We start from the raw sequence: 44,405 nt of genomic DNA, 5'->3' as shown, positions 1-44,405 counted from the left end.
TGCACGCTAACTTACTCTCCATTTTTGGAAACAATACCTAATTTACCAGGGTTTGAGCCTTAACTGAACCGTATTGCAATATAATGAATATAAATATCAGGAAAATTGCTAAACCTATCAGCGGATGACTCACCAACCAGAAGACTACAGGGTGAGCGTCAATCCAATCTTTGACAGTACCATTGATAGCACTTTTGATGGCATCTGAAGCCGCACCGCTCATATTTCCCGCCTTGTTAATGCTATCTTCTAATGAAGCCTTAGCCTTTTCTGTTGCTTGATTTACACTCTCTACAGCTTGGCTAGTGCTTTGATTCAGAGTATTGACCGCAGAGTTAGTAGTTTGATTAATAGTTTCTTTAGCAGTTGCCGCAGAGTGAGAAACAGCATCAACAGCTTTGTTGGTACTTTCAATGACGCGACTAACTGCTTGATTCGCGACTTCAGATATAGAAATTCTCGCTTTTTCGGTTTTCTCAGCTACAGTACCTAAAGCATTGTTCGTAGCTTGATTCACAGTATTAACGGCAGAATTCGTAGTTTGAGTCAGAGATTCTTTTGCGTGATACGCAGTTTCGGAGAGAGAAGATTTAGCTTGTGCTGTTGCTTCTGAAACAGAATTCACTGCTTTTCCAACTTTTTCAGTCCAAACTTCTTTCGTTTTTAGAACGCTTTGAGAAAAAATTTGAGAAAAATCAGGTCGTGCTACTTCCATAGTAAGTTACCTCCATCAAGTTAATTTACTCTTTCCCAGTGATTATAGTAGAGCTTCTATTTTTAATAGGGGGACTTTAGCAAAAAATTGAGTGAGAAATAAAGCTAATATATATAGAGTCAACTTTTGAGCTTAGTCTCTTTCCTGATGGAATCTGATGAGATCAACAGTTGGGACATCCATGCTCCCATGCTTTGAAAGATGATGCCAACGCTTTGACGATGTGTTCCCTACTCAAGCCCAAAGACAGGAGTTTAGACACTATCTGAGGGATTATTCGGAGAAAAAAGAGAAAAAACCTATCCCAGCTCGCGCAGAACTCTGTAAAGGTTTCTTAACAAAGCTTACGCTTTTTTGCAGTCAGAGCTTCCTGGTGCTAACAAACGCTCAACCAAGGGCGAAGCGATACGTGATAGTGTGACCATCAGATGTATTCCCCAAAAATAGCTCGGACGATCGCTCAAAGATGAGGGAGGAATTTGATGCACCTGAAAAAGTCTGAATTAATTTAAAAAATATAGCATATTATCCCACCGACGATCGCGGGATAACAGGTGATCGTTCGTCAAAGCTCGCTTGACGTTGTAAAAACAGTTTAATGCCCCCAAGAATAATTACATATTTACAAATATTAGCGCGAGTTACCGGACTTTATATCTCCGAAAAAAAGCGAGAAATTTTAAGTAGACTGTGGCTGTTGGTTTAACCAACCCGACGCTGTCTAGGATGTTGTTGCGGAAGCTGATCTGGTGTATAATTTATGACATATTTTCCCCATTTTAACTTTCCCTCCCAAGCTCAAAATATGCTAGGCTAGAATGTTTCCAAAGCTTGAGATACACAATGACGTATGTATCAATCATTAGAAGAGTCAGCCATTTCGAGTAACGCATCTACGGAACCGTCTTCTCTAATTCTCATTGTGGATGACGATGCCTTGATGCGTTTGCAACTTCGACTGTATTTACAGAAGGAAAAATACCGAGTGGCCGAAGCTAATGATGGGTTGACAGGGCTAGCAGCTTATGAAGAATTAAATCCAGACCTGATCCTGCTAGATGCAGTGATGCCTACGATGGATGGTTTTGCTTGTTGTCAAAAATTATCTGAAGTGCCTGAGAGCGATCACCCACCTATTTTGATGATTACTAGCTTAGAAGACAAAGAATCTGTCGATCGAGCGTTTGCAGCGGGAGCCGCTGACTATATCACTAAGCCGATTCACTGGGCTGTTCTGCGACAGAGAGTGCGACGGTTGATTCAGCAATTCCACTTGCAACAGCAACAAACCCTACTTTACAAACAGCTAGAAGCCGCCAATCGGCAATTAAAATACCTAGCGTCAATTGACGGTTTGACTCAGATTGCCAATCGCCGTCAGTTTGACCAACAGCTAGAGGAGGAGTGGCGACGCATGACGAGGCAGCAAACTCCTTTGTCACTGATTTTGTGTGATATCGATTTGTTCAAGCCTTACAACGATACTTATGGACACCAAGCAGGGGATCTATGTTTAAAGCAAGTTGCGGCAGCTCTCAATTGCAGTATTAATCGAGCTGGAGATTTAGTAGCACGTTATGGAGGTGAAGAATTTGTAGTGATTTTGCCCGAAACAGAGCTGGAGGGAGCCGTCCAAATAGTTAAAAAAATTCAGGCTCGCGTCCAAGCTTTAGCAATAGTCCATAAGAGTTCTCCGAATCATTGCATTACCCTCAGCTTCGGTATTACCACTGTGATTCCCACCCAAGAGAGCCTGCCAGAAACTTTAATTACTGCTGCCGATGCAGCACTTTATCAAGCCAAAGACCAAGGTCGTAATACTTTTTGTACCAAGACTCATACAGTTAATGAGTGAACTCATTAAATCATAAGAGTAAAAACTAAGCCTCTCGTAATTTGGAATAATTTTTTCTTAAAAGTTGAGCGAAATATCAAGTCCTGCATGAGTAAGCCTTGATTGCTGATTGAAAGCTTAAATAATCGGTGGTGCGATCTTCATAGAAACTGTCAAGTAAATAACACATCGGCTCTCTGGCGCTTTTTTTATCGGAATCAGGTCATATTCAGCAACTAGCGATTATAAAAGTTTATGGGAAGGGCTAGCTCAGTGCGTAATAAAAGATGGTTAGGTGCGATCGCCCTTCTCACTGGAGCGGGTTTTCTGGGCAACTATTTCAATTTGTCTCTTTTCTTTGGGGTTGATTTCCTCTTTGGCAGTATTGCAATACTGATTATTACTTACTACTTCGGCTGGGGTTGGGGAGGTTTTGCCAGTCTAATAGCAGGCAGCTATACTTATCTGCTTTGGAATCATCCATACGCCACCATCATTTTGGTAATTGAGGCACTGTTTGTAGGGTTTCTTTGCCAGCGCAAACATCCGAACCTCCTTTTATTTGATGGGATGTACTGGTTCTTAATTGGAATGCCTCTCGTTTGGCTTTTCTACGGTCAAATGCTGCACATGGAGGCGGCTCAAGTCTTGCTAGTTATGTGCAAACAAGCAGTCAACGGCATTTTTAATGCCTTAGTTGCCAGCTTAATCATTTCTTATGCGCCGAGTCATCTGTGGGTTAGGCATTCAAAGCATTTCCATATCTTCTCATTAAAACAAACTATTTTTCATCTGTTGGTTGCTTTTGTCTTTTTTCCAGGACTGCTCCTATTAGTTATTGATGGTAGATACTTAGTCGCTCAAATTCAGACGACTGTGCAAACTGAGTTACAAACAAACGGGATAAATCTCAGTAGCGATCTATCTAGATGGAATCAGCGACATCTCTTAGCGTTGAATACATTAGCGGAAAAATCGCTCATTCCTGAAGCCGCCACTGCTGCTAATCAAGCGATTCAATCATCCGATAAACTGCAACAAGACATTAGCCTGATTGAGCAGTGGTTTACAGATTTCGACAACATTTATGTGGCCGATTCATCGGGAACAGTTTTAGCGGCTTCTTCTTCTTTAAATCAAACCCGTCGGTGGTTGATTGAACAAAGCACCGAACATAAATCTCTAATTACCCTGGCTCAAGAGCGGTTGAGGCCTTGGATGGCTCCTATCCACAAGGATTTATTAATTGACCAACCTCATGTAGGATTGAATTTTCCCCTGCAAGTTCAAGGTAATTTCCTTGGCCTGATCCACGCTTCATTAGCATTAAGCAAGATCCAAGCTCTATACATTTTTCAGCAAAAAAATCACCAATTACGCATTACATTGTTCGATCAAAACAACCGACAGATTGCCAGTAATCACTCCGATCAAAAGCTTTTGAACACTGTTGATAAGTCAAAAGATGGCAGCACTCGCACCTTAGAGGGAACCTTGCAACAATGGGTTCCTAGCAAGGGCAACTATCCGATGATCCGTTGGAAAAACTCTTTCTATATACAGGAATTTATTATTAGCTCTGATCTGGAGTGGAGATTACGCTTAGAAATTCCAGCAGCTCCCTATGTAGAAAATTTACAAAACCGCTACAGGATAGATCTGATTATTCTTCTCGTCATCACAATGTTGGCATTTTTGTCTGCAACGGTGGTTAGCGAACGACTGGTCAAGCCGTTATCCTTTTTAGCTCTTGCCACTACTGACTTACCCAACAAGCTTTCAGAAAAAACATTTGAATGGAAACATAGTTCTGTTACTGAAATCAATGAGCTTGCTAGCAATTTTCAAGTGATGGCGATCGCGCTAAATCAAAAGTTTAGGGAGATTAAACAGGCCAACGCTACATTAGAACAGCGGGTTCAAGAACGAACGCAAAGATTATCCAAAATCAATCGCTCTCTGAAAGCTGAAATTAAGAGACGTAAACAAGCCGAAGCTGAACTAAGAACAAGAGAGGCGGCGATACGAGCTTTATATGAAGTCACTGCTACCCAAAATCTCAATTTTGAGCAGCGTATCCAAGCGTTGATTGACATGGGATGTCAGAATTTTGGGCTTGCAAGTGGCATCTTGGCTCGTGTGCAAGATAATATTTATGAGGTGATGGTTGCACGATCGCCCGATCGACTCCTGAAACCAGGTGATGTCTTTAATATTAAGCAAACTTTGTGCTGTGAAGCTTTAGACACAAATGAACCCCTAACCATCGAACATATAGGCACCTCAAAATGGCGTTACCATCCTGCCTATCTTGCCCTTGGCATAGAAGCTTATATTGGAACACGAGTGTTAGTTGCAGGCAAAGTCTACAGTACCCTCAGCTTTTCTAGTAAATCTCCTCGTGCAGACAGCTTTAAATCTGCCCATGTAGAATTACTGAAACTGATGGCTCAATGGATTGGTAGTGAAATTGAACGGCATCAGGCAGAAGTCGCTCTGCAAGCGAGTGAAGAGCGGTGGGAACTCGCCCTACGTGGTAGTAATGATGGGGTATGGGATTGGCACGTCAACACCAATGAAGTATTCTTCTCCGCTCGCTGGAAAGAGATGTTGGGCTACGAAGACCATGAACTCCCTAATCACCTGGATGAATGGAGCAAGCGGGTGCATCCCAATGATCTCGATTGGGTGATGCAAGTAATTCAAGATCACTTTGAGGGCAAAACTCCCTTTTATATTACAGAACATCGATTGCTTTGCAAGGATGGGAGCTACAAATGGATTTTAGCTCGAGGGCAAGCGCTTTTGGATGAAGCGGGCAAAGTTGTCCGTATGACTGGTTCTCACAGCGATACTACCGAGCGCAAAAAGTTGGAGCAGGAAATTCAAGCCAGAGAGCAATTATTAAATGCTTTCTTTAACGGAGCTTCCCTAGCAGGGGTGGGGCTGTGTATCTACGATCGGCAGTTTCGATTTTTACAAATCAATGAGGCACTAGCTGAAATTAATGGCCGCTCTGTCGAGGCTCACTTAGGTAAGACAACCGATGAGATTTTGGGAGAATTTGCTCCTGGTGTAAATGCACTGTTACAACAGGTTTTAACGACAGGAAAACCTTCCATCAACTTGGAAATTAGCACAGACGTATCCAGTCAAACTGCTGCCCAGCGCTACTGGCTAACTTCTCATTTCCCCATTTTCAAGGATGCAGAGCAACCTGTAGCAGTGGGTTGCATTCTGATTGAAATTAGCGATCGCAAACGAGCCGAAGCGGAACTGCAACAAATGAGTGCGGCGCTAGAAAATGCTGTGGCAGGCATTTCTCGGCTGGACTCTCAAGGACGCTATATGTCTGTCAATATGACTTATGCTGCCATCTGTGGATATGGGCATGAGGAAATGCTAGGGATGGAATGGCAAAGAACCGTTCATCCTGAAGATGTTGAGAAGATGGTGGCTGCTTATCAGCAAATGTTGAGGGACGGCAGAGTCGAAGCGGAAGCTAGGGGAATGCGAAAAAATGGCTCTAGCTTCTATAAACAAGTGGTGATGGTCTCTGCTTATGACGAGCAAAATGTGTTGGTCGGGCATCACTGCTTCATGAAGGATATTACCGATCGCAAGCAGGCAGAAGAAGCACTACAACGACAATTGGAAAAAGCCCTACTGCTGAAGCAAATTACCCAAGAAATTCGTCAAAGCCTCAATGCTCAACAGATATTTGAAACGGCCGCTGTTCAGATTGGGCAAGCTTTTGGGGCCAGTCGTTGCTTAATTCGCACATACCTGGACAATCCACAGCCTCAGTTTCCTGTCGTTGCAGAGTATCTAGCAGTGGGATATGCACCCAGCGGGGAGCATGACATTCTGGCCGCGAGTCATGCTTATACCCAACAGTTGATGGCTCAAGATAAAGCTATCGCCTCCCCGGATGTCTACTGCGATTCATTGCTCACCTGTGCTCATTCAATTTGTACCAGTCTCAATTTGAGATCGACATTAGCAGTGCGAACCTCTTACCAAGGAGAACCGAATGGTGCCATTTGTTTGCACCAGTGCGATCGTTACCGTCAGTGGACCGCCGATCAAGTGGAGTTGCTAGAATCAGTGGCCGCTCAAGTAGGAATTGCCCTAGCTCAAGCCAAATTACTAGAGCAAGAAACTCGACAACGAGAAGAATTAACTCTGAAAAACTTTGCTTTGGAGCAAACTAGGCGGGAAGCAGAAGCAGCGAGCCGAGCCAAAAGTGAGTTTCTGGCGATGATGAGCCATGAAATTCGCACTCCCATGAATGCGGTTATTGGTATGACGGGACTACTGCTCGATACAGAACTCAAGGCTCAACAGCGAGACTTTATCGAGACGATTCGTAATAGTGGGGATACCCTTCTGAGTATCATCAACGACATCCTTGACTTCTCCAAAATTGAGTCGGGCAAGCTGGAGTTAGAAAAGCATCCTTTGAGCTTGAGAGATTGCATAGAAAATGCTATCGACCAACTTGCAGTTAAAGCAGATGAGAAGGATATTGAGTTGGGCTACCTCATCCAGCCTCAGACTCCTAAGTTGATTTTGGGTGATGTCACCCGTCTCCGTCAGATTCTAGTTAACTTGCTCAACAATGCGATTAAGTTTACTGAAGCTGGGGAAGTTACCATTTCCGTGGAAGCCTCTCTAGTTGATTCTGACAAAACAATTTCTGAGCCAGGGAACTTGTCAGAAAGCTTGTATGAAATCCAGTTTGCTATTCAAGACACAGGCATTGGTATTCCAGCCAACCGGCTCGATCGACTGTTCAAGTCTTTTAGTCAAGTAGATGCTTCGACGACTCGGCAGTATGGAGGGACTGGTTTAGGTCTGGCGATTAGTAAGCGACTTACTGAAACGATGAACGGCATGATGTGGGTTGAGAGTTCCGGCCACGTCGGAGGAACCCCTTCACCCAAATGGCAAGCCGCTAAGCCTCATCGAGTCACAATGGGTTCGACCTTCTACTTCACGATTGTGGCATCCTCTGTTGCTACTGAGTTAGCCGAACCGATTGAAATGCTACCAGAACTATCTGGCAAGCATTTATTAATCGTGGATGATCTGGCGACTAACCGACAAATTCTGACGTTGCAAGCTGAGACTTGGGGGATGCAGATTCGCGCTGCCCAATCGGCGGTGGAAGCGCTCAACTGGCTTGAGAATGGAGAAACGTTTGATGTCGCTATTTTAGATATGCAAATGCCACAAATGGACGGCTTCACACTCGCCTCAGCCATCCACCAGCATCCTAAGTGCCACCGTTTACCCCTGGTGATGCTGACTTCAATGGGCAAACCAGAAGTGAGTTCTTCAGAACTCTCCACCCACTTTGCGGCTTGTTTAAGCAAACCTATCAAACAATCCCAACTTTATGAAGTCCTGACCCAGGTGCTACAAGCCCAACCGACGAAAGTTCAACAGCGCCCCCCGAGCTCTGTTCAGGATGATATTAAACTTGCCCAGAGACTTCCACTGCGAATTCTGTTAGCAGAGGATCATCTGGTGAATCAGAAGGTGGCACTGCTGCTGTTAGAGCGTTTGGGATACCGGGCCGATGTTGCTGCCAATGGATTAGAAGTTTTGGAAGCCCTGAATCGCCAGCCTTATGATGTAGTGCTGATGGATGTACAAATGCCAGAGATGGATGGACTAGAAGCCAGCCGTCGTATTTGCCAGGAGTGGCCGGCTCATGCTCGTCCCTGGATTATTGCAATGACGGCAAATGCCATGCAGGGCGATCGCCAGGTTTGTCTTGATGCTGGCATGAATGACTATATCAGTAAACCAATTCGAGTAGATGCTCTCATCCAAGCGCTGAGTCAGTGTCCACCCAACCCGGAACCGCAGCAGGCCCAAGAGGAGGAATCAGATAGCCACAAGCCAGAAATTGATATGCCAGCGGTTAACCTCACTGAACTGCAAGCCTTCTGTAGCAGCATCGATCAAGATTCAACCCAGATTTTGAGCTTGCTGGCGAACTGCTACTTTGAGGAATCTCTAAAGTTGCTACAAGCTATGAAATTAGCGATCGCCCAAGCGGATACTCAAACCCTAAAGCGAGTGGCTCATACCCTCAAAGGCAGTAGTGCGAATCTAAGCGCGGCTCCTCTGGCCAAGCTTTGTGCCACGCTAGAAGTTATGAGTACCTCTGGTGAACTAGATCGAGCCTCAAGCCTTTTGGCTCAAATCGAGGGTGAGTACGATCGTGTCAAGAATACTCTCCAACAAGAGCTACAAAAGAGCGAAACTAATCTATGAAAGTCAATTAAATAGGCATCTTTTTGCATCAGGACTTAGGCAACTGTCACCCGCGATGCCGCAAGGTGCCTATGCGATCTCATACCCACGATCAAGCCTGATTCCAAATCTGTCAGCATCGAAATTATTCATATATTTCTTCTCGACCTCTGCGTGAATCAGCGTCAATCCCTTGTCATCTGTGGCCAGAGAAATTCTCTTTTTTTTACCGCCGATGAGGGCAGATAAACATAGATTAATACACATGAATTATATCAATTTCGGCTGCACCCTGCGTGATTCTTGACTGTTGACTGGATTTTACAATAATGATTAATGACTAATGACTGCTGGCTGCCGTCGAAGCGGAATCTCAATCACAAACTCAGTACCTTTCCCCAATTCCGAATTGCATTTTAAAACCCCTCCGTGTTTCTCTACCACAATTTGGTAACTAATTGACAGTCCCAATCCAGTACCTTTCCCAACTGGCTTAGTCGTGAAAAAAGGGTCAAATATGCGTTGTCTCATAGATTCCGTAATTCCGGTACCGTTATCAGAAATCCGAATCACCGCGCTAGGAATAGTACCATTAAGTTGACCGACAGCAGTAGATATTTTAATTTGAGGAATTACAGATTGACCAGCGAGCAACTTGTGCGATTCCAAAGCATCGATCGCATTTCCAATAACATTCATAAATACCTGATTCAACTGTCCAGCATAACACTCAACTCGAGGCAAAATGCCGTATTCTTTCACTAGCACAATGTTTGGACTGTCGGCATTAGATTTCAGCCTGTGCTGTAAAATTAACAGCGTGCTGTCAATGCCCTCGTGAATATCAACCGCCTTCATTTGACTTTCGTCAAGACGAGAGAAATTCCTTAAAGACAGAACTATTTGACGGATGCGATCGGCTCCCACCTTCATTGAGGATAGCAATTTTGGCAAATCTTCTAGCAAAAATTCCAAGTCAATATCTTCACTCAATTTGTCTATTTCAGGACTATAAGCGGGATATTGCTGCTGGTAAAGTTCAAGCAAACTCAGTAAGCTAGCAGTATATTCACTAGCGTGATTGAGATTGCCGTAAATAAAATTAACCGGATTGTTGATTTCGTGAGCAATCCCGGCTACCAGTTGCCCCAAACCAGACATTTTTTCAGTTTGAATCAATTGAGCTTGAGTGTGCTGCAAATCCTTTAAACTTTGAGCGATTTGTTCTGCTTGGCGTCTAGTTTGAGCCAGCAAATCGGCTTGTTGGATAGCAACGCCTAATTGATTAGCAATCTGAGCTAAAAAGTTAACTTCTGAACTTTCCCAACCGCGGGGCTCAGAATGTTGATACGCTGTCAGCAAACCCCAAAGTCCTTGTCCTACAAAAATCGGCGCGATCGCATAACCCTTCACCTGAAATTTCTCTAAAATACCGACAACACACTCCGAGTGGCCAACTTGATAGATATCGTCTACGGCTAGAGTTTCATTATTGGCATATCTGCCGCCTCGGTTTTCCTGCAAATAAGTATCTTGCCACACTGTACTAATACCTTCCCCTACCAATTTTATCCAGCCATCTTTCACAAACTCGGCAACATAATAGCCACTCCAATCAGGATTAAATTGATAGACAGCAATTCTATCAACTTGCATAAACTGACAAACTTCTTGGGTTGCAGTCTTAAAAATCGCGTTGATATCGAGAGATTGTCGAATCTTAGCCACCACTTCAAACAGTATTCGCTGTTGCTCGGCTGCCCACTGCAAATCAACTGATTGCTGCCGCGTTTTAGCCAACAAATCTGCTTGTTCTAATCCTACACTCAACTGAATTCCAACTTGCCTAGCAAACTGAATTTCCGAAGTGTTCCAATGGCGCAAACCGCTGCACTGGTGCACGCACAGCAAACCCCAAAGTTCGCTGCCATTCATCAGCGGCATAATCACCTGAGCTCTAATTTGAAATTGAGCTAAAAGAGCAGCATGGCAGTCTGAGAGTCCAGCATTTTCGACATCTGATAGCACTTGAATCTGTCCCTGACTATATTTTTTGGCATAGTTTTCGCTAAAGAAATGATCGCGAACTTTTACATTCATTGCCGAAGAAAACCCAGGCAAAACATCTTCGATAATAAATTCGCCTTCATTAAAGTTTAAACTAGGATCAAAGCGATAAATGCCAACTCTATCTGCCTTTAATATCCGCCGCAATTCTGTAGTTGTAGTACGAAAAATTGTATCTAAATCGAGAGATTGTCGAATTTTAGCAACTACCTCAAACAGTATTCGCTCCTGCTCTGCTGCCCGGTGCAACTCAACTGCTTGCTGCTGAGTTTGAGCTAGCAAATCTGCTTGTTCTAAAGCGATGCTTAGCTGAGCGGAAATTTGGCTAGCAAATTTAATTTCAGAAGATTCCCAGTTGCGGGGAGCCGAACATTGGTGTACGCACAGCAACCCCCAAAGGTGGTTGCCTTTCATAATCGGTGCAACTAAAGTAGCTTTGACCTGAAATTGCTCCAAGACTTTGTGAAAGCAATCTTGCAGTCCGGCCTGTCTGATGTCGGACATGGCGTGAATTCGCCCCTGAGAGTAGAGATTGGCGTAGTTTTCTCCAAAGCAGCGATCGTGCACTTTGACTGCCATTGCTGACACAAAACCTGGCAAAACATCTTCGGAAACGAATTCGCCGTCGTTAAATTCTGATGCGGAATCGAAGCGGTAAACTGCAACTCTATCGGCATTTAAAGCCCGCCGCACTTCCTGGGACATCGTGCTAAAAATTTTGTTCAAGTCGAGGGATTTCCGCATTTTTGCCACCACCTCAAACAGCACTCGTTGCTGTTGGGTCAACTGCTGTAGTTGAGCGGTGCGCTTTTGAACTTGATTTTCTAAATTTGTGTTAAGTTCATCTATTTGTTGATCGAGTTGGTAGTGGTTAATAGCATTAGAAAAGTGCGTGCCAAAAATTTGGAGCAATTCAATTTCTTCAGCGTTCCATTCGCGAATTTGGGCAGTTTTTGACTCTTTCCACGCTTCAAAAGATATCCGAGATTGGGCGAGCCGCTCGTCGCTATCAAACTGTCTAGCCCAGAGAGTTTCGGTGTCAAATTCTTCTCGAAAAATGGTCAAGTAACCGAATATGTGCTGGCGGGTTCTGAGCGGTACGATTAAAATGCTGCGAATTTTGGTCGATCGAAATGCAGGTTGCAGGCTTCTCAAACTGCTAATTTGGTACAAGTCGGAAATTGCCCAAACCTGTTGCTCGCCGGATTTAAAATATTCGTGCCAGACGCTGTATTGCTCAACCTGCGGGTATTTTGCCGAAATTTGCATCTTCGGCCCTGAGCCGCAAGTGTAGACTGTGAGTTCCCGATTCGAGTTATCCGAATAGGGAACTAGATTCGTCACCTTGCTGCTGTCGGAAATGAATGGCGTGGCAAAAATGCACAGCCTGCCGCCGGCGGCGTCTAGTGCTGCTACCGATTCTACCAAAGCTGTTTGGAGTTCAATCGCCGGCTGGGAGTTAAGGGCTGCGGCGACGCGGTTGACGGCAGCTTCCCGTTGAGCTTTCGCCCTCGCTTGGGCGAGGAGGGTTGATTGGGCTATGGCGACGCCGAGCTGATCTGCCACCATCTGAACGCCTTGGAGTTCGTTTTCTCCCACACTCCGGGACTCGGAGTGATGAGATACCAACAACCCCCAGAATTCTTCGCCGTGAAAAATTGGTACTACCAAGCAAGCCTTGACGCCCAGTGCAGTCAAGTATTCAGCGTGGCAGGGGTCAACCGCACGAAAGCGCATTTCGTCGGGCAGCAGTTGGCCGGAAACTGCCTCGCGGCGGGGACTTTGGCCTAGCTGCCCGGAATCTATATCGACGATTGATCGCACCTGTAGTTGGGCGAACAGTTCGCGGGCGTGAGGGGGAATATCGTCTGCTGGAAAATGCAGACCCAATAGGGATGGCAAGCGGTTGCCGTTAATTGATTCGGCAATCACTTCACCGCTACCGTCGCTATGAAATTTGTAGATTTTTACTCTGTCTGTTCCCAAGAAGGATTGAACTTCCGCTGCTGTTGCGCTCAGAATTTCGGGTAGTTCTAGAGAGCGGCGAATGCGGTTGGCGATGCGTTCGAGCAAATTTGCTCGATCGAACCTCACCTTGACATTTTCGATCTTTAATGAGTCCATTATTAATCTTTTGCTTTCCTAGCAATAATAGTAAGCGGCCCAAAAGTTTTGTGCCTGTTAAAAAATTCGGCAAGCACAGCCATTTAATAAAATATAAATATCCTGATGGCGATCGTCGATTAGTTTTGCACCTGTAGCAATCTGCCTTAAAATTGCAAGTTTTCAGTGCAACTTTCCATTGTGTGGGATTAAAACTTTTGTACTTTAAATATAAACTTTGTCGAGCCTGCCTTGCAAGGCATATACCCCAACGGATTAAAATTGTCAAGTTTCAAGACTTGTAGAGTCATTCACCGCCAGCGATGAAGGTCGCACCGAAATATCTCAGCCCTAGATGCAAAAGATCGCTCAGGAACGAGCTGACGGAAAGAAACAGGATTGAATTCAACAGCTTAACTCAGAAACCGGGTTTCTACGTCTTGGATTGTATCTGCTGCTAGCGGGTTCGGAGAACAGTCGATCGACAATCCGCAGCTTTTTCAGATATTATTTGCTCAAAAAAAAGCTCCTGCCGTTAAGCAGGAGCCTTTTTCAACTAGACAATCAAATCAGAAATAAGTTCGATCGATTAGTCTAAGTCTGGCATAGAAAGTACCGCTTCATTTTCGCGATCGATACCCTTCTCAAAGCCAGCGACAGCCGCGCGAGCGCGACCAGCGTGCCACAAGTGGCCGACCAAGAAGAAGAAACCCATCACAAAGTGGAAACAGGACAGCCAAGAACGAGGAGAAGTGAAGTTAAACGAGTTAACTTCAGTCGCCACACCGCCCACAGAGTTCAAAGAACCCAGAGGAGCGTGAGTCATGTACTCAGCCGCGCGGCGAGCTTGCCAAGGCTGAATGTCATTCTTGATTTTGTTCAAGTCCAAACCGTTAGTACCGCGCAAGGGTTCCAACCAAGGGCCTTGGAAATCCCAGAAACGCATCGTTTCACCGCCGAAAATGATTTCGCCAGTAGGAGAGCGCATCAGGTATTTACCCAGACCGGTGGGGCCTTGTGCAGAACCGACGTTAGCACCCAAGCGTTGGTCGCGGATCAGGAAGGTCAAAGCTTGCGCTTGAGAAGCTTCCGGGCCTGTCGGACCGTAGAATTCGCTGGGGTAAGCAGTGTTGTTGAACCAGACAAAGCAGCAAGCGATGAAGCCCATCAGGGACAAAGCGCCCAAGCTGTAAGACAGGTAAGCTTCGCCAGACCAGATTAAGGCGCGGCGAGCCCAGCCGAAAGGCTTGGTCAAAATGTGCCAAACACCGCCAGCGATACAAATCAGGCCGAGCCAGATGTGACCGCCGATAATGTCTTCCATGTTGTTGACGCTGACAATCCAGCCTTCGCCACCAAAAGGAGAGCGTACCAAGTAGCCAAAAATCACAGCCGGATTCAGAGTGGGGTTCGTGATAATACGCACGTCACCGCCGCCCGGAGCCCAAGTGTCATAGACACCGCCGAAGAACATGGCCTTAGCTACCAGCAGCAGAGCGCCACATCCTAACAGAATCAGGTGGTAGCCGATGATATTGGTCATCTGGTTCTTATCTTTCCAGTCGTAGCCGAAGAACGAAGAGTATTCTTCGAGAACTTCTGGGCCGCGAACGGCGTGATAAATGCCGCCCAAACCGAGAACAGCAGATGAAATCAAGTGAAGAACGCCGACTACGAAGAACGGGAAGATATCCGTAACTTCACCGCCGGGGCCGACGCCCCAACCCAAAGTAGCGATGTGGGGCATCAAGATTAAGCCCTGTTCGTACATGGGCTTTTCTGGGATAAAGTGAGCGACTTCAAACAAAGTCATTGCACCGGCCCAGAAAACGATCAAGCCAGAGTGAGCGACGTGGGCGCCCAGCAGTTTGCCGGAGAGATTGATCAAACGAGCGTTGCCAGACCACCAAGCGAACCCGGAGGATTCTTGGTCGCGACCGCTTGCGTAGGAATTAGAGAGCGTTACCACCCGGTAGAACCTCCAACGATTTTAGATTTTGGATTTTGGGTTTTTTTGTTCCCTAGTAGGGCACGGTATCACCGCGCCTGCGCCGGGGAATAGGGATTTGGATTTCAGATTAGTTTAAAAAAATTAAATTAATCTGAAATCCAAATCCTGATTTTTTTAAAGTGCGTTACCGCGAGGCAGAACTTCTTCAGGGAAGATGAAGTTTTCGTGGGGTTGGTCAGTAGGAGCCATCCAAGCACGAATGCCTTCGTTAAGCAGAATGTTCTTAGTGTAGAACGTTTCAAACTCAGGATCTTCAGCAGCGCGCAATTCTTGGGATACGAAGTCATAGGCGCGCAGGTTTAATGCTAAACCGACGATGCCAATGGAGCTCATCCACAAGCCTGTGACAGGTACGAACAGCATGAAGAAGTGCAACCAGCGTTTGTTGGAGAAGGCAATTCCGAAGATTTGCGACCAAAAACGGTTGGCTGTCACCATCGAGTAGGTTTCTTCTGACTGAGTTGGGTTGAAGGCGCGGAAGGTGTTTGCGCCTTCGCCGTCTTCAAACAAGGTGTTTTCTACGGTTGCACCGTGGATGGCGCACAGCAGCGCGCCGCCCAAGATGCCTGCAACGCCCATCATGTGGAACGGGTTGAGCGTCCAGTTGTGGAAGCCTTGCAGGAATAACAAAAAGCGGAAAATTGCTGCGACGCCGAAACTGGGGGCGAAGAACCAGCCTGATTGACCCAAGGGGTAAAGCAGGAACACCGACACAAACACGGCGATGGGGCCGGTGAATGCTAGGGCATTGTAGGGACGGATGCCTACCAAACGGGCGATTTCAATCTGACGCAGGCAAAAGCCGATCAGTGCGAAGGCGCCGTGGAGGGCTACGAATGTCCACAGCCCGCCGAGTTGGAACCAGCGGGTGAAGTCCCACTGTGCTTCGGGGCCCCACAGGAACAGCAGGGAGTGTCCGAGGCTGTTGGCTGGGGTGGAGACTGCTACGGTGAGGAAGTTGGCTCCTTCGAGGTAGGAACTTGCCAAACCGTGGGTGTACCAGGAGGTGACGAAGGTGGTGCCTGTTAACCAGCCACCGATGGCTAGGTAGGCGCAGGGGAATAGCAGGATGCCAGACCAGCCTACGAAGACGAAGCGATCGCGTTTGAGCCAGTCGTCGAGGACATCAAATATGCCTCTTTCGGTCTGGGCGCGTCCGACTGCGATTGTCATTGGGGTAAAATCCTTTTGCTTGTTAAAAGACCAAGGTTTCTAATTAAAGTTAACATAACTATATATTAGAAGTTCATAATTTTTCAACATAATTAGCAGGAGTTGATACACAATGCCGATCGGTCGATCGCGATCTCGTCAGCGAAGCGTGACGCTCGGTGGGCTAATTGAATTAAGATTTGGCTTTAAGGCTGTTTAATTTTATGACTGCAAAAACAATGACCTCGATCGATCCTGTCCTGCGCTACCCGGTTTTGGGCTCCCGCCGCTTCAGCAATTACTGGTGGGCGACGGTGGTCAGCATTGGAGGGACTGGTTTCCTGCTGTCGGGCATTTCCAGCTACTTGCACGTTAACCTGCTGCCTTTTGCTGACCCGACTCAGCTTGTTTTCATCCCCCAAGGCATTGCGATGGGTTTCTACGGTGTCTGTGGCGTGCTTTTGGCGCTTTACCTGTGGCTGACTATTCTCTGGGATGTCGGTGGCGGTTACAACGAGTTCGATCGGCAAACTGGTAACATTCGGATCTTTCGCTGGGGTTTTCCCGGCAAAAACCGAAAAGTTGATTTTAATTGCAAGACATCGGACGTGCAATCTGTGCGGGTGGACATTAAAGAAGGTCTCAGTCCCCGCCGCAGTATTTATCTTAAGCTCAAAGACCGCCGCCAGTTTCCCCTGACTAGAGTCGGACAGCCGATTGCTTTGTCTGAAGTGGAAAATCAAGCGGCCGAATTGGCTCGATTTTTGCAAGTTCCCCTAGAAGGACTTTAGGGATTTTCGATTGGCGATTTTAGATTGGTAATGTCTCGTAGGGTGCGCCGGGCCGCGCACCTTATCTACCTGGTAAGTGAAAAAGATTCATCTGCGAGTAAGCCCGTTACCAATTTTTGAATCTATCAATTAACAATACTTCCGACAGTTTTTAATTGCAAATCGTAGAATAATAGTTTCCAGGCGATTAGGCAAGTTCGCTATCCAAGGAAAATCTCGGTTTTCAGACTACGAACTAAAAACAGTTCGGACTATTGAATTAAAATCTTTAGTTGCAAAGTCCGTAATTGACTCAAAGTGAAAATACAAATGCAAATGCAAATCAAAATTCAGCGCTGGTTGTTCTCACTTTTAATAATTGGCGCGTTGTTTGTGGGAGGATGCGGTAATTCCCCTGTGGCAAACTCGACTCCCACATCGAATCCGGCGTCGGGTGACAATATTTCTTTGTCTCCGTCTCCGTCTCCTGCTGCTGTAGCGGCGAGTTCGCAATTTAGCAATTTGCCACGATTGGAAGGAAAAGCAACGGTGGTGATGACGGTTAAAGGTGCTCCAATTACGATCGAACTCGACGGCACAAATGCGCCAATTACTGCGGGCAATTTTGTCGATTTGGTTCAGAAAGGAGTCTACGACGGGCTGGTATTTCACCGAGTAGTTCGGGAACCTCAGCCTTTTGTAGTTCAAGGCGGCGACCCCCAAGGTAAAGACCCTAAATTCCCTACGGCGCGGCTGGGAACTGGTGGTTTTATTGACCCAAAAACTACTGCCGAACGCAGGATTCCTCTAGAAATTAAAGCTAAAGGTGCTGCAAATCCGACTTACAGCGCGACGCTACAAGAAGCTGGGGTTAAGGAGAAACCCGTGTTGATGCACAGTCGCGGGGCTGTTGCTATGGCTCGATCGCAGAGTCCTGATTCGGCTTCTTCTCAGTTTTACTTTACTTTGACCGATGTACCGTTTTTGGACGGCAGCTATGCAGTTTTTGGGTACGTGAAACAAGGCATGGATGTGATTGATAAGATTGAAGCGGGCGATCGCATTGAGAAGGCTACGGTTACTCAGGGTTTGGAAAATTTTAAGCCTGTTCAGTAGTCAATAGTCAGTCGTAACTCGTCCTATCAATTCCGGTTGCACGATCGAGATGATTGTTGACTGTTGACGGTTGACTCGATTTTATTATTCCGATGCAACCGGAAACGATATCAGTTGTTGCTCGTTGCTTAGTAGTTAATAATTAGTTCCAATCATAAATAACTAATAAGTAATAATTAATAACTAATGACTAAAAATTTGGGAAGCTGAGGGCATTTGTGGATGTTGTTGTTACGGGAATCGGGCTGGTTTCTGCTTTAGGCACTCTGGATTGTAGCTGGAAAAGATTGTTGTCTGGCGAATCAGGAATTAGGCAACATCAACCTTTTATAGAACTTGAACGGCGACCTTTGGCTTTAATTGGCACAAAACCTGTCGATTTAATGAGTTTAATTCGACAGGTTTTAATAGATGCTGTGCAAGATGCTAATTTGACTTTGCCTTTGCGCGATTGCGGGATTGTGATCGGTTCTAGCCGAGGCTTCCAGGCAAATTTGGAACTGTTGGCAAGCGAAGGAAGTTCGGCAACGAGCAATGTACGGGATGTAACGGATGGAAGAAAGACGGAAGTTGGAAGAAGTCTGAGGGAATTGGGAAGAGGGAAGTCGCAAGAAGCAAGGGAATTCCCACTTCCCAATTCCCACTTCCCAATTCCCAATTCCCAATTACCGATTACCAATTCTCAATTTGTGAATTTTTTGCCTCACATGGGGGCGATCGCAGCGGCGAGGGCAATTGGTTCGACGGGGCCGGTATTGGCACCGATGGCTGCTTGTGCGACGGGTATTTGGTCGATCGCCCGCGCTGTTGATTTAATCCGCACTGGTGAGTGTCAGCGGGCGATCGCAGGTGCTGTGGAAGCGCCTATCACACCGCTGACACTGGCTGGATTTAGCCGGATGGGTGCTTTGGCAAACAATGGGTGCTATCCCTTTGATGAAAATCGGGAAGGCTTTGTTCTCGGTGAAGGTGGGGCTTTATTTGTATTAGAATCTGCCGAGTTGGCAAGGCGTCGTGGTGCTAAAATCTACGGTCGAATTTCCGGTTTTGGCTTGACAAATGATGCTTGCCATGCTAATGCGCCGGAGCTGGGGGGGGAAAGTGCGATCGCGGCGGTAAATCAATGTTTGAAACGGAGCAATTTAGCCGCCATTGATATAGATTTTATTCATGCTCACGGTACTGCAACCGAGTTAAATGACCGACACGAAGCACTGTTAATTGAGAAGTTATTTCACCCAGGAGTTGCTGTTAGTTCGACTAAGGGGGCTACGGGTCATACTTTGGGAGCTTCGGGAGCTTTGGGCGCGGCTTTTTGTTTGATGAGCATTAAATATCAGATGTTGCCGCCTTGCGTTGGAATGACAAAACCCGGGTTTAAATTAGATTTTGTTGGCTGTGCGCGATCGGCTATTGTCAGAAATGCGGTTTGTTTAAGTTTTGGCTTTGGCGGGCAGAATGCTGCGATCGTTTTATCGGGCGATCGTTAATTTTTGTAAACTCTGTCGATCAACATTTAAATTACACGATCTCTCTACAGTTAAAATCTTCTGAGGTGGCCTAAGACCCCCCCCACATCCAATTTAAATCTCAAAAATAGTACAATATTTATGTATTTTAGTCAATTAACTGAGAATTTTGGTGAGATTTCTGGTGCTGCTTTCCTAGTCTGGCTCTGCATCCCGACGCTGATCCTTGCGTCAAAGCCTAGGAGGCTAGAAAAGAGAGGCAGATTAAAGCTGTATTGTATTTTATTAACGCACCGATGGTGATCGGCGAAAAGAGAAAAAAGAAACTGTTTAAATTAAGCTTTAGGTATTTTCACATGGATCTGGCATCTCATCGATTTATGTCTTATTTTGAACCAGAGCAAGCTGCTCACCTTTGCCAAATAGCTGTTTTGGAGAGTTTTGATGAGGAAACGCTGGTTTTTGAAGAAGGAGAAACAGCGGATTTTTTCTATCTAGTTTTAGAAGGTAAAGTCGAGTTTAGCAAGCGGCTTGAAAAAAATAAATATCAAACTGTTGCTGTGGCTAAGCCAGACGATTATTTTGGCGAACTCGGAGTTTTAGACGGAGAGCCTCGCAGTGCTAGAGCTGTGGCAGTTGCAGGCTCGACTTTGGCCAAAATAGCCCGTGAAGAACTCATAGAAACTCTCCAGTTTGCTAAAGGCAGTTCGGTACTGCAAATGTTTAGTTTCATTACTAAAAATTTACGGGATACCACGGATCAATATGTTAGCCAGTTGGTACACAAACAAAAAATGGTATTGGTAGGAGAAATGGTGAGTACAATTATTCACGATTTCAAAAGTCCTTTTACTGGCATTAAACTCTCCAGTGAAATGCTAAAAGAAATGCACCCAGATGAGGAAACTCAGGAGTGGTGTGAACTTATTCAATTGCAGGTTCATCGAATGTTGGGTATGGCTGAAGAAGTATTAGAATTTTCGCGAGGGAATTCTGTATTTAATAAGAAACCAATTAATTTAATTCAGACGTTGCAGCAGTTTGAAAAGTTGAACAGAGTTTATTGTGAAGCAGCAAAAGTAGATTTAGCCGTACGGGTGACAGAAGTAATAGTGGAAGCGGATGAAAATAAGATTTTGCGCGTTTTACAAAATTTAGTTGGGAATGCTGTTGAGGCTTTTGGCGGAAGAGGGGGTCGGGTGGAGATTGCGGTGACACAAAGTGAGGAGTGGGCCGAAATTAGCATTTACGATAACGGCCCCGGCATTCCACCGACAATTAAGGAAAAGTTATTTGAACCGTTTGTGACTTATGGCAAGCGGACTGGTACTGGATTGGGAACGGCAATTGTTAAGTCGATCGTGGAGGCTCACAAAGGAAAAATTAGTTATGAGTCAGAGGACGGAAAAGGCACAACTTTTTACATCCGCTTGCCGAAAATCATGGTTTTAGCAGAGCAAAATTAAGTAGGTAGGAAGATTATACTTAGGACTTTCTAACTCAGAATCAGTGAATTAGTTGATGAGTATATATCTTGTGATAAAACAATATTTTCCTAATAAACAGGGTTTAAGAGCGTAAGTCCTAATACTGTGTAGCGACTTGGAGAATCAAGTATAATTGAATTAACGAACTGCTAAAAATTTGATGCCAGTTACTATTCAAACCTTACCCACAGAAGTTATCAATTTAATTGCCGCCGGCGAAGTCATTGACTCGATCGCCGCTGCGGTACGAGAATTAGTTGAAAATTCTCTGGATGCTGGCGCAACTCGCATCGTTGTTTCTGTCTGGCCCGAACAGTGGCGGGTGCAAGTTGCAGATAATGGTACGGGAATGGATCTGGAAAATTTGCAGCAGGCGGCTTCGCCTCACAGTACGAGCAAAATTACCACGGAAGCAGACTTGTACAAAATTGATACTTTGGGATTTCGTGGGGAAGCTTTGCACAGTTTAGCTCAGTTAGGCTGTTTGGAGGTTTTGAGCCGATCGAATGATTTGGGATTGGGGGATGTTTCGGAAAATCGAGAGTCGGCACAAACCCCCGCCAAATCATCCTTTAACAAGGGGGGAGCTGAAAATGCTCGATCGGGCTGGCGGGTGGTTTACAACAACGCAGGCGTTGCTGTGGAGGTGGAAACAGCGGCGATCGCTCCGGGTACGGTGGTGACTGTTGATAATTTGTTTGGCAATTGGCCTGTGCGCCGCAGTTTTTTGTCGCCGGCACAGCAAATGCGATCGATCCAATTAACTCTTCAACAAATTGCTATTTGTCATCCGCACGTTAATTGGCAGTTGCGTCAAGGAAATACGCCTTGTTTGCACGTAACTCCTGGTAGCACAGCGGAACAACTTTTACCTCAATTCGTGCGCGGTGTGCGATCGAGCGATTTGCAATATTTAAAGTTAGATTTGCCTGCGAGTCCTCAAAATCAGAAAGCAGCAAATTTATTGATAGAAACTCAACTTGTTGGAGCTACAGTTAAGCCTAATTACCAATTACCAGTTGCCAGTTCCCATTTCCAAATGCCCAATTCCCAGCGTTTGGAGTTAGTAATTGGTTTGCCGGATCGGTGTCACCGCCGGCGGCCGGATTGGGTGAAAGTTGGAGTAAATCGGCGAGTTGTGCGATCGCCCGAATTAGAGCAAACTATTCTCAGCGCCTTTGCCCGCACTTGTCCGCGCGATCGCTATCCCGTGTGTTTTGTTCACCTGCAAATCTCCCCTTCGGAAATCGACTGGAACCGCCACCCGGCTAAGGTTGAAATTTATCTGCACGATCCGAGTTTTTGGCAAGCACAAGTTAGCGCAGCAATTGCTCGCGCTTTGCATTTGAACGATGAAGTTTTGCCGCCGGCCCCAATTCCCGATCGAGTGGGAAAATTGCTGAAGGCATCGGAACAAAAAAGTGCTTACAGTGTCGGGATTTCGGCTAGGCAGAATGATGAAGACGGCGAACAGGAAAAAGCTAATCCAATAGGATTGATGGAATTGAGGGCGATCGCTCAAGTTCACAATACTTACATTGTTGCGGAACATTCCAGCGGAATGTGGTTGATAGAACAGCACATCGCTCACGAGCGCGTTTTATACGAGCAATTGTGTGCTGCTTGGCAGCTAAAATGTCTAGAAAAACCAGTAATTCTCAGTCAATTATCTGCACTGCAAATAGAGAATTTATCCCGCTTGGGTTTGGAAGTAGAAAGTTTTGGCGAACAGCTATGGGCTGCCCGCGAAGTTCCTGAATTGTTAGCAGATCGAGATGACTGTGCGGATGCGCTTTTTGAACTCAGTAAAGTCGCAGATTTACAAGCGGCTCAAGTTGCGACTGCTTGCCGTAGTGCTATGCGAAACGGTACTCCTTTGAGTCTTTCCCAAATGCAAAATTTGTTGGATGAATGGCAGCAAACTCGTAATCCGCGCACTTGTCCTCACGGCCGCCCTATCTATTTTGCTTTGGAAGAATCGACTCTGGCTCGGATTTTTCGCCGCAGTTGGGTGATTGGTAAAAGTCACGGGATTTGAAAGTTGATTTGACATCCGAGGGCGTTCACCTCAATCTGGCTCGATTGAAAAAAATCGTGAAGCTTTATTAAAAATAGGGGCTGATTTAGAGTAAAAAACTTATAATATATTAAAATTTAAATAATCCACTGTTTTTAATATCTTTTTGGAAACAGACCAGATGGCTGTTTCACAAGAAAAAGTATCTGTTTTACCATAAAAAAGGTTGATTATACTACAAAAAATGCCTGTTTACCAGAATAATCTTTGTTGTGGAACAGGTATTTTGGCTGTTCATGATTTTGGTAAAAAAACTAAATTAAAAATAAATCAATAATAAATATGGATTTTCCGATCGCCCGACAACTCTTTTATCGAGAAATAAATCAGCCTGATGGCTCGATCGACCTGGCGAAAGCTGCTCTTTATATGGCTTTGGAAGAATACCCACATTTAGAGCCAGAGGAGTATCTCAACGCTCTCGACACGATCGCAGATGAAGTGCGCGATCGCCTGCCGGCACAGAATTATCCGCTGCGGATTATTCAAACTATTAACGGCTATTTATACGGGGAGTTGCAGTTTGCCGGCAATGATGTTGATTATTACGACCCCCGCAATAGTTTTTTGAATGAAGTGATTGATCGGCGTACTGGCATTCCGATCTCTTTATCTTTGGTTTATTTGGAGGTTGCTAAGCGCATTGATTTTCCGATGGTGGGAATTGGGATGCCAGGACATTTTTTAATTAGACCAGATTTTGAAGAGGCTGGTATTTTTGTTGATGCGTTTAACGGCGGCGAGATATTGTTTCCTGAAGATTGTCAAGCCAGACTTTCTCAAATTTATGGTCAACCTATGGAGTTGCAGCCGGCTTTTCTCGCCCCGGTAAGTCGCCGACATTTGTTGGGGCGAATGCTGGGAAATCTGAAGGCGATTTACTTGCAACAGGGAGATGCTTCGAGGGTACTCTTGGCGATCGAACGGATTTTGCTGCTGTTTCCCGATGCGCTGGGGGAACGGCGCGATCGCGGAATTCTCTATTATCAACTGGGACGCTTGGTCGAAGCGCGCCACGATTTGGAACTATATCTGAGAAATGCTCCGAATGCTCCTGATGCTGCTAGAATTCGCCAATTGGTCGATCGGCTCGATCGGGATATGTGAACTTAAATTCGGTATCGATCGCACACTATAAGACCTCTTCAAGCGACACTCAATAAACTGCTGCCCGACGACCCAATTTCGCTTTTATAATTTTTGCAACGGTATCTAAGATTGTCAAACGGGTAATCATAACATATTAATTGTCAATTAACACCTATCTTTTGATAGGTGGAATTTGCTGGACATGACTGTAAAATTATAGGTCATTTACGGAAATCCCGAGTCCACTTTTCCGACTGATACCCGCACAGATACCTGCACAGACGACCGATCGAAAAAGTATTTTGACGTAAAGAGGCACAAACTCATGAACTTTCAGTTTCAACAAGGTTATCTCAACGGAATGCAACCGCTGTCAGCCCATTTAACCAAAAGAATGTCAAAGTCTTTATCATTAGGTTTGGCGCTTTTGCTGGGAACAAGTGCAGTATTCCTAAGCAGCGGCAAAGCCTTTGCATTAGATAATGTTACCGTAAAATACGGTGCTGTTGACGTAACATTACCGATGAGCGACTTGCAAAGCTTTGCACAAACCGGCCAAGCATCATCTCAACTGCAAAGCGTTCTGAGTCTTGCGAAACAAACTCCCCAGTCGATGCGCGAAATATTAACGCGAGAAGTGCCTTTAGATTCCCAATTAGTAGCGCGGCTAGCAAGCACTTATTTTGGGGAAATTGTTTTTAAACAATTGGGCGAGGTTGCTTATGCGCCGAGTGCTCGGCTTCAAAGCGTGCCCGCACTGCGCGATGCTTTAGTCGCCGCTTCCAAAGATGGCAAAATATCGCTGATTGAATTGATGCAAAATTACAGCCCTGCTGCTTTAGAAGTTGACGGCAATCAAGCGATGGTTATTTACGAACGAGTGATTAAAGATGTGCAAGATTTGCAAGCTTTGTATCAGAATTCCCCGGCTTTGCAAAATACGGCTAACCAAGCCGTGAATTCGGCGAGAGAAATGATTTGTCAGCCCACTCCATCGGGAAATGCGAAATAAATAACTGAAGTTGGAGGGAATGGGGAATTGGGAATTGGGAATTGGTGCTTTTTTTCCTATTAGCTCTAGCTTTCAGCTATTAGCAATTACTCATCACCCATTACCAATTCTTCGGCTACGCGAGGGTAAAAGTTCCCAATTACCCATTATCCATTACCCCTTACCCATTCTTTGAGATAGTTGCTCGGCTACCCGCTTGAGTCGGCGGAGTTGGTCTTTCATATCTTTTTCTGTCCAAGGGGCTGCAAAGCGATTGAAACCAAATCTAATTAAACGATTGGGAATTTGAAATTCAAAGCGGTTAATCAAGAGAGTTCCTTGGATTTGCGGCTGGCATTCCCAGCGATCGCATCCTTTGAAAAATCCGTCAAACCCCCAAACAATTAAACCGGGTTGTCGCTCCAACACAACACTCTCTAAAGAGGGTTGCAAAACCGGAATTTTTATGATAAATAAGCTGCGACTTCCTACGGTAGTATCCCATTCGCCCTGGGGATCGCAGCGTAGCAGGGGATTGAGCCACTTGTGCATTAAAGTGCGATCGACTATACATTGCTCCACCAGAGTAGCAGCAGCGCGAATTTCAATGGATTGCTCGAAAACTTGACGAATTGACATGAGAACCTGCAACAAGGAGGGTATTACAAAACTTTGCTTACTTGATAGTCCTTTATTTACTTGTAACGTCAATTTTCCCAGAAATTAAAAGATTGACATACTCATAAATACAGTGTATCATCTTGAAATAAAGTATATATACTGATTATGGAGTTAGTCGAAAGGCACATCATTAAACCAAATCATAGGTTTTATCGAGAAGCCGATAGACTGTCTTTGCTTTGCAAAAATATTTACAATAGCGCTAATTACATCTACCGTCAAAACTTTTTCGCTCGCCAACAAAGAAACGCTCTGGCTGTTTATCACGCGCTCAAAACAAGTCCTGATTACAAATCACTGCCCGCAAAGGTAGCACAAAGCACCCTCGGCTTAATGATCAAAGCATGGACTAGCTACTATCTGGGGGTGCGAAACTATCAGGAAGACACCACTAAATTTAAAGCCGCCCGGAAAATCCCTCATTATAAAGGTTCAAGAGAGCGAACAAGAGAGGAGGGGCGCTATGTTGTTGTATTTAATTGTCAAGCTGTCAGCAAAAAAGCCTTACAAAAAGGATATTATCGTTCCTCTGGGACTAATATTTGGTTGGCCTCAAAAGTCATCTCGCTTCTGGAAATCCGGATTGTTCCCAAAGTAGGTTGTTATGTTGTCGAGGTGTTCTCTGAAAAGTTAGAACAGCCTTTACAAATTAATCAGAGAGTAGCTGCTATAGGTTTAGGATTAAACAATCTGGCAACATTAACCTACAATGTTCCTGGGTTAGTACCGACAATCTACGAGGGACAGGGTGTTAAGTCAAGAAACCAATACTGCAATCAAGTTTCATCGGCATTGAAATCATTGCTGCCCGTAGCGCAAACAAACCGTAAAAAAGTCGCCCAATTGTGGCACAAGCGTAACTGTAAAGTGGATTACTACCTCTACACGACGAGTTCCGCAATTATTAAAGGACTGGTTAATCATCAAATGGGCTTCCTGGCTATAGGCGGGAACGATGATTTTAAAGATGGGATTAATACTGGTAAAGTTAATAATCAAAATTTTCCCTGTATTCCCCATTGCCGGTTTGTGCAAATGTTGTAGTACAAAGGATAACTTGCGGGAATTCAAGTTGGGTTAGGTGAGGAGAGTTACACCTCCAAATGTTCAGCTTTGGATTTGGAACCAATTTAACAACATTCCGACTACATTGGCAGTAGGGTAAAAAGAGGATTGTTCAGAACCCAAACTGGAGGCTTCATAAAGGCCGAGGTAAACGGTTTTTTGAATATTGGCCCAAAAGCAGTAGGAGATGGGTTGATCCCAAATTCGATAGAGGGTTTTGTAGTTAACCCAGTACATTAAAAGTGTACAAATATTAAATTTAGGCGATGCCTAGATTTTTTGGAACTATTATTAAAGTTTCGTCTTCTCCTTGTCAAATGTGACGTTAACCTGAGAAAAAAATGAATGAAACTTGGCAAGAAATAACTCAACCGATATCGGGCCCCATAGCGGCTTTGTCCGATCGCATTTTGGCCCAGGCCCAGCCCGGGAATCCGCTGACAGATGCCGAACGCGGAATTAACAATTTCCTTCAGGGCTCAAACATTGAAAATCTCCTCTGGGCCGTCGGTATCCTGCTAATTGGCTTGATAGTATCAGCCCTCGTCTCATCTGTAGTCGGGGGATTGCTCAAGAAGACTACGATCGACAATCGGTTGGCTGCTTGGATTACCGGCCGACCGGAAGGAGCTGGAGCCCCGCAAGTGGAAAAATGGATTTCCGCAGCGGTGTTCTGGATCATTTTTATCTTTTTCCTAATTGCCTTTTTCAACCGCCTGAATCTAACGGCTGTCTCGCAACCCCTCAATACTTTTCTCAATCAAATTACCGGTTTCTTGCCGAAGTTAGCCGGCGCGCTAATTTGGTTGGGGATTGCTTGGGTGTTGGCAACTGTAGCCAAAATGGCCGTATCGCGGGCGATGCGGGCTTTTAGCGTAGACGAGCGCTTGAATCAGGAGGTGGGCGCTGCGCCCACTGAGCGCCCTTTGCTGCTGAGCGATACTGTGGCGAATGCGCTTTACTGGTTCATTTTTCTGCTGTTTTTGCCGCTGATTCTCGACTCACTGGAAATGCAGCAGGCTCTGCTGCCGGTTAATAATTTACTCAACCAAATTTTGGCGGCAATTCCGAAAATTCTGGAAGCTGTGCTCATTGGGTTTGTGGGCTGGCTACTGGCTATGGTGGTGCGGCGGATTGTCACGAATCTGTTGGCCGCTGCTGGGGCGGACGGTTTGGGCGCTCGGTTTGGAATTTCGCGGACTTCGGGCGGGCAATCGCTGTCGTGGATTGTCGGGACGATCGTCTATGTTTTGATTTTGATTCCAACGGCGATCGCAGCTCTGAACGCTTTGGACATTCAGGCGATTTCGCAGCCGGCAATCGCGATGCTCAACACGGTTCTGGGCGCGCTTCCCAACATTTTTACAGCAGCGCTCATTCTGGGGGTTGCTTACTTTTTGGGTCGCTGGATCAGCGATTTGGTGACTAATATCCTGACGGGAATTGGCTTTAACAATGTCTTTTCTTGGTTGGGAGTGCAACAGCCGAAACAGCGACTGCGGCTACCGCCGAGTTCGATAGATCCGGAGGCAACGATTCTTCAGGAACCGGAACTTCCGGCCCGCACTCCTTCTGAGTTTGTCGGCATCGTGGTGCAGGTGGGCATCATGCTGTTTGCTGTGGTGGCTGCTACCGATGTGCTGCGGATTCCAGCGCTGACTGCGATTGTTAGCGGTATTGTCCTGGTTGCAGGTCGGGTGCTGGCTGGTTTGGTGGTATTTGCGATCGGCTTGTATTTGGCGAATCTGGCCTTTAGTTTGATTGCCAGTTCTGGAACTCGCCAAGCGCGGCTTTTGGGCCAAACGGCTCGGATCGCGATTATTGCTTTTGTTTCGGCCTTGGCGCTGCAACAAATGGGCATTGGCAGCGATATTGTGAATTTGGCTTTCGGGCTGCTGCTTGGGGCGATCGCAGTTGGCATTGCTCTAGCTTTTGGTTTGGGCGGGCGCGAGATTGCGGCCGACCAAATTCGCGAATTGTTAGCGTCGTTTAAACAAGATAAGACGCCACGTTTGTAATTCTATAAAATGGCGTTTGTCAAGTACAAACGCCATTTTTTATACTTTTGATTAAATACAGCACATTCCACGTATATATAATACAGTGTATTTAGTACATAAGCGAAAGAAATCAAACCCTATTCGATCGAGTTGCGTGAGAAAATAGTTAAAATCTATGAACAAGGTGATACATCAATTAGGAAAATAGCCGCCAGATTTGATGTGAGTAAAGGGTTTGTTCAAAAAATTTTAAAACAAAAACAAACGACTGGTCATGTTCAACCCGGAAAACAGGGTGGAAGCGCCAAAAGTGTATTAAACTCGCGCCGGACGGAATTGACCCAGATGGTAGAAAAATATCCGGATAGCACGTTGTCAGAATATTGTGAATATTGGCGTTTGAACTACAAGGAAGCTGTCAGTCCTAGCATGATGTGTCGTGAACTACAAAAACAAAATTTGACGCGAAAAAAAAGACCATACGCAGTAGTCAGTTAGTCAGTCTGCCACTGAAAGAAGTACCTTCTGAGGTGTGAATATTGGGAAAAGGTGAATAAAATTGACCCTGACAACCTGGTTTTTTTGGATGAAATGGGCGTTTTATTGGGGTTTAAACGAACCCATGCACCTTCAAAATGTGGTCATAGAGTCTACGATTTAAAACCCTTTTATCGGGGTGCAAAAGTTACAGTAGTCGGAGCCATCAGCTTAAAACAAGTAGTAGGATTAAGAACCATAAATGGGTCAATGGAGGGTCAGGCTTTTGAAGTCTTTATTCAACACTTTTTAGTTCCCAACTTAGGGGATAGTACAGTCGAAGTGAATTGATAATATACCAGCTCATAAGTTGGCGGTAATTGAACCATTGATTCCAGCGGCTGGTGCCAATGTCCTGAATGTATCACCCTATTCTCCGGATTTTAATCAGATAAAATTATGGTGGTCACAACGGAATTTTTTTTACATCCGTTTTCACCAACAACTACCAAGATTGTTGACGTAATACTTGCTACGGTCCTTGATTTGGTCAATACCAAGCACTTCAAAAACTGGTTTACAAGCTGCTGATACTGTACTTCCTAAATCTGGAATACGCTGTAATTATCAGCAACGGGAAAACACTCGCTCGACACCCCAACTGAAAGTGCAGCCGACTAATCCCCCAACAAACACCCAAAACGCGCATTGAGCCACTACAGTTAACAACACAATCTCATGAGGCCAGGATGGCCAGAAGCGAAACATGAGCTCACTTTTGTTGAGTAAACTACTATGTTACAATCAGCTCTAACAATAATTAAGTTTTAAAACCGGCCTTAACCTCACGCTCAATTTCCTTGCGCTCCGTAGAATAACAATGACTCTCAACTTAGCTGGCTATCAATTCGTTGAAACCCTCCACAGCGGGATAAGAACTTCAGTCGATCGCGCTCGGAAGGATTCGGACTTTTCCAGCGTGATCGTCAAAAGGCTAAAGGCTGAGTATCCCACTCTTTCTGACATCACCCGCTTGCGACACGAATATCAAATCCTGCACAGCTTGAACGTAGAATCGATTGTCAAAGCCATTAGTTTAGAAAGCTATAAAAACGGTTTAGCACTGATATTAGAAGATTCAGGCTCCGAGTCTCTCAACGATTGGATGAAGCGTAAAAAACTCACAATCATTCAATTTATTTCTTTGGGTCTCCAGCTTGTCTCTGCCTTAGCAGAACTCCACAAACATAACATTATTCATAAAGATGTAAAACCACAAAATATTATCATCAACCCAGGCACTGAAAAAGTTAAACTTATTGATTTCAGCATCGCTTCGCGCCTGGAGCGAGAAAATTCGACGCTCAGCCATCCAGATTTGCTCGAAGGCACACTCGCCTATATGTCGCCAGAACAAACTGGCCGGATGAATCGGTCAATTGACTACCGCACTGATTTTTATTCACTAGGCGTTACCTTCTATGAAATGCTCACAGGCGAGTTGCCCTTTAATTCCACAGACCCGCTGGAATTGGTACACAGCCATATTGCCAAAACTCCCATTCCCCCTCACCACCTAAATCCTGAAATCCCACCACAAATTTCAGCGATTGCGATGAAGTTATTAGCTAAAAATGCTGAAGACCGCTACCAAAGCAATGAAGGACTAAAATTTGACTTAGAAACTTGCTTGCTCAAATTACAGGCTAGCGGATATATTTCCAACTTTGTTGTTGGAAGTGCGGATAAAGCAGGGCAATTAAATATACCGCAAAAGCTCTACGGTCGCAACCAAAAAATTGAAAAACTTCTACAAACTTTCGAGCGCGTTGCCAGTGGCACAACGGAATTAATGCTGGTTTCCGGTTATTCCGGGATAGGCAAAACAGTTTTGGTCAATGAAGTTCACAAACCCATTGTGCGGCAACGAGGCTATTTTATTGCGGGGAAATTTGACCAGTTCAAGCGCAATATTCCTTATGCTTCCCTGATTCAAGCATTCCAATCCTTAACTCAGCAACTTCTAACCGAAGGCGAAGGAGAAATCCAAACTTGGAAAGAAAAACTGTTATCCGCTTTAGGCGATAACGGACAAGTCATCATTGATGTTATCCCTGAAGTCGAATTAATTATTGGCAAACAGCCACCCGTAGCAGAACTAGGGGCAACTGAAGCTCAAAACCGTTTCAGCCGCGTCTTTAAACAATTCATTGGCGTATTTACGACTATTGACCATCCCTTAGTTATCTTCCTCGATGACTTGCAGTGGGCGGATTCAGCATCGTTGAAGTTAATTGAATTGCTAATAACTGATTCTGATAGCAAGTATTTATTGCTGATTGGGGCATATCGAGATAACGAAGTTTCTCCAACTCATCCGACGATTCAAACAATTGACAAGATTCGCCAAACTGGTGCGACGGTGAATAATATTGTCCTTCAACCATTACACCTAGTTCATGTCGAAGAATTAATCGCGGATACTTTAAATGAATCTGGCGGTTCGGAATCCCTGTCTGTAAAGACGCGAAATTTCGCGTCTCTACTTTTTAATAAAACGCAGGGCAATCCTTTCTTTTTAAGTCAACTCCTCAAAACTCTCTATCAAGAAGATTTGTTGACTTATGATTTATATTCTGGCGTCTGGCAATGGAATATCGAGCAAATTCAAGCGATCGGTATCACCGATTACAATGTTGTCGAACTAATTGCTAGAAACATACGCAAATTGCCCGAAGATACACAAAAAGTATTAAAATTTGCTGCTTGTATTGGCAACACTTTTAACTTAGAAGTTTTGGCCATTGTCAATCAGGAATCATCCTTAGTCACGGCAGCGCAATTGTGGGCAGCACTTCAAGCTGGCTTGATTTTACCTTTGAGCAATGAATACAAAATTCCCCTCGTATTTAGTCAGGAAGAATCGGGCGGTTTTACCTTAACTGATGTGAAGGTTGACTACAAGTTTTTACATGACCGAGTGCAGCAAGCTGCCTATTCTTTGATTCCCGATGATCAGAAAAAAGAGACCCACTTAAAAATCGGTCAACTGCTGCTGCAAAGTACAACGCCAGAAGACCGAAAAGAAAATATTTTCGCTTTAGTTAACCAACTCAATTATGGTACTGACTTACTTACCAGTGAATCCCAAAAATATGAACTAGCCCAATTGAATCTGATTGCAGGTCAGAAAGCGAAAGCTGCTACAGCCCACGATTCCGCCGTCAAATATTTGCAAGTAGGTTTATCTCTGCTAGCAGTAGATAGTTGGGACAATCGGTATGAACTGGCATTAAGGCTGCATGAGGAAGCAGCAGAGTCAGCATATTTGAGTGGTGATTTTGACCGAATGCAGAGATTCGTTGAGATAGTACAAAACTGCGCCAAAACGCTATTGGACATAGTAAAAGTGTACGAAGTCCAGATTCAAGCTTATATGGCGCAGAACAAGCTGGTCGAAGCATTGAATACGGGGCTGCAAGTCTTAAAGCAGTTGGAGGTAGAGTTTCCCGACTCGCCAAACCCATCTGATATTGGGCAGGCGCTGGGGGAAACTGCGGCAATTTTGAGCGGAACTCGAATTGAGGACTTAATCGATCTCCCTGAAATGACCGATCCTTATCAATTAGCAGCGATCAGGATTTTGTCCAGTATATTTTCTGCTTGCTATTCTGGAATGCCCGTACTGGTGCCTTTAACAGTGTGCAAACAGGTCGATTTATCCGTTCAATATGGCAATGCTTCTGTGTCTCCCTTTGCGTATGCGGTATACAGTCTTCTTCTTTGCGGGGCGGTAGGAGATATTGAGCGGGGCTATGAGTTCGGTCAATTAGCTTTACGTCTAGTGTCAAAGTTAAATGCCAAAGAAATCGAAGTCAAGACTTGCCACTTAGTGTATGCTGCTGTTCAACATTGGAAAGAACACGTCCGAAATACCTTAGAACCTTTCCTGGCAGCTTTCTCTACTGGGCTGGAAACTGGAGATTTAGAATATGCTGGCTATGCCGTCATGGTGTGGAGTCATTACTCGTTTTTTGTTGGCAAGCAACTAATGCAACTCGAACGAGAGATAGCAACTTATACAGATGCCATTCATAAAATCAGCCAAGAAACAGCGCTTAATAATACAAAAATCTGTTGGCAAGCCGTCTTAAACATGATGGGAAAAAGCCAAAATATATGCCAGTTAAAGGGGGAAGTATACGACGAAGAGAAAATGCTGCCGCTATATCAGCAAACCAACAACCAACTGGCAATTCATTACTTATACTTGCACAAACTTGCGCTTTGTTATGTGTTTGAAAATTACGCGGAAGCTTTAAAAAATATCCCTCAAGTAGAAAGTTCTTTCGGATCATCTACAGGGCAGCTAACTGTTGTTATTTTCTATTTCTACGATTCTCTAGTACGGCTAGCTGTGTATCCTGAAACTTCGCAGTCCGACCAACAGGACATTCTTAACCGAGTACAAGCCAATCAAGAAAAATTGCAAAAATGGGCGCATTATGCCCCAATGAATCATCTACATAAATTCTATTTAGTAGAGGCAGAAAAATATCGTGTTTTAGGAGAAAAAGTAGAAGCGATCGAGATGTACGACAAAGCGCTCGCTCTTGCTAAAGAAAACGAGTACATCAACGAAGAAGCACTAGCTCACGAACTCGCTGCTAAATTTTATTTTTCATGGGGTAAAGAAAAGATTGCCCGCACCTACATGACCGATGCTTATTATGCCTATATGCACTGGGGAGCTTTAGCTAAAGTTAAACATCTAGAAGAAAAATACCCGCAATTAATAGCGCGATCGCCTGTGGTCACCGAAACCCCTTTCAATCCTACGAGGACAATTCCTCCTTTGACCATTACAGGGGGTCAAACAGAGTTGCTAGACTTGGCAACTGTAATTAAAGCATCTAGTGCAATTTCTAGCGAAATTGTTCTACCTAACTTGCTCACCAAGTTAATGAAAATTTTGATAGAAAACGCAGGCGCTGAAACAGGAGCGCTTATTCTCTCAAAAGAGGGTCAACTTCTTATAGAAGCGGCGGGGACTAAAGATCAAATCCGAGTGCTAGAATCTTTGCCAGTATCAACTTCTGGGCAAGTTCCTATCTCGGTACTTAATTACGTCACCAGAACTCAGAAAGATGTCGTTTTAAATGATTCGGGCCGCGAGGAAATCTTTAACGCCGACCCCTACATTGCCCAACACAAACCAAAATCAATTTTGTGTGCGCCTATCCTATCTCAAGGTAAGTTAAGTGCCATCCTGTACCTAGAAAACAACGTGATTGCTGGCGCTTTCACGCCGAAGCGGGTAGAAGTGTTGCGGATGCTATCGGGACAAGCTGCGATCGCCTTAGAGAATGCCAACCTCTATCACACTTTAGAAGTCAAAGTAGAAGAGCGAACCGAGGAATTAAAAGCCAAAAATACGCGCCTAGAAGTAGAAATTCAAGAGAGACAGCGAGCCGAGCAAGCCGCCGAAGCCGCAAACCGCGCCAAAAGCCAATTTCTCGCCAACATGAGCCACGAACTTCGCACACCGCTCAACGGCATTTTAGGTTATACCCAAATCCTCAAACGAGACACAGGTTTAACCAGTCAGCAAAATTCTGGTATTAACATCATTCATCAATGTGGCGAACACCTCCTAACTCTGATCAATGACGTTCTAGACCTCTCCAAAATCGAAGCCGGAAAAATGGAACTCTACCTCACCGAGTTTCACCTGTCAGACTTTCTCCAAGGCATTACAGAAATCTGCCAGATTCGCGCCCACCAGAAGGGAATCTCTTTGATTTACGAACCGCTAACTCCACTTCCCACTTGCGTCCAAGCCGATGAAAAAAGATTGCGGCAAATTCTCATCAACTTACTCGGTAATGCCATAAAATTCACCGAAAAAGGAGGCGTTAGTTTTAAAGTAGAAAGACTAGAGACTCAGCAATCTTTGTCATCACCAATCGCCAATCCCGAATCCCTAACAGCGAAATTTATTTTCCAAGTAGAAGATACAGGCATTGGCATCGCGCCGGACGAACTCTCAAAAATATTTTTGCCCTTCGAGCAATCCAGCGGTTCAGTTAGCCAGATAGAGGGGACAGGATTAGGGCTGCCAATTAGTCGCCAATTAGTGGAAATGATGGGCGGCGAACTGAAAGTACAAAGCTCTTTAGGTAAAGGCAGTATTTTCTGGTTTGAGTTAGAGTTGCCTATTACGGAAAGCTGGGAAGGGTATCAAAAAGAACCTGAAAAAATTATCAGGGGTTTCTCAGGCGATCGGCGGAAAATTTTAGTCGTTGACGATCGCTGGCAAAATCGCTCTGTCCTCGTTAATCTTTTAGCTCCCATTGGGTTTGAATTAATGGAGGCAACGGACGGTCAAGACTGCGTGAATAAAGCGCTGTTATTTCAACCGGACTGTATTATAATTGACTTAGTAATGCCAGTCATGGACGGCTTTGAAGCGGTGAGGCGGCTCAGAAAAATCCCTCCATTGAAGGATGTAATCGCGATCGGAACTTCTGCTAGCATTTTATCCGGCGAACCCCAAAGCATTTTCCAGGCTGGTTGCAACGCTTTTCTCCTCAAACCAATTCGGGCAGAAAAGTTATTAGAATGCTTGGGCCACCATTTACGTTTAGAATGGGTTTATGATGAGCGAACAACTTTCAGTTCAGAAGGTATCTTCACCCATCCCCCTTCTCAAATCCAAGACCAACAACTGATTGCTCCCCCTTCGGAAGAAGTTGCAGTCCTGTTCGATTTAGCCATGAAAGGTGAACTCCTCAGTATTGAGAAGCGAGCCAGCAAGCTGAAGGCAATAGATATGCGTTATGCACCTTTTGCCAATCAGTTGCTTGAATTAACCAAAAACTTTGAAGAAGACAAATTAGTAGAATTTGTTCAACAGTTTAGATGAGGACTAAAAATGACTAGCGAATCTTTAGACAGAGGAACTATTTTAATTGTGGATGATACGCCCACTAATCTGGGTTCAGTATTGGATTTTTTGAGTACATCTGGCTTCACTGTTTGGGTAGCTCGCAGTGGGTCTAACGCTCTCAAAAAAGTGCAATATTGCCAGCCGGATTTAATTTTGTTGGATGTTCTGATGCCAGAAATGGACGGATTTAAAACCTGTCAACATCTAAAAGCAAATGACTTAACTAAACATATCCCAGTCATTTTTATGACCGCGCTGGACGATACAGAAAGCAAAGTCAAAGGCTTTAATGTGGGGGGAGTTGATTATATTACTAAGCCCCTTCAACAGGAAGAAGTTTTAGCTCGGGCTATCACGCACCTGAATCTGCGAAATCTAACTAAAAAGCTTCAGGCGCAAATTGTAGAGCGCGAGCGAGCGCAAGCCGACCTACAAATTTTGACACAAGAGCTAGAGAGGCGAGTAGAAGAGCGCACCGCTGAACTTTCCCAAACGAATGAACGCCTCAAGCAGGAGGCTGCTGAACGCAAGCTTGCACAAGCAGCTTTGCAAGCATCGGAAGCGCGAGAGCGACACAAAGCCCTACAGCTCGAAAATTCCCTGCACGAACTCAAGCAGGTGCAAAGCCAGCTCATTCAGAGCGAAAAAATGTCCGGGCTAGGCCAACTCGTAGCTGGCGTCGCCCATGAAATCAATAATCCAATTAATTTTATTTATGGAAATCTTTCCTATGCTCTGGAATATTCAAAAACTTTGGTCACTATCCTTGACCTCTACGAAAAGCACTATCCTAATCCGGCTCCAGATATACAAGCAGAAATCGTGGCAAGCGAGCTAAATTATCTCAAAGACGACTTGCCTAAAATGTTCAAATCGATGTACTTAGGAGCCGATCGCATCCGCGAAATCGTTTTATCTTTGCGCCTCTTCGCACGGCAAGAAGGATATGAAATGAGATCGGTCAACCTTCACGAAGGCATTGACAGCACGCTAATGATTTTACAGAGCCGACTAAAATTTAAGTCAGACCGCCCCTCGATTGAAGTGGTGCGGGACTATTGCCCAAACCTGCCTGAAGTGGACTGTTATGGGGGAGAAATGAATCAGGTATTTATGAATGTACTTGCAAATGCGATCGATGCTATTGACGAGTGGAACACGCAGAGATCGCTAGAAGAAATTAAAGCGAATCCTAGCGTGATTCGGATTAGCACAGAAATAACCAGCAACAATTACGTAGCTGTCCGAATTGTGGACAATGGGCCAGGGATATCGGAAGAGGTTCGTCGCCACGTATTTAACCCGTTTTTTACGACAAAACCCCCCGGTAAGGGCACAGGTATTGGGCTATCGATTAGCTGGCAAATTGTAGTGGAAAAACACCGGGGAAGCTTGGGGTGTATTTCTGCACCAGGCGGGGGAACAGAGTTTACTATTGAGATTCCCATTCGGCAGGAGTCTCCTGTCTTGTCGCTGTCAGCTTGATGTTCTGCAAAAAGTTAGTGAATCTATGGGGTTGATTTTTTAGGACAATTTCAGGATAGCAAGTTAAAAAATTTAGGGGCGATCGCGCTTCGATGTTACTCTCTAACCCACCACTGATTTCTCACCTACAGAATGAAGTATTCGGGTGCGATAGCCCTCAAAAAAATCCACCTGTAAATAATCTGGATTTTTAACAAATTGGAGTTTAGACTAAGCACGTCTTAAAGCGCGGTTAGATTTCAAATTAAGAACGCCAATGGTCGCTGGTGAAGAGCTATGAGGCGAGGCTCAACCACTAGCATAGATGCCGACGACCGTTGACGTTCTCTTCGGCTGACAACCTCACAAAAAACTGTCTGCGATAGTTTCAACAGACAGTGTAAGGGTAGAAAATTGAGAATTCAGCAAAAAATCTCAAATCTACCTGCCATCTCTGTTTGAACAATTACGGGAATTTCGTCAACTTGCTTATGAATGTCTCGGCAATGCCTGCATATGCCACCTTTGAACTAGCAGACGCGATAATGACGACGCGCCACGTCTCATGTTTACGAAATTTAGCCCTACATCCTTTATTTCGGCGTGAGTGGTCCAGCGTCTACGAAGCGCTGCAAGATTGTAGACTCGCCCCTTGACCAATTGATGCAACTATACATCCAGCAGATGTCACAAGTAGAACGTCCAGTATTAGCGATCGCTCATACAGCATGGTTAAGACCCCATGCACCTACCCTCAAAGAACGTACCTATGAACATCAACCCACAGCCTTACCTCACGGCATACCTGTTGGTATCGGTCAAGGTATTAGGGCGTTGCTGAGTTAGAGTATGAATAGGAGGAATAATTTATGCAATGCCCAGAATGTAAATCAACCCATATCCGTAAAAACGGCAAGAAGAAAGGAAAACAGAATCACAGTTGTGTCCAATGTGGTCGTCAATTCATCAATGAGTATGAGCCCCAGCGAGGTTATAGCGAGGCCATCAAACGTGATTGCCTAAAAATGTATGTCAATGGTATGGGTTTACGGGCGATAGAACGAGTTAAGGGTGTTCATCATACCACAGTAATAAATTGGGTAAAACAAGTCGGAAAACAGTTGCCAGATGTTTATGACCCTGAAGTCATTCCAGAAGTTGGTGAGCTCGATGAATTACAAAATTATGTAAAAAAAAACAGACAAGATATGGCGAGCGACGGCGGTTGACCACTTTAAGCCAGGAATTTTAGGATGGGTATTAGGGGATCATAGCGCTAAGACATTTGAACCATTATGGGACCAAGTAAGTGCATGGAAATGCTATTTTTATGTAACTGATGGATGGTCTGTATATCCCATGTTTATTCCTGATGGTGAGCAAGTTATTAGCAAGACTTATATGACCCGAGTAGAAGGGGAAAATACCAAACTAAGACATTACGCAAGCTCGGCTACATCGTAAGACTCTTTGTTATTCTAAATGTGAGGAAATGCTCAAGCATTCTATTAAGTTATTAATACATTACTTGAAGTTTGACGATATTCCCATTCCTGGGGCATTCATACCTTGATTTAGCAACGCCCAAAAATCTACAACTACTTCACCGACATTGCCACGATGAAAAGACAGCCAACGATGGAAGTCTCGGCAACAAATCTGGCTGTAATAGCGCCAAGCCTAAGCCCGTCAAATCGGGTAAGAGAGGTACTCATGAAAAGAGCCTTATTACTGAGGAGCCGTGTGATGGGAAACTATCAAGCACGGTTTTGGAGACGAGCGGTTCTCGTGAGGGAATCGCTTAGTTTAACCCTTGCTATGACCACGCCAACCGTAGCCGATCCTTGAAAACTTCAATGTTTACGGAGCCTTTTGGCATATCGCAGATTTATCGCACTTTATGTCTGAGTATGTCAGATCTTGTCACCCCTTACTGAGAATGACAATATGCTGCGAAATCTACCAAAAATAATGGAATCCTTAGTGTATAAGGATTCCATCTATCGGAGCGGCGGGATTTGAACCCACGACCCCTACTACCCCAAAGTAGTGCGCTACCAAGCTGCGCTACGCCCCGACAGCTTTAACAGCTTAGCATAGAATTCCCGAAAAAGTCAAAAAACTTTAAAAACTTTTGCAGCCTGCACCAAACTCGGAACCACAGCCGCCGGCCAACAACCCTCGCACCTCCTGCCAGCATTCAAGATCAATTGCACGCTGTAAGCTTCGGGATAGCCTTCCACCTGCACCCACAGCAAGTCGCTTTCGGCTTCAATTGCTATTTTTTCCTCGTCCATTAACTCAGAGACCATGTGACTCATTGTGCCGGCTAATTGCTCCAACAATCGGCAAAAATCGTTTAACTCAGCCTCTGTGAGTTCGATCGCCCAACCGTCGCCAGCCACTAAACCCTTAAACTCCTCGGCCTCCGGGTTCCATCCCAAACGCCACCCAACACCCGTTTTAATTACACGTTCCACCATCAAGCGATTTTAGATCTTAGATTTTGGATTTTAGATTAGTAGGACTTATATCAATTCCGGTTGCATCGGAATAGTCAAATCCAGTCAACTGTCAACAATTCCCGATGGTGCAACCGGAATCCATCTAATTCATCTGCGTTAATCTGTGTTTATCTGCCCTCATCTGCGGTCAAAAAAAGATCATTTCAGCAAGCGCAGATGACAATGGATTGACACGGATTCACGCAGAGGTCGAGAAGAGAGATAGGAATAATTTCGATACTCACAGATTTGATATTACCAATAAATACGAAAGAAAGTGGGTTTTTTACCATTTTCAAAGGCCGGGATGCAATATTTTCGTAAAAACCCCGGTTTCTGCATTCCTGAGTATTAAGGTGCCAGCAACTTCGCATCTCCCGGCTGCGGCTGCGGTATCTCCGGGGAATTCGATCGCCCTTGTGGTTTTTCCCCCGTCGCAGGTGTGCGCCCACCCCCGGAATTCTCCGTAAAAACATCAACCAAAGCTTGAACCAAAGCATCTCGCTGTGCTCTATTTAACCTTTGAATAGCAGCACGATCCTGTTCCATTGGATTTGAGCGCAAAACGTCCTTTCCCGGATAAACGCTTTCAACCAAATAATCAGGAGTTGCCCCCAAATAGTCAGCTAAACTCAACTTCCAATCAAAGCGGTAATTGGGCGGCCGTCCTTTGACAAATACGTGATATCGAATCAACCGCCCGACTAAAGTATTGGTAGGATCGACTTTTCCTGTTTCCTGAGAAATGTAGTTATTTTCGATCGGGAAATCCGGCAATTTTTCGTACACCAATTTCCACGCATCTTGCACCCTAACTTGCGGCGGCGCAGATTGTTGAGCTACCCGCTGCACTGAGGCAGACTCAGAACTCCGCAGCAGCGAAGGTTCCAAAGCGGACATACTCAGTTCCCCGGATTCCAACACCCAACTCAAAAGCGTGAAAATCGCTACACTCAAAGTAACAAACAGAAAACTTAAGCCCTGCTTTAATCTATTCACGGTTTTGACAACAATTTGAAAAATAGAATAATTTCATACACTTAGCCCCAGGAGATGTCCTAGTTTATACTTTTAGGATTTACGCTCATCCACCCGGTGTATTAGTAAAACAATCAGAGGTTTTTTAACGAGGCAGCTAGGAATAAACCGCGTTTCTCGTCCCGCGCGCCCAAGTCTAGTTTAAAAAAGTTGTGAGTTTTGAGTTGACAAAAATTGCTGGCAATTCACCACTCAAAACCCAAAACTCCTGAAGTCTAGATGTCTCCGATAATTTCCGGCTGAGTCAGTTCGTCCGACATCTCAAATATCGCCCGCATTACAGGTTTCATTTGATGGTCGTCCATATTGTCAAAATCTTCATAGCGACGGCGTTTTGCGCGGTTCGCCACCTGCACCGTAATCCGATAGCGGTTGGATGCACCGTTAATCAACTCTTCCGCCCGACGGGTTAGCTGAGTTGAATCGAAAGTTGGACGCTTAACCATGAGACTCCCTACTTTAGGTAATGTTACATTCTAGTTTAGTATGTCAAGATTCATAATTTATTAACTGAGTATCATTGCTTATGCAGGCAGCAACAGCCTATTTCTTTGGTAACTTGCATCGGGTAAATTCTCATCCCCTCAAATTGGTTGCTTTCGGCGACAGCTTAATCTACGGTTTTGGCGACGGTGTAGGCGGTGGCTGGGTGGAAAGATTGCGGCGCCAGTGGATGTTACCGGAGAGTGCAGGACACGTTTTATACAATTTGGGCGTTCGGGGCGATCGCACCTATCAAGTCTCCCAGCGACTCGAAAACGAGTTTCGCCACCGTGGCGAGCTCAGAAACCGTGTCCCGGATGCGATTATTCTTTCAGTAGGTCTCAACGATTCGGCGAGAGTGCAGTCGCCTACCGGGCGCAGCTACACTGATTTTGAACATTTTAAAACTGTTTTGGATCATTTGTTAAACCTGTCCCAACAACTTTGTCCGGTGATATTTGTGGGGATGGTGCCGGTGGATGAAAGTAAAATGCCTTTTCAAGATTGTTTGTATTACAGTCATGCTGACCAATATCGGTATAAAGAAGCAACGAAATTAGCTTGTGAGTTGCGGGGAATTCCCTATTTAGATATTTTTGATAAATGGATAAATCGGGGCAGTGATTGGTGGCAATCGCGTCTGATTGCAGACGGGCTTCATCCCAATGCAGCGGGGTATCAATCTTTATTTGAAGATGTGACAAGTTGGGAGCCACTCGCCAGCATTAGTCATTAGTCATTAGTCATTAGTCATTAGTCATTAGATAAGGATTCATGTCAGGGGGTATTGACAAAGATGATTCTGGAGGGAGATTATTAGAATTAGGAAAAAAGAGCAGCCTCTCAAACTAGACAGTGAAATATTGAACCAGTTGGCTCCCTCGCCACTGGTAGAGATAATTATGGAGCAGGCCAAGGCTATAGAGCAATTAAAATCGAGAGTAGTAGAACTAGAAAAAAAAATACAGGAACTAAACGTCAGCATAGATTTAGAAAGTACAATATCATCAAAACCTCCATCGGCCGACCTCCTCAAAAAAGCAGAGAAGAAACCAGAAGATCAACCATCCAAGAGGCAAACACCAAAACGGAAACCAGGAGGGCAACCAGGACATCCGGGAAAAACCAGAAAAGGGTTTGACCGAGTAGATAGAGAGGAGATATTACGGCCGCAAGTGTGTAGATGCTGTGGTCAACAGGAATTCAGTGGCAAACCCATAAAAATAGAAACACAGCAAGTAGCACAGTTAGTGAAGCTGCCAATTGAAATTGTATAATATCAAAAATATACCTGTATTTGCAGCCAGTGTGGGGAAACACTCTTCAGCAGACTGGTCAGCCGAGATAGTAGCAGGACAAGATATCGGAATCAGACTGCAAGCTTTTTTAGGATGGCTCAATCATTACGGGCATTTATCCTACCAAAAACAACAAGAACTATTATGGGAATGGGGAAAAATAGAAATCCGGGTGGGAACATTAGTAGCCACAAATGAACGAATAGACGGTGCAGTAAATCCAAGTATTGACCGGCTTAAAGAGTGGCTCAAGCAAACACAGCCAAATATCCATGTTGATGAAACACCTTGCTTAGTCAAAGGGATAAAAGAATGGTTATGGATTTTTGCCAATACCGACTTCGGTCTATTTCATGCGGCTGATACTCCTTCTCGCGCCCAGTTAGAGACCATCCTGGGTTCGAGCTACTCAGGGGTACTGAGTTCTGATGATTATAGCGCTTATAATGGTTATCCGGTGAAAGCAAGGGCAGAAATGTCGGGCGCATTTATGCCGTCATTTCAAGAAGCTGATCAAACTTCCCGGATTAAATAACCAATAGATTGGGGCCTTCTTTCTTAGTCTGGTCGATGAAGCATTTAAAAACTACGCTTTATTCCAATAGAACCAAAATAGTGATGAATTCTTGAGTTGGACATCAGGGTTTCAACTTTTAGTTGAAACTTCAATTCATTCCTGGATGGAGCAAGCCGGAGGGGAAGCTGGTAAACTTTGGCGCTCCTTGCAAAAGAAATCCCATCAGTGGTGGTATTTTTTAGAGCACCCGGAGAGCCCACCGGATAATAATTTAGCCGAACGAACATTACGTGAGAGCCGTCACAAAAAGAAAAGTTAGTGGAGATTCCCGCTCAATGGAGCGGTTCCAAGATACTGCCAATCTATTGACAGTTATACAAACTTGTCGTCGTCAAAGACGTTCTGTAATTGAGTTTTTTGACCCGGCTATAAAAGCAAGGGTTAAGGGTTAATTCGGCTGTGCAGACCCCATATTTAATCCCTCAACTTGAGACCTGAATCCTTACGAAGAAAGACCAGTCTGGACTGTTGATGTATCCGAGTTACCACCTCTGCATAATCAAGAATTATGGACGGGATTAAAAACAGTTGTCATGATAGTTAGTGAACGACGGGTGTGGAATAAAACCACGACTGAAGCTCATTTTTACTTGAGTAGTTTAAGCAGTAATGCTGAGACAATTGCTGGGGCGATCCGCAGTCATTGGGGCATTGAAAATAGCTTACATTGGACGCTAGACGTTACATTTTGTGAAGATGAAAGCCGAATTCGGAAACAGAA

General features: G+C 44.9%; 27 protein-coding genes, 1 tRNA gene and 3 pseudogenes. 22 read left to right on the top strand and 9 right to left on the bottom strand.

Annotated features, from left to right (window positions below):
- Window positions 1-37: 37 nt before the first annotated feature.
- Window positions 38-715, bottom strand: coding sequence for a hypothetical protein (locus tag QUA57_RS20335; RefSeq protein WP_333064619.1), 678 nt, complete (start codon window positions 713-715; stop codon window positions 38-40).
- 850 nt (window positions 716-1,565) lie between these two features.
- Here QUA57_RS20335 and QUA57_RS20330 point away from each other — a divergent pair.
- Both QUA57_RS20330 and QUA57_RS20325 read left to right on the top strand, forming a co-directional pair.
- A complete protein-coding gene (locus QUA57_RS20330) occupies window positions 1,566-2,570 on the top strand; it encodes a PleD family two-component system response regulator (RefSeq protein WP_333064620.1) in 1,005 nt (334 codons plus the stop codon).
- Between the two features lie 234 nt (window positions 2,571-2,804).
- Window positions 2,805-8,837 (top strand): response regulator, encoded by a 6,033-nt coding sequence (locus tag QUA57_RS20325; protein ID WP_445304492.1) that lies wholly within the window; start codon window positions 2,805-2,807, stop codon window positions 8,835-8,837.
- A 312-nt stretch (window positions 8,838-9,149) separates the two neighbouring features.
- Here the strand turns inward: QUA57_RS20325 and QUA57_RS20320 are convergent, their stop codons facing one another.
- The 3 genes from QUA57_RS20320 to psbD all read right to left on the bottom strand — a co-directional run bounded on the left by QUA57_RS20320 (window position 9,150) and on the right by psbD (window position 16,170).
- Window positions 9,150-13,007 carry a GAF domain-containing protein gene (locus QUA57_RS20320; RefSeq protein ID WP_333064623.1) on the bottom strand — a complete coding sequence of 1,286 codons (3,858 nt, stop codon included), beginning with the start codon at window positions 13,005-13,007 and terminating at the stop codon, window positions 9,150-9,152.
- Window positions 13,008-13,575: 568 nt separating this feature from the next.
- The gene (gene psbC, locus QUA57_RS20315; protein ID WP_333048188.1) at window positions 13,576-14,955 is read right to left on the bottom strand and encodes a photosystem II reaction center protein CP43; all 1,380 of its coding nucleotides are present in this window, start codon (window positions 14,953-14,955) and stop codon (window positions 13,576-13,578) included.
- 156 nt (window positions 14,956-15,111) lie between these two features.
- Window positions 15,112-16,170: a photosystem II D2 protein (photosystem q(a) protein) gene (gene psbD, locus QUA57_RS20310; RefSeq protein WP_333040788.1), complete on the bottom strand. Its 1,059-nt coding sequence runs from the start codon at window positions 16,168-16,170 to the stop codon at window positions 15,112-15,114.
- A gap of 203 nt (window positions 16,171-16,373) precedes the next feature.
- On the opposite strand from psbD, the gene QUA57_RS20305 reads away from it, so the two are divergent.
- From QUA57_RS20305 to QUA57_RS20275, 7 genes are all read left to right on the top strand, one after another.
- The gene (locus tag QUA57_RS20305; protein ID WP_333064048.1) at window positions 16,374-16,940 is read left to right on the top strand and encodes a photosystem I assembly protein Ycf4; all 567 of its coding nucleotides are present in this window, start codon (window positions 16,374-16,376) and stop codon (window positions 16,938-16,940) included.
- 309 nt (window positions 16,941-17,249) lie between these two features.
- A complete protein-coding gene (locus tag QUA57_RS20300; RefSeq protein WP_333064049.1) occupies window positions 17,250-18,035 on the top strand; it encodes a peptidylprolyl isomerase in 786 nt (261 codons plus the stop codon).
- 218 nt (window positions 18,036-18,253) lie between these two features.
- Entirely contained in the window at window positions 18,254-19,525 is a 1,272-nt protein-coding gene (locus tag QUA57_RS20295; protein ID WP_333064050.1) for a beta-ketoacyl synthase N-terminal-like domain-containing protein, read from the top strand.
- Window positions 19,526-19,860: 335 nt separating this feature from the next.
- Window positions 19,861-20,970 (top strand): ATP-binding protein, encoded by a 1,110-nt coding sequence (locus QUA57_RS20290; protein ID WP_333064051.1) that lies wholly within the window; start codon window positions 19,861-19,863, stop codon window positions 20,968-20,970.
- A 181-nt stretch (window positions 20,971-21,151) separates the two neighbouring features.
- Window positions 21,152-23,029, top strand: a complete 1,878-nt coding sequence (gene mutL, locus QUA57_RS20285) for a DNA mismatch repair endonuclease MutL (RefSeq protein WP_333064052.1) — start codon at window positions 21,152-21,154, stop codon at window positions 23,027-23,029.
- Window positions 23,030-23,350: 321 nt separating this feature from the next.
- Entirely contained in the window at window positions 23,351-24,175 is an 825-nt protein-coding gene (locus QUA57_RS20280; protein ID WP_333064054.1) for a transglutaminase family protein, read from the top strand.
- 307 nt (window positions 24,176-24,482) lie between these two features.
- Window positions 24,483-25,169: an alpha/beta hydrolase gene (locus QUA57_RS20275; RefSeq protein WP_333064055.1), complete on the top strand. Its 687-nt coding sequence runs from the start codon at window positions 24,483-24,485 to the stop codon at window positions 25,167-25,169.
- Window positions 25,170-25,322: 153 nt separating this feature from the next.
- Here the strand turns inward: QUA57_RS20275 and QUA57_RS20270 are convergent, their stop codons facing one another.
- A complete protein-coding gene (locus QUA57_RS20270; RefSeq protein ID WP_333039545.1) occupies window positions 25,323-25,787 on the bottom strand; it encodes an SRPBCC family protein in 465 nt (154 codons plus the stop codon).
- Between the two features lie 375 nt (window positions 25,788-26,162).
- Here QUA57_RS20270 and QUA57_RS20265 point away from each other — a divergent pair, with 375 nt between their 5' ends.
- From QUA57_RS20265 to QUA57_RS20225, 10 genes and pseudogenes are all read left to right on the top strand, one after another.
- Window positions 26,163-26,873, top strand: coding sequence for a transposase (locus QUA57_RS20265; RefSeq protein ID WP_333064057.1), 711 nt, complete (start codon window positions 26,163-26,165; stop codon window positions 26,871-26,873).
- A gap of 362 nt (window positions 26,874-27,235) precedes the next feature.
- The gene (locus QUA57_RS20260; RefSeq protein WP_333039548.1) at window positions 27,236-28,912 is read left to right on the top strand and encodes a mechanosensitive ion channel; all 1,677 of its coding nucleotides are present in this window, start codon (window positions 27,236-27,238) and stop codon (window positions 28,910-28,912) included.
- Between the two features lie 111 nt (window positions 28,913-29,023).
- Window positions 29,024-29,392 carry a transposase gene (locus QUA57_RS20255; RefSeq protein WP_333251290.1) on the top strand — a complete coding sequence of 123 codons (369 nt, stop codon included), beginning with the start codon at window positions 29,024-29,026 and terminating at the stop codon, window positions 29,390-29,392.
- A 51-nt stretch (window positions 29,393-29,443) separates the two neighbouring features.
- On the top strand, window positions 29,444-29,722 hold the full coding sequence (locus tag QUA57_RS20250) for a transposase (protein WP_333064060.1): 279 nt from the start codon (window positions 29,444-29,446) through the stop codon (window positions 29,720-29,722).
- Entirely contained in the window at window positions 29,718-29,897 is a 180-nt protein-coding gene (locus tag QUA57_RS28745) for a transposase (protein WP_445304494.1), read from the top strand. The genes QUA57_RS20250 and QUA57_RS28745 overlap by 5 nt, the downstream gene beginning before the upstream one ends.
- Window positions 29,898-30,251: 354 nt before the next feature.
- Window positions 30,252-36,296, top strand: a complete 6,045-nt coding sequence (locus tag QUA57_RS20245) for an AAA family ATPase (protein WP_333064062.1) — start codon at window positions 30,252-30,254, stop codon at window positions 36,294-36,296.
- A 9-nt stretch (window positions 36,297-36,305) separates the two neighbouring features.
- The gene (locus tag QUA57_RS20240) at window positions 36,306-37,805 is read left to right on the top strand and encodes a response regulator (RefSeq protein WP_333064065.1); all 1,500 of its coding nucleotides are present in this window, start codon (window positions 36,306-36,308) and stop codon (window positions 37,803-37,805) included.
- 582 nt (window positions 37,806-38,387) lie between these two features.
- Complete coding sequence (locus tag QUA57_RS20235; RefSeq protein WP_333064066.1) at window positions 38,388-38,630, top strand: hypothetical protein; 243 nt, start codon at window positions 38,388-38,390, stop codon at window positions 38,628-38,630.
- A gap of 23 nt (window positions 38,631-38,653) precedes the next feature.
- Window positions 38,654-39,357 (top strand): annotated as a pseudogene (locus QUA57_RS20230) (IS1 family transposase).
- Window positions 39,358-39,373: 16 nt separating this feature from the next.
- Window positions 39,374-39,589 (top strand): annotated as a pseudogene (locus tag QUA57_RS20225) (group II intron reverse transcriptase/maturase); the annotation flags it as partial.
- Window positions 39,590-39,787: 198 nt separating this feature from the next.
- Here the strand turns inward: QUA57_RS20225 and QUA57_RS20220 are convergent.
- The 4 genes from QUA57_RS20220 to QUA57_RS20205 all read right to left on the bottom strand — a co-directional run bounded on the left by QUA57_RS20220 (window position 39,788) and on the right by QUA57_RS20205 (window position 41,772).
- Window positions 39,788-39,861 (bottom strand) — tRNA-Pro (locus QUA57_RS20220).
- 37 nt (window positions 39,862-39,898) lie between these two features.
- The gene (locus tag QUA57_RS20215) at window positions 39,899-40,267 is read right to left on the bottom strand and encodes a DUF1818 family protein (RefSeq protein ID WP_333064072.1); all 369 of its coding nucleotides are present in this window, start codon (window positions 40,265-40,267) and stop codon (window positions 39,899-39,901) included.
- A 372-nt stretch (window positions 40,268-40,639) separates the two neighbouring features.
- Complete coding sequence (locus tag QUA57_RS20210; RefSeq protein WP_333064067.1) at window positions 40,640-41,287, bottom strand: hypothetical protein; 648 nt, start codon at window positions 41,285-41,287, stop codon at window positions 40,640-40,642.
- Between the two features lie 254 nt (window positions 41,288-41,541).
- The gene (locus QUA57_RS20205; RefSeq protein ID WP_015175138.1) at window positions 41,542-41,772 is read right to left on the bottom strand and encodes a DNA-directed RNA polymerase subunit omega; all 231 of its coding nucleotides are present in this window, start codon (window positions 41,770-41,772) and stop codon (window positions 41,542-41,544) included.
- Window positions 41,773-41,852: 80 nt separating this feature from the next.
- Here QUA57_RS20205 and QUA57_RS20200 point away from each other — a divergent pair, with 80 nt between their 5' ends.
- From QUA57_RS20200 to QUA57_RS20190, 3 genes and pseudogenes are all read left to right on the top strand, one after another.
- Entirely contained in the window at window positions 41,853-42,545 is a 693-nt protein-coding gene (locus QUA57_RS20200; protein ID WP_333036413.1) for a GDSL-type esterase/lipase family protein, read from the top strand.
- 85 nt (window positions 42,546-42,630) lie between these two features.
- Window positions 42,631-44,076, top strand: a pseudogene (gene tnpC / locus QUA57_RS20195) (IS66 family transposase).
- 42 nt (window positions 44,077-44,118) lie between these two features.
- Window positions 44,119-44,405, top strand: a 287-nt coding sequence (locus tag QUA57_RS20190) for an ISAs1 family transposase (protein WP_445304493.1), incomplete at its 3' end; no start/stop codon positions are given.

The sequence above is a fragment of the Microcoleus sp. Pol7_B2 genome (assembly GCF_036701035.1).
GTDB lineage: Bacteria > Cyanobacteriota > Cyanobacteriia > Cyanobacteriales > Microcoleaceae > Microcoleus.
This window is presented reverse-complemented; position numbering and strand designations above follow the sequence as displayed.

What these genes read in the sequence shown, in the direction of transcription:
- QUA57_RS20335 (WP_333064619.1), bottom strand. Translation starts at nt 715, where the DNA reads ATGGAAGTAGCACGACCTGATTTTTCTCAAATTTTTTCTCAAAGCGTT.
- QUA57_RS20330 (WP_333064620.1), top strand. Translation starts at nt 1,566, where the DNA reads ATGTATCAATCATTAGAAGAGTCAGCCATTTCGAGTAACGCATCTACG.
- QUA57_RS20325 (WP_445304492.1), top strand. Translation starts at nt 2,805, where the DNA reads ATGGGAAGGGCTAGCTCAGTGCGTAATAAAAGATGGTTAGGTGCGATC.
- QUA57_RS20320 (WP_333064623.1), bottom strand. Translation starts at nt 13,007, where the DNA reads ATGGACTCATTAAAGATCGAAAATGTCAAGGTGAGGTTCGATCGAGCA.
- psbD (WP_333040788.1), bottom strand. Translation starts at nt 16,170, where the DNA reads ATGACAATCGCAGTCGGACGCGCCCAGACCGAAAGAGGCATATTTGAT.
- QUA57_RS20305 (WP_333064048.1), top strand. Translation starts at nt 16,374, where the DNA reads ATGACTGCAAAAACAATGACCTCGATCGATCCTGTCCTGCGCTACCCG.
- QUA57_RS20300 (WP_333064049.1), top strand. Translation starts at nt 17,250, where the DNA reads ATGCAAATGCAAATCAAAATTCAGCGCTGGTTGTTCTCACTTTTAATA.
- QUA57_RS20290 (WP_333064051.1), top strand. Translation starts at nt 19,861, where the DNA reads ATGGATCTGGCATCTCATCGATTTATGTCTTATTTTGAACCAGAGCAA.
- mutL (WP_333064052.1), top strand. Translation starts at nt 21,152, where the DNA reads ATGCCAGTTACTATTCAAACCTTACCCACAGAAGTTATCAATTTAATT.
- QUA57_RS20280 (WP_333064054.1), top strand. Translation starts at nt 23,351, where the DNA reads ATGGATTTTCCGATCGCCCGACAACTCTTTTATCGAGAAATAAATCAG.
- QUA57_RS20275 (WP_333064055.1), top strand. Translation starts at nt 24,483, where the DNA reads ATGAACTTTCAGTTTCAACAAGGTTATCTCAACGGAATGCAACCGCTG.
- QUA57_RS20270 (WP_333039545.1), bottom strand. Translation starts at nt 25,787, where the DNA reads ATGTCAATTCGTCAAGTTTTCGAGCAATCCATTGAAATTCGCGCTGCT.
- QUA57_RS20265 (WP_333064057.1), top strand. Translation starts at nt 26,163, where the DNA reads ATGATCAAAGCATGGACTAGCTACTATCTGGGGGTGCGAAACTATCAG.
- QUA57_RS20260 (WP_333039548.1), top strand. Translation starts at nt 27,236, where the DNA reads ATGAATGAAACTTGGCAAGAAATAACTCAACCGATATCGGGCCCCATA.
- QUA57_RS20245 (WP_333064062.1), top strand. Translation starts at nt 30,252, where the DNA reads ATGACTCTCAACTTAGCTGGCTATCAATTCGTTGAAACCCTCCACAGC.
- QUA57_RS20240 (WP_333064065.1), top strand. Translation starts at nt 36,306, where the DNA reads ATGACTAGCGAATCTTTAGACAGAGGAACTATTTTAATTGTGGATGAT.
- QUA57_RS20215 (WP_333064072.1), bottom strand. Translation starts at nt 40,267, where the DNA reads ATGGTGGAACGTGTAATTAAAACGGGTGTTGGGTGGCGTTTGGGATGG.
- QUA57_RS20205 (WP_015175138.1), bottom strand. Translation starts at nt 41,772, where the DNA reads ATGGTTAAGCGTCCAACTTTCGATTCAACTCAGCTAACCCGTCGGGCG.
- QUA57_RS20200 (WP_333036413.1), top strand. Translation starts at nt 41,853, where the DNA reads ATGCAGGCAGCAACAGCCTATTTCTTTGGTAACTTGCATCGGGTAAAT.